Source organism: Metapseudomonas boanensis (genome assembly GCF_018704125.1).
Classification (GTDB): Bacteria; Pseudomonadota; Gammaproteobacteria; order Pseudomonadales; family Pseudomonadaceae; genus Metapseudomonas; species Metapseudomonas boanensis.
The window spans coordinates 687,323-742,806 of sequence record NZ_JAGTIS010000002.1; the positions used below are offsets into that span (position 1 = coordinate 687,323).

Below are 55,484 nucleotides of genomic sequence, written 5' to 3' on the forward strand. Positions count from 1 at the left end.
GCGTTCTCCACACCTTCCGCAACCACTTCCAGCTTGAGGTTCTGTGCCAGGTTGATCATCGCCTTGACCAGTTGGCGATTCTCCGAGCGTTCGTGCATGTCGCCTACGAAGCTCTTGTCGATCTTGAGCAGCGCGATAGGCAGGCTGCTGAGGTGGACGAAGGACGAGAAGCCGGTTCCGAAGTCATCCAGCGAAAAACGCACGCCAAGTTTGCCGAGGGCATCCATCGTCTGCCGGACCTGGTCGCTGCGGCGCATCACGGCCGTTTCGGTGAGTTCGAACTCCAGCCATCTGGCATCGATGCCGCGCTCGCTGATCAGCCGACTCAGGGTCGGTAGCAGTTGGCTGTCCTGGAACTGCCGGAACGACAGGTTCACCGCCATGTGCAGCGGTGGCAGCCCCCGACCGCGCAACCATTGCATGTCGCGCAGGGCGCGGGAGATCACCCAGTAACCCAGCGGGACGATCAGGCCGCTCTCCTCAGCCAGCGGGACGAACTCGTTGGGGGTCAGCAGGCCGCGCTCGGCGTGCCGCCAGCGCACCAGCGCCTCCAGGCCGACGATGGTGCCGGTCTTCAGGCACAGGCGTGGCTGGTAGTGCAGCTCCAGTTCGTCCCGACGCAAGGCGCGGCGCAGCTCGCTTTCCAGGTCGGCCCGGCTGCGCGCGCTGCGGTTGATCCGCTCGTCGAATATGTGGAAGGTGCAGCCCTGAGTCGCCTTGGCCTGCTGCATGGCAATGTGCGCATGCCACATCAGCGGGTCTGCGCCCTCGCGGGAGCGCGCCTGCGCCAGGCCCAGGCTGCAACCGAGGAGCAGGCTTTCACCGTCCACCCAGTAAGGTTCGGCCAGCGCCTCGACGATATGCTCGGCAAGGCGTGCGAGTCGCGTTGGATCGTGCCGAATATCCAGCAGCAAAGCGAATTCATCGCTACCCAGACGCGCCAGCTGGTCTCTGGACCCTAGCTGTGCCTTCAGGCGTGCTACCACCTGTCGGATCAGACGGTCACCGGCCTGGTAGCCGAGGGCGTCGTTGGCGTGGCGAAAGTTATCCAGGTCAAGATGGCCGAGCGCCAACCCGCGCCCCTCATACTCCATCAGCCGGGCGGCCAGAAGTGTCTGAAAACCCTGGCGGTTGGCGATGCCGGTCAGCGGGTCCTGCTCGGCCAGGCGTTCCAGCGCCCCCTGCAAGGTTCGCCGCTCACGGACATGGCGCAAAGTCCTGCGCACGACATCGACGCTGAGGTGCTCGCGCACCAGCCAGTCACAGGCTCCCTGCGGGGGCTCGCTCGGCTCACTCTCGAGCAACAGGATGACCGGCAGTGGGCAACGACCGGCGGGCGGCACGTGGCCTGGAGTGCAGAGGATCACCGCTGCGCCCGGATCATCGAGCAGATCGCGGGCAGCTTCCCAGGAGACGGCGGTGATCAATGGGGATGCGCTGCCCATCGCGGCCAGAAGCTCGCGGAGACGTTCAGCCCAGACTGGCGATTCGGCCAGCAGGAGCATGCGCAAGGGCTCTGAGAGCGCGGACAAATGACCTCCCCGGGGTCAAGGATTCTGCAGCGTGATAACGCCACTTTGCGCCGTTATCGGCGTCGTTCTCGTCAGGCATCCTTGCCCGCCCCGTCTGGCTCAAGCCATCCGGGGCGGATCAATCCTACTTGATGCGGGGAAATATCCAAGCACAACCCTCATGCAAAGGGTGATGGATCACAGAGCGTCCGGATACGCTTCGGTAGAAACCGCCGGCCTGCTAGAATGCGCGGCCATTCGCCTCGATCCATTGCAGTATGTCCCGACTCAATCCTCGGCAGCAGGAAGCCGTGAACTATGTCGGTGGTCCCCTTCTGGTGCTCGCCGGTGCTGGCTCCGGCAAGACCAGCGTGATCACCCGCAAGATCGCCTACCTGGTCCAGCAGTGCGGGATCCGCGCCCAGTACATCGTCGCGGTGACCTTCACCAACAAGGCCGCGCGCGAGATGAAGGAGCGCGTCAGCTCCCTGCTGCGCGGCGGCGAAGGCAAGGGCCTGACCGTCTCCACCTTCCACAACCTCGGCCTGAACATCATCCGCAAGGAACACACACGCCTGGGCTACAAGCCCGGTTTTTCGATTTTCGATGAGTCGGACATCAAGGCGCTGCTCAGCGACATCATGCAGAAGGAGTATTCCGGGGATGATGGCGTCGACGAAATCAAGGGTTACATCGGCAACTGGAAGAACGACCTGATCCTGCCCGAAGAGGCCCTGGCCAAGGCGCGAAACCCCAAGGAGCAGACCGCTGCCATCGTCTACCTGCACTACCAGCGCACGCTCAAGGCATACAATGCGGTTGACTTCGACGACCTGATCCTGATGCCGGTGAAGTTGTTCCAGGACAACCCGGACATCCTGGAGAAGTGGCAGAACCGCGTGCGCTATATGCTGGTCGACGAATACCAGGACACCAACGCCAGCCAGTACCTGCTGGTGAAGCTGCTGGTGCAGCACCGCGCCCAGTTCACCGTGGTCGGCGATGACGACCAGTCGATCTACGCCTGGCGTGGCGCACGCCCGGAAAACCTGATGCAGCTGAAGGAAGATTTTCCCTCGCTGAAGGTGGTGATGCTGGAGCAGAACTATCGCTCCACGAGCCGCATCCTCAAGTGCGCGAACATCCTCATCGCCAACAATCCGCACGTGTTCGAGAAACAGCTGTGGAGCGAAATGGGCGTGGGCGATCCGATCCGGGTGATCCGCTGCCGCAACGAGGACGCCGAGGCCGAGCGCATCGCCATGGAAATCCTCACCCTGCACTTGCGCACCCAGCGCCCGTACAGCGAGTTCGCCATCCTCTACCGGGGCAATCACCAGGCCAAGCTGATGGAGCTCAAGCTGCAGCACCATCAGATTCCCTATCGCCTGTCCGGCGGCACCAGCTTCTTCGGCCGCCAGGAAGTGAAGGACCTGATGTCCTACTTCCGCCTGCTGGTGAACCCGGACGACGACAACGCCTTCCTGCGGGTGATCAACGTGCCGCGTCGCGAGATAGGCTCCACCACCCTGGAAAAGCTCGGCAACTACGCCACCGAGCGCGGTATCTCAATGTACGCCGCGAGCGATGAAATGGGACTTTCCGAGCACCTGGACAGTCGTTTCAGCGAGCGCCTGCAGCGCTTCAAGCGCTTCATGGATGGGGTACGCCAGCAATGCGCGCAGAACGACCCCATCGCCGCCCTGCGCAGCATGGTCATGGACATCGACTACGAGAACTGGATTCGCCAGAACGCCTCCAGCGACAAGGTCGCTGACTTTCGCATGGGCAACGTCTGGTTCCTCATCGAAGCCCTGAAGAACACCCTCGAGCGCGACGAGGAAGGCGGCATGACCATCGAAGAGGCCATTGCCAAGCTGGTGCTGCGCGACATGCTCGAACGCCAGCAGGAAGAAGAGGAAGGCGCCGATGGCGTGCAGATGATGACCCTGCACGCGTCCAAGGGGCTCGAATTCCCCTATGTGTTCATCATGGGCGTGGAGGAGGACATCCTTCCCCATCGTTCCAGCATCGAAGCGGACACGATCGAAGAAGAACGCCGCCTGGCCTACGTGGGCATCACCCGCGCGCGGCAGAACCTGGCCATGACCTTCGCCGCCAAGCGCAAGCAGTACGGTGAGATCATCGAATGCTCGCCGAGCCGCTTCCTCGAGGAACTCCCGCAGGAAGACCTCGAGTGGGAAGGCATGGACGACGCGCCGGTCGAGGTCAAGGCCGCTCGCGGTAACACGGCATTGGCGGATATCCGTGCAATGCTGAAGAAATCCTGATCAGTCACCAACAACCCCGGCGCAGACCGGGCTTATGAACGAGGGTACGGGCGTGGAAGCGCTGAAACAGAAGATTCGCGAAGAGGGCATCGTCCTCTCCGACCAGGTACTGAAGGTCGATGCCTTCCTCAACCACCAGATCTACCCCAAGCTGATGCAGCAGGTCGGGCACGAATTCGCTGAGCGTTTCCGCGGCCAAGGCATCACCAAGATCGTCACCATCGAGGCTTCCGGTATCGCGCCGGCCGTGATGGCAGGCCTGGAACTGGGTGTGCCGGTGATCTTCGCCCGCAAGTACCAGTCGCTGACCCTGAAGGAGAACCTCTACATCTCCAAGGTGTTCTCCTTCACCAAGCAGAGCGAAAGCACTATCGCCATCTCCGCCAAGCACCTGACCGCCGCTGACCATGTGCTGGTGATCGACGACTTCCTTGCCAATGGCCACGCGGCCAAGGCGCTGATCGACCTGATCGGCCAAGCCGGGGCGAGCGTCGCCGGGATGGGCATCGTGATCGAGAAGTCGTTCCAGGAAGGCCGCGGCCTTCTGGAAAGCGAAGGCTATCGGGTCGAGTCGCTGGCGCGGGTCAGCTCCCTGGCCAATGGCCAGGTCACCTTTGTCGAATAAGCCCTGAGCGCGACATCAGGTCGCAGTTGAGAGGCACAAAAAAGCCGCCCTCGGGCGGCTTTTTTGTCGCTGTCGAGTCTATTACAGACCGGACATCTTCTTGATGGTGGCTTTCAGCTCATCATCGGTGCAGTCAGCACAGGTGCCTTTCGGTGGCATCGCGTTGATGCCCGTGATGGCCTTGGCCAGGATGCCGTCGAGGCCGCCCTGGTGGTCAGCACGCTCTTTCCAGGCTGCCTTGTCGCCGATCTTCGGCGCGCCGAGCACGCCAGCGGTGTGGCAAGCGCCACAATGTTTGGCAATGATGTCGTCCGGAGTACGAGCACCGCCGCCAGCGGCAGCAGCCACGGCACCGACGCCCTTGCACTCTTGCCCCATCACGCAGACTTCACCGACCGGCTTGATGCGTTCGGCGATGGCATCGTCGGTCGCGGCCTGAGCGCTGACAGCCCACAGGGCCAATACGGCGGCATGGGCCGCCAGCATTTTCTTGATTAGGTTCACCCTTACACCCTCATCGTGGCTAGAGACGCCCGCGGCCACGGTTTCGCGGGCGGGCGCAAGTATAACGGTAAGCCCGTCATGCTGAAATAACCCTGCAGGGCTCAATGCCAAGGCGTGACGGGAGAGCTTTTCAGAAATTCGCAGGAGACGTGGCGCTGATCAGCCGGGCGGGCGCATCGAAAGGATTACGGAATCGATGTGGCTTGCTGCTTTCGAAGTAGTAGCTGTCACCCGGCTCGAGCACGTAGACATCGCTGCCCACCGTCAGCTCCAGTCGCCCTTCCACCAGCATGCCGGCTTCCTCGCCGTCGTGGGCGTACATCTCATCACCGGTATCGGAGCCTGGCGGGTAGGTTTCGTCGAGGAACGCGATGGCCCGGCTCGGATGGGCCTTGCCCACCAGCTTCATGGTAATGGCGCCGCTACAGATGTCGGTGAGTTCGGAGGCCCGGTAGACGACCTGGACCTGATTGTCCTGCTCCAGGTCGAGCGAGAAGAATTCCACCAACGACATCGGAATACCGCCCAGCACCTTCTTCAGCGAACTGATGGAGGGGCTGACGCTGTTCTTCTCGATCATGGAAATCGTGCTGTTGGTGACGCCCGCCCGCTTGGCGAGTTCACGCTGGGAGAGGCCTTTCAGCTTGCGAATGGCTTGCAGTCGAACACCAACGTCCAATGGCGGGATCCTCCTTGGGGATCAGGGGTGGTCACGGTCGCCGTATCATGGCAACAGCGTTCAGTATTTACAACACTCCGGTTGTCAATACTGCGCCAACTTTCCCTGCCCCAAAGAAAATCTTCGTAAAAGCAATCACTTGGATAATCGATCAAAAACGATGATCGATTTCCTGATCACCCGCTCAGCTGTAAACCAACGGCACTCGCCGCAGGTTGCAGAAAATCTGGTATGGAATGGTGCCGGCGTGTGCCGCCACTTCGCTGGCCAGCACCTGCTTGCCCCACAGTTCGACACGGCTGCCCAGGCCCGCCTGCGGCAGGTCAGTCAGGTCAACGGTGAGCATATCCATGGACACTCGGCCGATCAGGCGGCTGAACTGCCCGTCGATGGTCACCGGTGTGCCGGTCGGCGCATGGCGCGGGTAGCCGTCGGCGTAACCCATGGCGACCACGCCGACACGGGTCGGACGATCAGTGACAAAACGCGCGCCGTAACCTACCGGCTGACCCGCCGGCAGTTCGCGTACGCTGATGATTTTCGACTCCAGCGTCATGACCGGCTTCAGGCGCTCGGCCAACGGATGCGCCTGCTCGAATGGCGTGGCGCCGTACAGCATGATGCCCGGGCGTACCCAATCGCTGGGGACTTGCGGCCAGCCCAGCACGGCCGGCGAGTTGCGCAGGCTCACTTCAGCCGACAGGCCGGTGCGGGCCTGCTCGAAGACGGCGACCTGCTCCTCGCTGCTGGCGCAATCGAGCTCGTCGGCTCGGGCGAAGTGGCTCATCAGCACGATCTTCTCGACCTTGCCACTGGCCTGCAGGCGTTGGTAAGCGTCACGGTACTCGGCCGGGTGCAGGCCAACCCGGTGCATCCCGGAGTCGAGCTTGAGCCAAACCGTCAGCGGCTTGCGCAATTCGGCCCGCTCGATGGCCTCGAGCTGCCAACTGGCGTGCACTACGGTCCAGAAATCATGCTCCTGGATCAGGCTGAGTTCGTCCGCCTCGAAGAACCCCTCAAGCAGCAGGATCGGCTTGCGGATGCCGGCCGCGCGTAGTTGCAGGGCCTCCTCGATACAAGCCACGGCGAATCCATTGGCCTCTCCCTCCAGCGCTTCGGCGCAGCGCACCGCGCCATGGCCGTAGGCATCGGCCTTGACTACGGCCAGCGCCTTGGCGCCGCTGACTTCACGGGCCAGACGATAGTTGTGGCGAAGGGCTTCGAAATCGATCAGGGCACGAGCGGGACGCATGGCGAGGGCTTCTTCTCTTATCGGAAAAAACCCGGCGCGAACGCCGGGCTGAGCAAGTTCGTTAAGGCAGGGCGGCGATAACCGTCATTTCCACCAGTACGTCAGGCGAGTACATCGCCGCCTCGACGCAGGCGCGGGCTGGCGCATGGCCGACCGGCACCCAGGCATCCCATACCGCGTTCATCGCGGCGTAGTCGGCCGCCATGTCCTTGAGGTAGATGGTCACCGAGAGAATGCGGCTCTTGTCGGTGCCGGCCTCGGCCAGCATGCGGTCGATGCTGGCGAGGGTCTCGCGAGTCTGCTGTCCGACTCCCGCACTGTGGCTCTCATCCAACTGGCCGGCCAAATAGACCGTGCCGTTGTGGATGACGATTTCGCTGTAACGGGTTTCAGTGCGCAGGCGCTGGATTGACATTGTTCGGGGTCTCCTTGGAATTGCCATAGCGGAAGATGTCCAGGCCTTCGGCGCTTATCTGCGGACGCTTGCGCGCCATCAGGTCGGCCAACAGGCGGCCAGAGCCGCAGGCCATGGTCCAGCCAAGGGTACCGTGTCCAGTGTTGAGGAACAGGTTGCGGAACGGGGTCGCGCCCACGATTGGGGTGCCGTCCGGAGTGGCCGGGCGCAGGCCGGTCCAGAAGCTGGCCTGGGACAGGTCGCCGCCTTCCGGGTAGAGGTCGGCGGTGATCATTTCCAGGGTGTCGCGGCGCGCCGGATTCAGGTCCAGATTGAAGCCGGTGATCTCGGCCATGCCGCCCACGCGGATGCGTTTGTCGAAGCGGGTGATGGCGACCTTGTAGGTCTCGTCGAGAATGGTCGAGGTCGGAGCCATGGCCGGATTGGTGATCGGTACGGTCAGCGAATAGCCCTTGAGCGGATAGACCGGCGCCTTGATGCCCAGCGGTTTGAGCATCTGCGGGGTATAGCTGCCGAGGGCGAGCACATAGCGGTCGGCGGTTTCCAGCTTGCCGTTGATCCAGACGCCGTTGATGCGGTCGCCGGCGAAGTCCAGACCTTCGATGTTCTGACCAAAGCGGAACTCCACGCCCAGCTTCTCCGCCATCTCTGCGAGGCGGGTGGTGAACAGTTGGCAGTCGCCGGTCTGGTCGTTAGGCAAGCGCAGGGCGCCGGCCAGCTTGTGCTTCACGTTGGCCAGGGCCGGTTCGACGCGGGCGATGCCGTCGCGGTCGAGCAGCTCGTAAGGCACGCCGGAACGCTCAAGCACGGCAATGTCCTTGGCCGCGGCGTCTACCTGGGCCTGGGTGCGGAACAGTTGGGTGGTGCCGAGCGCGCGGCCTTCATAGCTGATGCCGGTTTCAGCACGGAGCTCATCGAGGCAGTCGCGGCTGTACTCGGACAGACGCACCATGCGCTCCTTGTTCACCGCATAGCGGGCGGCGGTGCAGTTACGCAGCATCTGCGTCATCCACAGGTACTGGTCGATGTCGCTGGTGGTGCGGATGGCCAACGGCGCGTGCTGCTGCAGCATCCATTTGACGGCCTTCAGCGGCACGCCGGGCGCAGCCCAGGGCGATGCATAACCGGGGGAAACCTGACCAGCGTTGGCAAAGCTGGTTTCCATGGCCACGGCGTTCTGGCGGTCGACCACGACCACCTCGAACCCTGCCTGAGCCAGGTAATAGGCGCTAGTCGTACCGATCACACCACTGCCAAGGACCATCACTCGCATGTCTGTCTCCATTCGCAGCGGGGAATTCGCTGCGTTTGTTATTTTGAGCGTCAATGGCGCGAAGTATAGGGAGACAAGGCCAGTGATATTCACTATATAGATAGCTATATTTGGCGATAATTCTTGGCAAAATGCGCTTAAACGGAGGGGCATCCACCATGCGCACACAGCATCAAACCCGGCGTGAACTGGACAAGATAGACCGGAATATTTTACGAATCCTGCAGGAGGACGGCCGGATCTCTTTTACCGAACTAGGTGAGCGCGTCGGCCTCTCGACCACCCCCTGCACCGAGCGCGTTCGCCGCCTGGAGCGCGAAGGCATCATCCTTGGCTACAACGCGCGGCTTAACCCGCAACACCTGAAGGCCAGCCTGCTGGTGTTCGTCGAAATCAGCCTGGACTACAAGTCCGGTGACACCTTCGAGGACTTCCGCCGCGCCGTGCTGAAGCTGCCCCACGTGCTCGAGTGCCATCTGGTCTCTGGCGATTTCGACTACCTGGTGAAGGCCCGGATCAACGAGATGGCCTCGTATCGCAAGCTACTCGGCGACATCCTGCTGAAGCTGCCACACGTGCGTGAATCCAAGTCCTACATCGTCATGGAAGAAGTGAAGGAGTCCCTCAACCTGCCCATTCCGGATTGAGCGCAACCTGGACGACCTACCCCCCTTGGCAGCGCCGAGGGGTTCGACTTATCCTGCCCGGGCGTTTAATTTTAACAACACAATAATCAGGATTTCGCACATGAACGCCCGCGTTCGCCTCCCGGTGCACACCGATCAGCACGCCCCCTCCTATTACGCTGCGAGCGCCAACCGGCGCATCGACTACCCGCCGTTGGCAGGGGAGGAGCTGGCTGATGTTTGCATTGTCGGTGGCGGATTTTCCGGGCTGAACACTGCCATCGAGCTAGCCCAGCGCGGCCTCTCGGTGGCGCTGCTCGAAGCCCGGCAGATCGGCTGGGGCGCCAGCGGGCGCAACGGCGGACAATTGATCCGCGGCGTCGGCCATGGCGTCGAGCAGTTCGAGCCAGTGATCGGTGCCGAGGGCGTCCGCGCCCTCAAGCTGATGGGCCTGGAGGCGGTAGAGATCGTCCGCCAGCGGGTCGAGCAATTCGCCATCGACTGCGACTTGACCTGGGGCTACTGCGATCTGGCTAACCGGCCGCGTGACCTGGAAGGCTTCGCCGCGGACAAAGCAGAGCTCGAAAGCCTGGGCTATCGCCATGAGCTGCGCCTGGTTCAGCCCGGCGAGATGCGCAGCGTGGTGGGCTCCGACCGCTATGTCGGCGGGCTGATAGACATGGGCTCCGGGCATCTGCACCCGCTCAACCTGGCCCTCGGTGAAGCGGCTGCGGCCGCCTCGCTGGGCGTGCGACTGTTCGAGCACTCGACGGTGACGAGGATTGACTACGGCGCAGAAGTGAAGGTGCACACTGCGCACGGCCACGTTCGCGCCAAAACGCTGGTGCTTGGCTGCAACGCCTACCTGAACAATCTCAACCCGGCCCTGGGCGGCAAGGTGCTGCCAGCCGGCAGCTACGTCATTGCCACCGAGCCCCTCTCCAGGGAGCTCGCACATGAGCTGCTGCCGCAGAACATGGCGGTGTGCGACCAACGCGTCGCACTGGATTACTACCGCCTGTCCGCCGACCACCGCCTGCTGTTCGGCGGTGCCTGCCATTACTCCGGGCGCGACCCGGCCGACATCGAAACGTACATGCGGCCGAAGATGCTCAAGGTGTTCCCGCAGTTGGAGCACGTGCGAGTCGACTTTCAGTGGGGCGGGATGATTGGCATCGGTGCCAACCGCCTACCGCAGATCGGTCGACTGGCGGACCAGCCCAACGTCTACTTCGCCCAGGCCTACTCCGGCCATGGGCTGAACGCTACTCACCTGGCCGGCAAGCTCCTGGCCGAAGCCATCAGCGGGCAGCAGTGCCACGGCTTCGACATCTTCGCCAAGGTACCGCACATGACCTTCCCCGGCGGCCGCTACCTTCGCTCGCCATTGCTGGCGCTGGGTATGGCCTGGTACCGCTTGAAGGAAGCCGTTGGGGTGGTTTGATTCTGTAGGGTGGACGGGCTCTGCAGGAAAGCAGAGCCTGGCTTAGCTCAGTCAGCAGCAGTTGCTGCTTCATCCTCGAATAGCTCCCGGTTCCAGGCCAGCCAGACGAAGCCGGCCGCGCCCAAGGCCATCATCAGCGGCAGTGCGTGACCGCTGATCCACTGGCTCGCGGCCCCGGTAGCCAAGGGCCCGACCAGGCAACCGATGCCCCAGAGCTGGGCGACGTGGGCGTTGGCGCGGACCAGTTCATCATCGCGATAATGCTCGCCGATCAGGATCAGTGCCAGGGTGAAAAGGCCGCCAGCACTGGCACCGAACAGCACCCAGATCGGCCAGATCACTGGTGTGTGCAGCAACAGCGGAATGGCCAGGCTGCTGACCAGCAAGGTCAGGCCACAGGCCCGAAACAGAGTGCGGCGGGACATGCGATCGGCCAACCAGCCAATCGGCAACTGCAGGGCGGCGTCACCCACCACCACCACACTGGCCATGAGCAAAGCGACTTCCTGGTTGAAGCCCTGGCGCAAGCCATAGATCGGCAGCAGGGTCAGCATCATCGCTTCGAACGCAGCGAACAGCACCACGGCCCAAGCGATGGTCGGCAAGCGACTACAGAAGGCCCACAGACCGCGACCGGATGCACTATGGGCGTCGACGCTGGGCGCCCCGGCACGGCCAAGTAGCAGCAGCGAGCCGCCAATCAGCAAGCCGGTACCAGTCCAGAAGCCGAGGTCGTTGGTCGTGCCCAGTGCGCTGAGCAGCAGCGGGCCAGAAAGTTGGCTGAGCGCATAGCCCGTGCCGTAGAGCGCCACCAGCCGACCGCGCCACTCTTCCACCGCGAGCTGGTTGATCCAGCTTTCGCCGAGGATGAATACCACCGTCAGGGCCACGCCGATCAACAGGCGCAGCGCCACCCAGACCGGGTAGCTCTGTACCACCGCCAGCAGGGCCACGGAGAGCGCCCCCACCAGCAGGCACATCTGCATCAGCGAGGTCGTGCCGAAACGCGCGGCCAGTCGCCCGGCGAGGCTGGCCCCGAGCAGCACGCCAACAGCAGGGGTCGCCGCCATCACGCCAATGGCGAAGGTGCCGTGGCCCCAACTCTCGAGACGCAGAGAGACCAGTGGCATGGTCACCCCGAGGGCGAGCCCGATGCTGATGACTGCGCCGCACACGGCGAAGTAGGTTCCCCAACGCATTGCCAACGACCTCCATTCCGTAAAGGACGCATTTAACGGGTGATACAAGCGCCTGCGGCCGGGTCCCTTGAGGGAACCCGGCCGCCGGCGTAGCTCAGATGAGCCGGCCCCTCAGAAGAGGGCCGGACCTTACCTAGCTCAGAGCTTGATCCAGGTAGCTTTCAGCTCAGTGTACTTGTCGAAGGCGTGTAGCGACTTGTCACGGCCGTTGCCGGACTGCTTGAAGCCGCCGAACGGCGCGGTCATGTCGCCGCCATCGTACTGGTTGACCCAGACGCTGCCGGCACGCAGGGCCTTGGAGACCAAGTGAGCCTTGGACAGATTGCTGGTCCACACCGCAGCGGCCAGGCCGTAGACGGTATCGTTGGCGATCTGCACGGCTTCTTCGACGTCGTCAAAGGCGATGACCGAGAGCACTGGCCCGAAGATCTCTTCCTTGGCGATGCGCATGGCATTGTCCACGCCGTCGAAGATGGTCGGCTCGACGTAGGTACCGCCGGTTTCCTCCAGCACGCGATGACCGCCGGCCACCAGTTTGGCGCCATCGTCATGGCCAGCCTGGATGTAGGACAGCACGTTGTTCATCTGGGTGGTGTCAACCAAGGCGCCGACGTTGGTCGCCGGGTCCAGCGGGTTGCCCGGTTTCCAGGCCTTGATCGCTTCGACCACCATCGGCACGAACTGGTCCTTGATCGAACGTTCCACCAGGAGTCGCGAACCGGCGGTGCAGACTTCGCCCTGGTTGAATGCGATGGCACCAGCAGCAGCCTCGGCGGCCGCCTTGAGATCAGGCGCGTCGGCGAAAACGATGTTCGGGCTCTTGCCGCCGGCTTCCAGCCAAACGCGCTTCATGTTGGACTCGCCGGCGTAGATCATCAGCTGCTTGGCGATCTTGGTTGAACCGGTGAACACCAGGGTATCGACGTCCATGTGCAGGGCCAGGGCCTTGCCCACGGTGTGGCCGAAGCCTGGCAGCACGTTGAGCACGCCCGCCGGAATGCCGGCCTCGATGGCCAGCTGGGCCAGTCGAATGGCGGTCAGCGGAGACTTTTCGGACGGCTTGAGGACCACCGAGTTACCGGTGGACAGCGCCGGACCGAGCTTCCAGCAGGTCATCAGCAGCGGGAAGTTCCACGGCACGATGGCGGCAACCACGCCGACCGGCTCGCGAGTCACCAGGCCCAGCTCGTTGTGCGGGGTGGCGGCGACTTCGTCGTAGATCTTGTCGATGGCTTCGCCATTCCAGCGAATCGCGCGGGAGGCGGCATTGACGTCGACGCTCAGCGAGTCGCTGATCGGCTTGCCCATATCCAGGGTTTCCAGCAGGGCCAGCTCTTCGCCGTGGGCGTCGATCAGATCGGCGAAGCGAATCATCACCTCTTTGCGCTTGACCGGTGCCAGGCGCGACCACACGCCGGATTCGAAGGTCGCGCGGGCGTCCTTGACCGCCAGTTCAGCGTCAGCCAGGTCGCAACTGGCCACCTTGCCCAGCAGCCGGCCATCGACCGGGCTGATGCAATCGAAGGTGTCGCCGGAAACAGCGTGGGTGTACTCGCCGTGGATGAAAGCGCGCGTCTCGATCTGTACGGACTTGGCGCGCTGTTCCCAGTCTGCTCGGGTCAGGGTGGTCATGGAGTTTTCCTCTTATTAGTAGAAGCGCGGCTGGATTCAGGCACGCACTGTCAAAAATTCTGCAAGGTCGACCTATGAATCGCCATGTTCGCAACCCTAAACCAGAGGACCCAGCATTTTCAATATATTTGACAAAAATCCGCCAAATACCCTTGTCATGTTCGTTTTATTAAACATAGACTTCGCCAGAATCAGCCCTGCAGCCTTACCTCGCCTTTCTGGTGGCCATAATGACGAACAACACCTCACCTCAACCGGGCAGAATAACCAACAGCCTCGACGATTTCTGGATGCCATTCACGGCCAACCGCCAGTTCAAGGCAAGGCCGCGCCTGCTCGAAAGCGCCGAGGGCATGTACTTCACCGCCACTGATGGGCGCAAGGTGCTCGATGGCACCGCCGGTCTCTGGTGTTGCAACGCCGGCCACGGCCGCCGTGAAATTACCGAGGCGGTGAGCCGGCAGATCGCCAAGCTCGACTTCGCGCCAACCTTCCAGATGGGTCACCCGCTGCCTTTCGAGTTGGCCGAGCGGCTGGCGGAGATCGCGCCCAAGGGCCTGAACAAGGTTTTCTTCACAAACTCCGGTTCCGAGTCGGCAGATACCGCCCTGAAGATCGCCCTGGCTTATCAGCGCGCCATCGGCCAGGGCACCCGCACTCGCCTGATCGGTCGCGAGCTGGGCTACCACGGCGTGGGCTTTGGCGGCATTTCAGTCGGAGGGATGGTCAACAACCGCAAGGCTTTCAGCACACTACTGCCCAACGTGGATCATCTGCCGCACACACTGGATATCCAGCGCAATGCCTTCAGCCGTGGGCTGCCGGAGTTCGGCATCGAGAAGGCCGACGAGCTGGAGCATCTGGTGACGTTGCACGGTGCCGAGAATATCGCTGCGGTGATCGTTGAGCCGATGTCGGGTTCCGCAGGCGTGATCCTGCCGCCGGTGGGCTACCTGAAGCGCCTGCGCGAAATCACCCGCAAGCATGGAATCCTGTTGATCTTCGATGAAGTGATCACCGGCTTTGGCCGCATCGGCGAAGCCTTCGCCGCCCAGCGCTGGGGCGTCACGCCGGACATCATCACCTGTGCCAAGGGCCTGACCAACGGCGCCATCCCCATGGGCGCGGTGTTCGTCGACGAGCAGATCTACCAGGCCTTCATGCAAGGCCCGGAAAGCAACATCGAGTTCTTCCACGGCTACACCTATTCCGGCCATCCGGTGGCCTGCGCCGCCGCCCTGGCCACCCTGGACATCTACCAGAACGATCGCCTGTTCCAGCAGGCCATCGAACTGGAAGGTTACTGGCAGGAGGCGCTGCTCAGCCTTCGCGACCTGCCCAACGTCATTGACATTCGCGCCATCGGCCTGGTCGGCGGCGTGCAACTGGCACCGAGCGCCGAAGGTGCTGGTAAGCGCGGCTTCCAGGTCTTCGAACAGTGCTTCCAGGACAACGTGATGGTCCGCGTGACCGGCGACACCATCGCCATGTCGCCACCACTGATCGTCGAGAAAGCCCAGATCGATACGCTCATCGCCACGCTTGGCGATGCTATCCACAAAGCTTCTTGAACGGGAACTCTGCCATGAATGTGCAACAGATCGTCGACTTCGCCCAGGCCACCACCGCGCCCGAACATTACCGCCCCGCCGCCGAAAAAATCCTCAAGGGCGATCCCGAGCAGAGCGTACGCAACCATTACGCCAGCCCCTGCGGGCAGTTCAATGCCGGTGTCTGGGAAGGTGCCGTCGGTCACTGGACGGTGAACTACACCGAGCATGAATACTGCGAAATCCTGCAGGGCGTGTCGGTCATCCGCGACAAGGATGGCAATGCCAAGACCTTGCGCGTCGGCGACCGTTTCGTGATCCCGGCCGGATTCTCCGGCACCTGGGAGGTGCTGGAGCCCTGTCGCAAGGTTTACGTGATGTTCGAGCAGGCGGCCAAATAGTCCCGCTCATCCCCTGATGCTTGTCACCCTTCAGCCCGCGCTTCGCGGGCTTTTTTATGGGCGCGGATCGGGATCCGGCCTTTTCCTGCCCTCACTCAAAGGGAGAAATCGCACACATGAAAAAGCCCGCCATATAGGCGGGCTTTTTCGACAAGGGCCGGATCAATTACTTGATCTTGGCTTCCTTGTAGATCACATGCTTACGCACAACCGGATCGAACTTCTTGATCTCGATCTTTTCGGGAGTGGTGCGCTTGTTCTTGTCGGTGGTGTAGAAGTGGCCGGTACCGGCGCTGGACACCAAACGGATCAGTTCACGCATGATTAGCTCCTTAAACCTTTTCGCCGCGAGCACGCAGCTCGCTCAGCACGACGTCGATACCGCGCTTGTCGATGATACGCATGCCCTTGGCGGAAACGCGCAGACGCACAAAGCGCTTTTCGGACTCGACCCAGAAGCGATGGTGCTGCAGGTTCGGCAGGAAACGACGACGGGTTTTGTTGTTAGCGTGGGAAATATTGTTCCCGGTAACCGGACCCTTACCGGTTACTTGACAGACTCTCGACATGCCTCAGCCCTCTAAACCACATGCCCAACCCGGCATGGGTTGGCCGCTTGAACTCTAACTTGGGTGGGCGCTTCAGCGCCCGTCTCGTCAGGGTCTTACCGGCCGCATAATGAATGCGAAAGACCGGGCCCCCAGAAAAGAGCGCTGCTTTATATCAGAAACCCCCTAGTGCAGCAAGGGCCGTAGCGATTTACCCACAGGCCCGGAACGCTCCCAAAGCACGCACAGCCGTTACTTCGGGAGGCACAGGGCAGGGCGACCGCTCGTCGCCCGCTGCCGATTGTCCGGTATCCGGCATTGGTCTAGGGTTAGGCCCTTGGCCCGACCGCTGGCCGCCCGTCTTCCCCGCAAAGGAGTTTGCCATGCGTTTCGCCGCCCTCCCGCTGCTGTTCGCCCCGCTGTTGACCCAGGCTGCCACCCTCAGCGTCTGTACCGAGGCCAGCCCCGAAGGCTTCGACGTAGTCCAATACAACTCCCTGACCACCACCAATGCTTCGGCCGACGTATTGATGAACCGCCTGGTGGAGTTCGATGCCGAACGCGGCCAGCTGGTGCCCGGCCTGGCGGAGCGCTGGGACGTCTCGGCCGACGGCCTGGTCTACAGCTTCCACCTGCGCAAGGGGGTGGTCTTCCACAGCACGGACTATTTTACGCCAAGCCGCCCCCTCAGCGCGGACGATGTGGTGTTCAGCTTCCAGCGCATGCTCGACCCGACGCAGCCCTGGCACAAGATCGCGCAAAGCGGTTTCCCCCACGCCCAGTCAATGCAGCTGCCCAGCCTGCTCAAAAGCATCGAGAAGTCTGGCGACTATGAAGTGCGCTTCACCCTGAACAAGCCGGACGCCACCTTCCTGGCCACCCTGAGCATGGGCTTCGCCTCCATCTATTCGGCCGAGTACGCCGACCAGCTGATGAAGGCCGGGACACCGGAGAAGCTCAATGCCGAGCCCATCGGTACCGGCCCCTTCGTCTTCAAGCGCTTCCAGAAGGATTCTGCCGTGCGCTATGCGGCCAATCCGAACTACTTCGCTGGCAAACCGGGCATCGACGGACTGGTGTTCGCCATCACGCCTGATGCAAACGTGCGCTTGCAGAAGCTGCGTCGGGGCGAGTGCCAGATCGCCTTGTCACCCAAACCGCTCGACGTGCAGGCCGCCGCCAGTGACGCCGCAGTCCGGGTAATCCAGACGCCCGCCTTCATGACCGCCTTCGTCGGCATCAACAGCCGGCACGCGCCACTGGATCAGCCCAAGGTGCGCCAGGCCATCAACCTTGCCTTCGATAAAGCCAGCTACCTGAAGGCCGTGTTCGAAGGCAGCGCCAGCGCTGCGGACGGTCCCTTCCCGCCGAATACCTGGAGCTATGCCGCCAAGCTACCGGCCTATCCCCATGATCCGGAGAAGGCCAAGGCCCTGCTGGCGGAGGCTGGTCTCAAGGACGGCTTCAAGACCACGATCTGGACCCGTCCGTCCGGCAGCTTGCTGAACCCCAACCCCAGCCTCGGCGCACAGCTGTTGCAGGCCGATCTGGCCAAGGTCGGCATCCAGGCCGAGATCCGCGTGATCGAATGGGGCGAACTGATCCGCCGCGCCAAAGCCGGCGAGCATGACCTGCTGTTCATGGGTTGGGCCGGCGACAATGGCGATCCGGACAACTTCCTCACGCCGCAATTCTCCTGCGCCTCGGTGCAATCCGGACTGAACTTCGCACGCTTCTGCAATCCCGAACTGGACAAGCTGATCAGCGACGGCAAGACCCACAGCACCCAGGCCGAACGTGCCGCACTCTACGAGAAGGCCCAACAGATCATCCGCGAGCAGGCGCTGTGGCTCCCGCTCGCCCACCCCACCGCATTCGCGCTGACCCGCGCGAACATCGAGGGCTATAAGGTCAGTCCGTTTGGCCGCCAGGACTTTTCCAAGGTCAGGCTTGCCCCCTAGGGTCTCTTGACGTTTCGGCGCAAAACGCGGCGAAACGTCAACAGTTCCTAAACCCAGCCATATTCGGCCATCGACAACGGCTCGCCATCCCCCACGATGAAGTGATCAAGCACTCGCACATCGATCAGCGCCAGCGCCTCCTTGAGACGCTGGGTCAGCTGTCGATCGGCCTGACTAGGCTCTGCAACGCCAGAAGGGTGATTGTGCGTGAGGATCAAGGCTGCGGCGTTGTGCGCCAACGCGCGCTTGACCACCTGGCGCGGATAGACGCTGGCACCGTCGATGGTGCCGTGGAACAGCACCTCGAAGGCCAGCACCCGGTGCTTGGAATCCATGAACAGGCAGGCGAACTGCTCGTGATGCGCATGCCGCAACTGTGCCTTCAGGTAAGCGCGTACAGCCTGAGGACTCTCCAGCGCGGAATCGCGGCGTAGCCCTTCGGCCAAGTGGCGCCTGGCTATTTCCAGCACCGCCTGCAACTGGGCGAACTTGGCCGGCCCCAGGCCCAGATGCTGGCAGAAGGATTCGAGGTCCGCCTCCAGCAGCGGACGCAGACCGCCGAACTCGCTGAGCAGCTGGCGGGCGAGATCCACCGCGCTACGGCCGGCGACGCCAGTACGCAAGAAGATGGCCAGAAGCTCGGCATCGCTGAGGGCTGCCGCGCCCTGGTCGAGAAGTTTCTCCCGCGGACGCTCCGCCGCGGGCCAATGTCGAATGCTCATGAGACCTCCCTGGTTGAGCTGCGCCGCTGTTCCGATGCGGGCGCTGTGCTATCTTACCCCACCCTTTTTGCGCGGCGGCCGGTCTGGGGAGGCCCCGCCGCAGCGCATCGTCAACATCCATAGAAAGGCAGGCCTATGCAGCGGCTCTATCGGAAACGCATCCTCCTGGGCGTGGGCGGCGGCATTGCTGCCTACAAGAGTGCTGAGCTGGTCCGCCGACTGCGTGACCAAGGCGCCGAAGTCCGCGTGGTGATGACCCAGGGCGGCCGTGAGTTCATTACACCGCTGACCCTCCAGGCCCTCTCCGGTCACCCGGTCCACCTGGAATTGCTAGACCCCGCCGCCGAAGCGGCCATGGGGCATATCGAGCTGGCCCGCTGGGCCGACCTGGTGCTGATTGCGCCGGCCACCGCCGACCTGATCGCGCGCCTGGCCCAGGGCATGGCGGACGACCTCCTGAGCACCCTGGTACTGGCCACCGATGCCCCGGTCGCCCTGGCCCCGGCCATGAACCAGGCGATGTGGCGCGACCCGGCCACCCAGGCCAACCTCGAACTGCTGGGTCAGCGCGGCTTCCGCCTCTTCGGCCCGGCATCGGGCAGCCAGGCCTGCGGTGACGTCGGCCTCGGCCGCATGCTGGAGGCCGAGGAGCTGGCACAACGCGCCGCCGACTGCTTCGAGCATCGCGCCCTGACCGGCCGCCATGTGCTGATCACCGCCGGACCGACCCAGGAAAACATCGACCCGGTGCGCTACATCACCAACCACAGCTCCGGCAAAATGGGCTTTGCCCTGGCCGAAGCCGCAGTGGAGGCTGGCGCCAAGGTGACGCTGATCACTGGCCCAGTGCACCTGCCGACGCCGGATCGGGTCAACCGCATTGACGTGATCAGCGCGCGTGACATGCTGGCGGCCTGCGAAGCGGCGATGCCCTGCGACTTGCTGATCGCCGCGGCCGCCGTCGCCGACTACCGCCCCGAAGTGGTGGCCCAGCACAAGATGAAGAAGGACCCGACCAGCGGCGAAGGCCTGTTGCTGCAGCTGGTACGCAACCCCGATATTCTCGCCACCCTTGCCGGCCGTCCCGATCGCCCCTTCAGCGTCGGCTTCGCCGCCGAGACCGAGAACCTGCTCGAATACGCTTCGCGCAAACTCAAGGACAAGAACCTCGACCTGATCGTCGCCAATGATGTGGCCAACCCCACCATCGGCTTCAACAGCGAGGAAAACGCCATCACCATCATCGACCGCGACCTGGGCCAGACCAGCTTTGCCCAGACCAGCAAGGGCAAGATCGCCCGTCAGCTGATCATCTTCATCGCCGACCGCCTCAACCAGGCCTGAGACCTCATGCATTCCCTGCAAGCCAAGATCCTCGACCCCCGCCTGGGCAGCGAATTCCCGCTGCCGCAATACGCCACCCCCGGCTCCGCTGGCCTCGACCTGCGCGCCATGCTCAAGGAAGAGGTCGCCCTCGAACCGGGCCAGACGCTGCTGATCCCCACTGGCCTGTCGATCCATATCGCCGACCAGGGCCTCGCAGCCATGATCCTTCCGCGCTCCGGGCTGGGCCATAAACACGGCATCGTCCTCGGCAACCTGGTGGGGTTGATCGACTCCGACTACCAGGGCGAGCTCATGGTTTCCTGCTGGAACCGTGGCCAGACGTCCTTCCGCATTACAATCGGTGAGCGCATCGCGCAACTCGTGTTGGTGCCCGTGGTACAAGCTCACTTCGAGCTGGTCGAGGAATTCCACGAAAGCCAGCGCGGTGCAGGCGGCTTCGGCCATACCGGCAGTCAGTAATCGCCCGCCCTCAGGACAAACCGCCGAGGAGACCTCAGTGAAACTCTTCAAGCGCAGTAGCAAGGATGCAGCGCCCACAGAGCAGCCAAATGCGCAGCTCATGGTCAAGGCTCGGGCGCAACCTCGGCCCGGCGAACTCCTGCCGGGCGTCATCGCAACGCTGGGCGGCCTGGCAGCCGCCGGCGCCATTCTCTGGTTCGGCGTGCTCGCCCCTGCCGATGCGAACCGCGTCGCCCAGCTGAGCCAGATATGGGGCAGCAGCCAAGCCTCTGCCGTCCAGCAAGCCATTGCGCAAATGCAGGCCGAAACTGCCGCCGCAGCGCAGAACCCGGCACTGATCGAGGCCCTGGAAAGTGGCGACGCCACCCGGCTCCAGATGGTCGAACGCAATCTGACCCACTGGAGTGGTGTGGTAGATGCACACCTCAACTTGCCAGGCCAGGCGCAGCCGGATGGGCAGCGCGCGGCCCCAATGAACTTCGCCGCCCTGGACCTGCTGCGCCGCGCAGAGGAAGGCCAGAAGCCAGCGCTGGAGGCTTACAAGAACGGCCAGCGCTGGCTGATCTATAGCGCCACCCCCCTGCGAGCGAGCCCCGACGCACCACTGCAGGGCACCCTGCTGCTGGCATTCGACCTTCAGCACCTGCTCAATGCCCTGCCGGCGCTGCCGGCCGACATCGGCCAGTTGCAGCTGGCCCAGCAATTCAGCAAGGCGCCGCCCCAGATCCTGGCGACACGCGGCCAGGCAGCAGCCGTCGCGCCGATCACCTTCGACAGCGGCAACCCAAACTGGCGCCTCAGCTTCACCCCAGGGCCGGCGCTCACCCAGTCTTCCGGCTCGCCGTTGCTCCTGGCCCTGGCCGCCCTGCTCGCCCTGGCCGGTGCCGTGCTCGGACTCTACCTCAGCCGGTCTGCCCTGCATCGCACGCTGCGCGAGGACGCCCAGCAGTTGAACCAACTGCTGCTCGAACTCTCGAACGGCAAGAGCGTCAAACCATGCAACCTGCGCCTGCCGGCGCTGGATAGTCTGGCCCAGGCGCTCGCTCGCCAGCCCGGACGCAAAGCTGAACCGCTGCCGGAAAACGGCCAAGCCACGGCGCCCGCCAAGCAGACGCCACCCACGACAACTGTGTCAGCCGAGCCGGCCGACCCGTTATTCCAAGATACCGACATCCTCGATATCGACATCCTCGACGAAGACCAGGACCTCCTGGGATTGGAGCAAGCCCCCGCCATGACCAGCATCGAAAAGATCGCACCCGCCCTCCCCGCCAGCATTTTCCGCGCCTATGACATCCGCGGCGTGGTAGGCGACACCCTGACCACCGAGACCGCCTACTGGGTCGGACGCGCCATCGGCTCGGAAAGCCTGGCCCGCGGCGAGCCCAATGTCTCGGTCGGCCGTGACGGCCGCCTGTCCGGCCCCGAGCTGGTACAAAGCCTCATCCAGGGCCTGGTGGACTGCGGTTGCCAGGTCACCGATGTCGGCATGGTGCCGACTCCAGTCCTGTACTACGCCGCCAACGTGCTGGCCGGCAAGTCTGGCGTCATGCTCACCGGTAGCCACAACCCGCCGGACTACAACGGTTTCAAGATCGTGGTCGCAGGCGAAACCCTCGCCAACGAGCAGATCACCGCTTTGCACACCCGCATCAAGAACAACGACCTGGCCAGCGGCACCGGCCGCGTCGAGCAGGTCGAGATTCTCGATCGCTACTTCAGCCAGATCCGCGATGACATCGCCATGGCGCGGCAGATGAAGGTCGTGGTCGATTGCGGCAACGGTGTCGCCGGCGTGATCGCTCCACAACTGATCGAAGCCCTGGGCTGCACCGTGATCCCGCTTTACTGCGATGTCGACGGTACCTTCCCGAACCACCACCCGGACCCGGGCAAGCCGGAAAACCTCGTAGACCTGATCGCCAAGGTGAAAGAAGAAAATGCCGACTTGGGCCTGGCCTTCGACGGCGACGGCGACCGCGTCGGCGTGGTGACCAACGCCGGCACCATCATCTACCCCGACCGCCTGCTGATGCTGTTCGCCAAGGACGTGGTCTCGCGCAATCCGGGCGCCGATATCATCTTCGACGTCAAATGTACTCGTCGCCTGACGTCGCTGATCAGCGGCTACGGCGGCCGCCCGGTGATGTGGAAAACCGGCCACTCGCTGATCAAGAAGAAAATGAAAGAAACCGGCGCCCTGCTCGCGGGCGAGATGAGTGGCCACATCTTCTTCAAGGAACGCTGGTTCGGCTTCGACGACGGCATCTACAGTGCCGCCCGCCTGCTGGAAATCCTCAGCCAGGAGAAGCAGGACGCCGAACAGGTGTTCGCGACCTTCCCGAGCGACATCTCCACGCCGGAAATCAACATCACCGTCACCGACGAGAACAAGTTCCGTCTGATCGAGCGCCTGCAACAGGAAGCCAGCTGGGGTGAAGCCAACCTCACCACGCTGGACGGCGTGCGCGTCGATTATCCGAAGGGCTGGGGCCTCGTCCGCGCCTCCAACACCACGCCGGTGCTGGTATTGCGCTTCGAGGCCGACTCGGAAGAAGAGCTTGAGCGCATCAAGCAGGTCTTCCGCAGCCAGCTCAATGCCATCGCCCCTGAACTCACCCTGCCGTTCTGATCCGTGTTACTGGAGCCCAGCATGACCCTCAGCCTCGACGCCGCCTCCCAAGTCGCCCAGGTCCTGTCCGAAGCGCTGCCCTATATCCGCCGCTTCGTCGGCAAGACCCTGGTGATCAAATACGGCGGCAACGCCATGGAAAGCGACGAGCTGAAAGCCGGCTTCGCCCGCGACGTGGTGCTGATGAAAGCCGTCGGCATCAACCCGGTGGTCGTGCATGGTGGCGGCCCGCAGATCGGTGACCTGCTCAAGCGCCTGTCCATCGAGAGCCACTTCATCGACGGCATGCGCGTCACCGATGCGCAAACCATGGACGTGGTGGAGATGGTCCTCGGGGGCCAGGTGAACAAGGACATCGTCAACCTGATCAACCGCCACGGCGGCAGCGCGATTGGCCTGACCGGCAAGGACGCTGAGCTGATCCGCGCGAAGAAGCTCACCGTCACCCGCCAGACCCCGGAGATGACCCAGCCGGAAATCATCGACATCGGCCATGTAGGCGAAGTCACCGGCGTCAACACTGACCTGCTGAACATGCTGGTCAAGGGCGACTTCATTCCGGTGATTGCCCCCATCGGCGTTGGTGCCAATGGCGAGTCCTATAACATCAACGCCGACCTGGTGGCCGGCAAGGTGGCCGAGGCGCTGAAAGCCGAGAAGCTGATGCTGCTGACCAACATTGCCGGCCTGATGGACAAGCAGGGCCAGGTGCTTACCGGGCTTTCCACCGAGCAGGTCAACGACCTGATCGCCGACGGCACCATCTATGGCGGCATGCTGCCGAAGATCCGCTGCGCACTAGAGTCGGTGCAGGGCGGGGTGAACAGCGCGCACATCATTGATGGCCGTGTACCTCACGCAGTGCTGCTGGAGATCTTCACCGACACCGGCGTCGGCACCCTGATCACCAACCGCAAGCGTTCCTGAGCAGCGAAACCCCGATACGAAAAGGCCGGAGCAATCCGGCCTTTTCGTGTCCAGACCTTGCAAGCAACCGGGAGCCCCTCATGGCCAGCCTGTCACGCACGGATTTCACCTACTTTCACAACCTGCGCGTGCGCTGGGCGGAAGTGGACCCGCAGGGCATCGTCTTCAACGGTCACTACCTGACCTATGTGGACGTTGCCACGACTGAGTACTTTCGCACCCTGGATGTGGCATATCCGGCTGACCTGCAACGTGATGGCGGCGATTTCTTCGCGGTAAAGGCCCTTCTCGAGTACCACGCCCCGGCCCGGTACGACGACCTGCTGGACATCGGCGTCCGCGTCAGCCGCCTGGGTGGCGCAAGCTTGAACTTCCAGATCGGCATCTGGCGCGATGACTTGCAGCTGACGTCAGGGGAGATGGTCTATGTGCACGCCGACACCCACAACCGAACGAGCCGACGGCTACCCGACTGGCTGAGGGAGAGAGTCTTGCGCTTCGAGGGCCACGCCCCACAATTCTGACTCAGGGAGTGGAGCCCAACAGCTCGGCCAGGCGGGCACGGTCAGCGGCGTAGCCGGTCTTGGCTTTTTCACTCTCGGCCTGGTAACGGGCGATCTCCTTGTCCAGTCGCTTCTGCTCTTCACGAAGGCGCTCCATCTGCGTCAGCAGATGCGCCGGAACGTCCTGCCCGCTCCGTTCGCTTTCGGCCGCCTGGCTCTGCAATCCGGTCAATTGCCTGCGCAAGGACTGCTGGTTGCCTTGCACCACCCCAATCAGGCCATCCAGCTCGGCGAGCTTGCGCTCCAGCGCACGATCAACGTCCTCGACGCTGGTGTAAAGACGCAGCAGCTGGGCATCTGAGCTGGCTCGCGCCTGCTCGTCCAGTTGACGCTGCATCTCCTCGCGACTGGGCGCGGGCGGTACGACCCGAACCACGCGCCCCTGGTCATTGAGCACTTCATAGCCCTTGCCGATGTACTCCGGCGGCACGCCCTGCCGATTGAGCACTGTCACGCCCTTGTCATCGACATACCGATAAAGCTCGGCGGCACCGGCCAACGGGGCGATGGTCAGGCACACCAGCAGGCTGACGCGAAGGGCATGTCGCTTCTGCATGTGGACATCCCGCCCGGGAGGGCTCAGATCCCGAAGTTCGCGCGATAGGTTTCCACGGCGGGCAGGTGCTTTTTCAGCTCGGAATCACCTGCCAGATACTCCAGCACCTGCTCCAGGGACACGATGCTGACCACCGGCATGCCGAAGTCGCGCTCTACTTCCTGTATAGCTGAAAGTTCACCCTGGCCGCGCTCCTGACGGTTCAGCGCAATCAGCACGCCCGCCGCCTGGGCGCCCTGGGCCTGGATGATCTGCATGACTTCACGGATGGCGGTGCCAGCGGTGATCACGTCATCGACGATCAGCACACGCCCCTGCAAAGGGGCACCTACCAGGGTGCCGCCCTCGCCGTGGTCCTTGGCTTCCTTGCGGTTGAAGCACCAGGGCAGATCGAGCTGGTGATGTTCGGCCAGCGAGATCGCCGTTGCCGCTGCGAGCGGAATACCCTTGTAGGCCGGCCCGAACAGTACATCGAAAGAAATGCCGCTATCGACCACGGCAGCTGCGTAGAATCGCCCGAGCTGCGCCAGGGCAAGCCCGCTGTTGAACAGACCGGCATTGAAGAAATAAGGGCTGGTACGCCCGGATTTGAGAGTGAACTCACCGAAACGCAGTACTCCGCGCTCGATGGCAAAGCGAATGAATTCGCGCTGATACGCCTGCATGTAAAGCCTCGGACGGCACGGATTTAGCTAAATAGAAAGAGCTCGGGTATCATACACGCACGTGTTTTTGGGGGCCATTTATGCGGATCATCAGTGTGAACGTGAATGGTATTCAAGCTGCCGCCGAGCGAGGACTCCTCAGCTGGCTGCAAGCGCAGAATGCCGACGTGATCTGCCTGCAAGATACCCGTGCCTCCGCCTTCGACCTGGACGACCCTGCCTTCCAACTGGATGGTTATTTCCTCTACGCCGGCGATGCTGAAGTTCCCACCCAAGGCGGTGTGGCGCTCTATTCGCGGTTACAACCCAAGGCGGTGATCTGGGGGCTCGGATTCGAGTCCTGTGATCGATACGGACGCTACCTGCAGGCAGATTTCGACAAAGTGAGCATCGCCACCCTGCTGCTGCCTTCCGGGCAAGGCGGGGACGATAACCTGAACCACAAGTTCAAGTTCATGGACGACCTCACCCATTATCTGAACAAGCAACGGCGCAAGCGTCGCGAGTACATCTACTGTGGCTCGCTGTACGTTGCCCACCAGAAGCTGGACGTGAAGAACTGGCGCGACTGTCAGCAGCTTCCAGGCTTCCTGGCGCCCGAGCGTGCCTGGATGGACGAAGTGTTCGGCAACATGGGCTATGTGGATGCGCTGCGCGAAGTGAGCCGCGAGGGCGACCAGTACAGCTGGTGGCCGGACAGCGAACAGGCCGAGATGCTCAACCTCGGCTGGCGCTTCGACTATCAGGTACTGACGCCCGGCCTGCGCCGTTTCGTGCGCAGCGCGCGCCTGCCACGGCAGCCGCGCTTCTCACAGCATGCGCCGCTGATCGTGGACTATGACTGGCTGCTGAGCGTCTGACGCACGAAAAAGCCGGCTTTCGAGCCGGCTTTTTCTTTGCTGGAGGTATGTATCCCGGAGGATTGGCTCAGCCCACCAGCCGCCATCACGCCAGGCTGATACGCTTTATTTCACCAACCGCCAGCAGAACGGATAACGATAGGCCTGGCCTTCATTGGCCTTGATGCCCGCGATGATGGTCAGCACCAGCGCACCAATGCTGACCAGGCCGAGCAGCGGGAATCCGATCACCACCAGCATCAGCAGGAAACAGAGCACTACCGCCAAGGCGACGGTGATCTGGAAGTTCAGTGCTTCCTTGCCCTGGGCATCGACGAACGGATCGAGGTCCTTCTTGATCTGCCAGACGATCAACGGCCCCAGCAGGTTGCCGAAGGGGAAGACCAGTCCGAGGAAGGCGGAGAAATGGCAGAACATCGCCCACTGCCGCACTTCCTGGCTTGGAGGCTGAGTTTGAGTGAGTTCGTCCATGTACCTGCCCCTCCTCTGCTGATGGTCAGTCGGCCAGCACAGCCCGCTGGAGTTCGAAGAGCTCGCCGAGGCCCTTGCGCGCCAGGTCCAGCATTGCGGTCAGTTCCTCGGGCTGGAAGGGTGTGCCCTCGGCCGTGCCCTGTACCTCGATGAAGCCGCCAGCGCTGGTCATTACCACGTTGAGATCGGTCTCGGCAGCCGCGTCTTCCAGATAGTCCAGGTCCAGCACCGGCTCGCCCTGATAGATGCCCACGGATACGGCGGCGACCATCTGCTTCAACGGCTCGCCCTTCAGCGCACCACGCTTTTTCAGCACCTTCAGCGCGTCAACCAGGGCCACCATAGCGCCAGTGATGGAAGCGGTACGGGTACCGCCATCAGCCTGGATCACGTCGCAATCGAGGTAGATGGTGTTCTCGCCCAGCTTGCTCATGTCCAGGGCGGCACGCAGCGAGCGGCCGATCAGGCGCTGGATTTCCAGGGTGCGGCCGCCCTGCTTGCCACGGCTGGCCTCACGCTGGTTACGCTCGCCGGTGGAGCGCGGCAGCATGCCGTACTCAGCCGTCAGCCAGCCCTGACCTTGCCCCTTGAGGAAGCGCGGCACACCGGACTCGACGCTGGCCGTGCAGATCACTTTGGTATCCCCGAACTCAACCAGCACCGAGCCTTCTGCATGCTTGGTGTAATTGCGGGTGATGCGGATCGAGCGCAGCTGATCAGCTGTGCGGCCACTGGGACGTTTCATCGGGGTATACCTGTACGGGAGGAGTCTGCCGGCCATTATAGAGACCTCTCGCCCGGTGGGACATCGCCACGTTGGGAGTGATGGGTCCGGCTGGGCTACAATCGCCTCCTTCGATCGACCACACCAGAAGGAAATCCCATGGTGCACAGCATGACCGCGTTCGCCCGCGTTGAACGGGCCGGCCCCAACGGCACCCTGAGCTGGGAACTGCGCTCGGTCAACCATCGCTACCTCGAACCCCACCTGCGCCTGCCCGAAGCCTTTCGCGACCTCGAAGGCCCGGTGCGCGATGCACTGCGCCAGGGCCTCTCGCGCGGTAAGGTGGAGTGCACCCTGCGCCTTGCCGAGGAGACCGCCGGCAAGCCGCTGCAGGTCGATCGCGAGCGTGCCGGGCAGCTGATCCAGGCCGCCGAAAGCGTCGCCGCACTGATGCAGCAGCCAGCGCCGATCAGCCCATTAGAGGTCCTGGCCTGGCCTGGCGTGCTGGTAGCCGACGCCGCCGACCCTCAGGCACTGAATGCCGCCGCCCTGGAGCTCTTTGCCCAGGCGCTGGTCGAACTGAAGAACGGCCGCTCCCGCGAGGGCGCCGAACTGGCGCGACTGCTCAACGAGCGCCTCGACGCGATGGGTGAAGAAGTCACCGCCCTGCGCGCGCTGGTTCCGCAGATGCTGGCCGGCCAACGGCAGAAGATCCTCGACCGCTTCAACGAGATGAAGGCCGAACTGGACCCGCAACGCCTTGAGCAGGAGCTGGTGCTTCTGGCTCAGAAAAGCGACGTTGCCGAGGAACTGGACCGTCTTGGCACCCATATTGCCGAAGTTCGCCGGGTGCTCAAGGCCGGCGGCGCAGCGGGACGCCGCCTGGACTTCCTCATGCAGGAGCTCAACCGCGAAGCCAATACCCTCGGCTCCAAGGCCTTCGACCCGCGCTCGACCCAGGCCGCCGTGAACCTCAAAGTACTGATCGAGCAAATGCGCGAGCAAGTGCAGAACATCGAGTAAGAGACAGTCCCATGACCGCCACCCCCGGCACCCTGTACATCGTTTCAGCGCCTTCCGGCGCCGGCAAGACCAGCCTGGTCAAAGCCCTGGTCGACGCCGAGCCCAACATCAGCGTTTCCATCTCCCACACCACCCGCGGCATGCGCCCGGGTGAAGTGGACGGGCTCAACTACCATTTCGTGAGCCGCGAAGAGTTCGTGCACATGCTGGACCACGGCGACTTCCTGGAACATGCCGAGGTCTTCGGTAATCTCTATGGCACTTCGCAGCGCTGGGTCCTGCAGGCCCTCGCCGACGGACATGACCTGATCCTCGAGATCGACTGGCAGGGCGCACAGCAGGTTCGTCACCTGATGCCCCAGGCCAAGTCCATCTTCATCCTCCCACCCAGTCAGCACGCCCTTCGCCACCGCTTGAACAACCGCGGCCAGGACAGCGACGAGATCATCGACCGACGCATGCGCGAAGCCGTCAGCGAGATGAGCCACTACGTCGAGTACGACTACCTGGTGATCAACGATGATTTCGCTACCGCGCTCGACGACCTCAAGGCCATCTTCCGCGCCAACCAGCTTCGCCAGGGATCGCAACAGGTCCGTCACGGCGCATTGCTGGCCAGCCTGCTAGCCTGATGATCGAGGGGAGGCGCTGAAATCAGCGCTTCCCTTAATGCTGGTGATTTTTTAGACTATTCAGTCCGCTCGCCCTTTCGGGCAAAGCATTTGCCATTCAATTCTGTGCTACGAGGAACACCATGGCCCGCGTTACCGTTGAAGACTGCCTGGACAACGTCGATAACCGCTTTGAGCTGGTCATGCTTGCCACCAAGCGTTCCCGTCAACTGGCCACCGGCGGCAAAGAGCCCAAGGTAGCCTGGGAAAACGACAAGCCTACCGTCGTTGCCCTGCGTGAAATCGCTGCAGGCCTGGTCGACTATGACGTCATAGCCCAGGAAGACATCGTCGAAGATGAACCGCTGTTCGCTGCTTTCGAGGACGAGGCCAACGAGGCCCTCTGAGTCCATGCCTGGTCGACGTCGTAAAGCCCAGGATCGCAGCGGCTGGCCAGGAGTGATGCCTTGCCGAGCATAGATGCCCTCGCCGAACGACTTTCGACCTACCTCGGCGCCGATCAGGTCAACCTGGTGCGCCGAGCTTATTTCTATGCCGAGCAAGCCCATGATGGGCAACGCCGGCGTAGCGGCGAAGCCTACGTCACCCATCCCCTCGCCGTAGCCAGCATCCTGGCCGACATGCACATGGACCATCAGAGCCTGATGGCCGCGATGCTGCATGACGTGATCGAGGACACAGGCATTGCCAAGGAAGCCCTCAGCGGGCAATTCGGCGAAACCGTCGCCGAACTGGTGGATGGGGTCAGCAAGCTGACCCAAATGAACTTCGAGTCCAAGGCCGAGGCCCAGGCCGAGAACTTCCAGAAGATGGCCATGGCCATGGCCCGCGACATCCGCGTGATCCTGGTCAAGCTGGCTGACCGCTTGCACAACATGCGCACCCTGGAAGTGCTTTCCGGCGAGAAGCGTCGCCGCATCGCCAAGGAAACTCTGGAAATCTACGCCCCTATCGCCAACCGGCTGGGCATGCATAGCATGCGCGTGGAGTTCGAGGACCTCGGCTTCAAGGCCATGCACCCGATGCGTTCGGAGCGCATCCGTGCCGCTGTGCGGCGCGCACGCGGCAATCGCAAGGAAATCGTCAACAAGATCGAGCAATCGCTGACCAACTGCCTGCGTCGCGAAGGCATGGAAGGCGAAGTGATCGGTCGCGAGAAACACCTGTACAGCATCTACAAGAAGATGCGTGGCAAGCGCCGGGCGTTCAACGAGATCATGGACGTCTACGCCTTCCGCATCATCGTCGACAAGGTCGACACCTGCTACCGCGTGCTCGGCGCGGTGCACAACCTGTACAAGCCGCTGCCCGGCCGCTTCAAGGACTACATCGCGATTCCCAAGGCCAACGGCTACCAGTCGCTGCACACCACCCTGTTCGGCATGCACGGCGTGCCCATCGAAATCCAGATTCGCACCCGCGAAATGGAAGAGATGGCCAACAACGGCATCGCCGCGCACTGGCTGTACAAGTCCAGCGAGGACGACCAGCCCAAGGGCACCCATGCCCGCGCCCGCCAATGGGTGAAAGGCGTGCTGGAACTCCAGCAGCGCGCAGGAAACTCTCTCGAATTCATCGAGAGCGTGAAGATCGACCTGTTTCCGGATGAGGTCTACGTCTTCACGCCGAAGGGCCGCATCATGGAGTTGCCGAAAGGCTCCACTGCGGTCGATTTCGCCTACGCGGTGCATACCGATGTCGGCAACACCTGCATCGCCTGCCGCATCAACCGACGCCTGGCACCACTCTCCGAACCACTGCAGAGCGGCGAGACGGTCGAGATCGTCACTGCACCGGGCGCCCGCCCGAACCCGGCCTGGCTCAACTTCGTGGTCACCGGCAAGGCGCGCACGCATATCCGCCATGCGCTCAAGCAACAGCGCCGCTCCGAATCCATCAGCCTGGGCGAACGCCTGCTGAACAAGGCCCTGGCCGGCTTCGAGAGCCATCTGGACAAGATTGTCCCCGAACGGGTCCAGGCCATCCTCACCGAGTATCGCCAGGAAGTCATCGAAGACCTGCTCGAGGACATTGGCCTCGGCAACCGCATGGCCTATGTGGTGGCTCGCCGCCTGCTGGCCAGCGACGGCGAGCAGTTGCCGAGCCCTGAAGGCCCGCTGGCTATCCGCGGCACCGAGGGTCTGGTGCTGAGCTATGCCAAGTGCTGTACGCCAATCCCTGGCGACCCCATCGTCGGGCATCTGTCCGCCGGCAAGGGCATGGTCGTGCATCTGGAGAGCTGCAAGAACATCGGTGAGATCCGCCACAATCCGGAAAAGTGCATCCAGCTGTCCTGGGCCAAGGATGTGGCAGGCGAATTCAATGTCGAGCTGCGCGTCGAGCTGGAACACCAGCGCGGCCTGATCGCCCTGCTCGCCAGCAGCGTCAACGCCGCCGACGGCAACATCGAGAAGATCAGCATGGACGAGCGCGATGGCCGCATCAGCGTGGTCCAGCTGGTGGTCAGCGTGCATGATCGCGTGCACCTGGCCCGCGTCATCAAGAAGCTGCGCGCACTGAAGGGTGTGATCCGCATCACCCGTGTACGCGCCTAGCAACCTATCGATAAACGTAGCGAACGCAGGCTGTGTGCAGCCCAATGCCGCCGTTTTTCAATAGACTGCCAAGCCTTAAACAAGACCAAGGAGTTCCACATGAGCAAGACCGTCATTACCAGCGACAAGGCCCCTGCAGCCATCGGCACTTACTCCCAGGCGATCAAGGCCGGTAACACCGTCTACATGTCCGGCCAGATCCCGCTGGACCCCAAGACCATGGAGCTGGTGGAAGGATTCGAAGCCCAGACCGTTCAGGTGTTCGAAAACCTGAAAGCCGTCGCGGAAGCTGCTGGCGGCTCCTTCAAGGACATCGTCAAGCTCAACATCTTCCTCACCGACCTGTCCCACTTCGCCAAGGTCAATGAGATCATGGGCCGCTACTTCGAGCAGCCCTACCCCGCCCGCGCAGCCATCGGCGTCGCCGCCCTGCCGCGCGGCTCGCAAGTGGAAATGGACGCCATCCTGGTGCTGGAATAAGCCCCACCGGCGGGGCCCCGCGCCCCGCCTCCCCTGCAGTTTGCGGAAAGGACCCCTTCATGCGTCACGCCCTCACCTTGCTGGCCAGCGCCCTCATTCTGGGCGGCTGCTCCAGCGCTCCCTCCGACCCCAGCGGCATCTGGATCAACCAGGCAGCGATCGATGCTGCCTCCCAGGACGGTAAGCTGCGTGAATCGCTCCTGGCCTACGGACCCAACCTCGAGTGGCAGATCGACGGAAAAACCGGGGAGGCCAAATACAGCAATGGCTTCGAACTGGGTGAAGGTCGCCTGGTACCGCAGGATGACGGCAACTGGCAGGTGGACTTCTACGGCGATTACCACGAAAGGCTCGAAGTCGACGGCGACGAGCTGGTCCAGCTCGCCAGTGAAAGCCTGCCAGAGCAGCGTTTCGTTCATCCCGAGCAGGCCCCGGCAGAGGGTGCCCCGCCAGGCAGCAGCTTCGAGCACGCGCTCTATGCCTCTTATCTAGGAGGCACCTGGACCATCAGTGAGGGCCAAGGCCAGGGCGGCCTGGTGAAGTTCAATGCTGACGGCAGCCTGGAAGGCCTGCCCGGCGCTGATCGCTATGCCCTCTGCCTGGCAGGTGATTGCGCAGCGATGAGCGGCGAAAACGACAGCATCTGGCTGCAACAGGGCAATCAGGGGCGCGCCTGGATCTTCGTCCATGACGGCGACGAACTGGAAATCCTCGAAGCACGTAACAGTGCCCAGACCGACGAGATGCCCGAATACACGCCCGGCAAGCGCGCCTGGCTACTGGAACGCGACTGATACGCTGACCATCAGCCAGCCACCAAGCAGCAGCAACAGGCAGCCGCACAGCCTATCCAGCGTGCCGACCCGCTGCTGCAGCCATCGACGCCAGCGTCCATGGCCAAGCAACCGCACCAGGGCCATATCCCACGCCAGCACCACCGTGGTCATCCAACCCATGCTGAGCAGCAGCCCCCAATCCGACATCGTGCTGTTGCGCAGGACACCGAACAAGCCGGCGTAGAAGATCGGCAACTTGGGGTTCAGGCTGCTGGCCAGGAATCCCTCTCCAAGCCCCACACGCCAGGAGCCTTGTCCCACAGCCAGGGCCTCCGGTAGCTCGAGTGTGCGCTGTGCCAGCAGGGCCCGCCCGCCAATCCAGACGAAATAGGCCCCGCCGAGAATCTGCAGCGCCATCCACATAGTGCCTTCAGAAGACGGCATGGCACTCATCGCCAGCAATACCAGCAGCATGCTCGAAAGGTTGGCCAGGGCGATCCCGACCGCGCAGCCATCAGCATGACGGACACCTTTGAGCAACGCGGCGCGGAGTAACAGGAAGAAGTCAGGACCGGGAGACAGCAAGGCGACGAAATGGGTGCTGGCAACCAGCAGAAACAGTGCAAGCAAGGCACGGCCCTCCGAAGAACAGGGCGGCCAGTATCGAAACTCGGCGGATGGTCGGTCTTGGAAGAAACTCAGGTCCTGGCGACGCGCCGGAAATGACCGGGCGTCACGCCCGTAAAGCGCTTGAAGGTGCTGGAGAAATGCGCTTGGTCGTAGAAACCCAGCGCCAGCGCGACGTCCAGCGGCGACTGGTCGCCCAATAGCAGCCGCTTGGCCTCGCGTACCCGGCGCTGCAGCAGGTACGTGTGTGGCGGCACCCCATACACTCGCCGAAAGGCCTCGATCAGGTGTCGAGGATGGCGATGTACCAGGCTGGCCAGCTGGTCGAGGCTGACCGCCTCCGCGAAGTTCTCTTCGAGGTAATCACGCAGGAAGGCCGTCATCCCGCCATCCCGGGGTGACAGTGCAGCAGCCCGCAAGCCACCATGGAGGACGAATACCCGCTCGAGCACCTCCAGCAATTCGCTTTCCAGCGCCAGTGCATCGCCGCGCTCGAACTCGACAGCCAGGCGCGCCAGTCCGGCCGCGACGGAGCCGTCATCGGCCGGGTTCAGCTCAAGGAACCCCCTCGGCAGCTGTTTGCGCCCGAGCAGGGCTGGCAAGCGGGATTCCTCGACGTAGAGCATGCGATAGACCAGGCGTGGCGATACCGCGTGGCCCGTGTGTGGCTCTTCAGGGTTCATCAGCGACAGCGTTCCAGCCGGCAGCGCGTGGCGGCCCCCTCGGCACTGGTAGCCGCCGACGCCCTGGAGAATCGCCCCCACGGCGAAAGCATCATGACTGTGCCGACCGAACGGCTGTCCGGAGAAATCCGCATGGAACAGCTCAACGCCGGGCAACCAGGGGCGCGCCTGCAGGCGGTTGCCATCCATGCTCAGTGAGCCTTGAGCAGCTCGCTGTAGCCTTCGCGGTAACTCGGGTAATGCGGCACCCAGCCCAAGGCCCGGGCCCGCGCGTTGCTGCAGCGCTTGCTGCCGGAGCGGCGCACAGTGGACTCCTCAGCCCAGCCGCTGACTCCCAACTGCTCACGCAGCCAGCCCACGACTTCATGAAGCGGCGCGGGCTCGTCATCGACACCCAGGTAGCAGTCGGCCAAGGCCTCGCCACTGGCATCGGCCTGCAGCAGGAACGCTACCAGCCCCGCTGCATCCTCGGCATGGATGCGGTTGGCGTAGAGTGGCGGCTCGCTGACCACGCGGTAACCCATTTGCACCTGCTTGAGCAGCCACTCGCGCCCGGGGCCGTAGATACCGGTCAGGCGTACTACGGTGGCCGGAATCCCGCTCTCCAGGGCCAACTGCTCTGCCTCGCGCATGATCCGGCCAGAAAAACGCCCAGCTTCGGCTGGCGAGTCTTCATCAATCCACTCGCCATCCTGCTGCCCATAGACGCCGCTACTGGAGACGAAGACCAGCCTGCGCGGACGTTGTCCACGCTGCGCCAGCCAGTCGAGCACATGGCGCAGGCCTTCGACGTAAGCGGCCCGATAGCCCGGCTCGTCTGACTGACCAGCCGCGGCGCAATACACCAGGTAATCCAGCTGGCCCGTCGGCCAGGCCGACGGACATTCAGCCTGCTGCAGATCGGCAGGTACGGGAAGGACACCGGCGGGCAGTGCGCCGACCTGGCGACGAAGGCCATGGACGGTCCAGCGGGCTTGCAGCATCTGGCGGGCAAGGCGGCCGCCAACATCGCCGCAACCGGCGATCAGTAAGGAGGCAGGGGCTGACATTTCATGGGCTCCAACGGAAAACATCAGGATAGGGACAGGTCCGGCAATCGCCAACCGGCCCCGTCAGGGATTGGGACAAATCTCGATTGATATATTGTCGCCTTTACAAACAAGAATTACTTGCAATAATGCACGGCCTTCAGTCCCGCCCCGCACTTACGGGGCGATGAACGAAACCGCTTCCCTTCCTGCAGGTCCGGTCAGCATGAAACCAACCGCCCCCACCGCACAACCCACCCTTGCCTCCCGCCTACACCGCGTGCTTACAGCGGTGATGCTCAGCCTGCTGCTCGCACCGGGCGCCAGCTTCGCGGAGGAACCGACCACCCCGACCGCGCCGCCCTCGGAAACCAGCGCGCCGGCAGCGCCCACCGGCGCGGTACAGGGCAGTGTTGCAGCCGATGGGGCAACGCCGATTGCTCCCGCACTGCCCGGCGACCCGGTGGCTACCGGACAAGTTGGCATGGAAGAACTGACCCATGATCTCTCGCCCTGGGGCATGTACCAGAACGCCGACATCGTGGTGAAGGCCGTGATGATCGGTCTGGCCCTGGCCTCCGTGCTGACCTGGACCGTCTGGATCGCCAAGAGCATCGAGCTGCTGGGCGCCAAGCGCCGTCTGCGCCATGAGCTGCTGACCCTGAAGGCGGCCCGCACCCTGAACGAAGCCGGTGACAAGGTCAGCGATGGCCCCTGCGTCTCGAAGCTGCTGGTCCAGGACGCCCAGGAGGAGCTCAAACTGTCGACCAATACCCGCGAGAAGGAAGGCATCAAGGAGCGGGTGAGCTTCCGCCTGGAACGCCTGGTCGCTGCCAGCGGCCGGCAGATGAGCCAGGGCACCGGCGTGCTCGCCACCATCGGTTCCACCGCTCCCTTCGTCGGCCTGTTCGGCACCGTCTGGGGCATCATGAACAGCTTCATCGGCATCGCCAAATCCCAGACCACCAACCTGGCCGTAGTCGCCCCCGGTATCGCCGAAGCCCTGCTGGCCACCGCCCTGGGCCTGGTTGCCGCGATTCCGGCCGTGGTGATCTACAACGTCTTTGCGCGTTCGATCGCCGGCTACAAGGCCCAAGTGGCCGACGCCTCCGCCCAGGTCCTGCTGCTGGTCAGCCGCGACCTTGATCATCTGCCGGCCGAGCGCAGCCAGGCTCCACAAATGGTGAAAGTGGGCTGAGCCATGGGAATCCATCTGAACGAAGGTGGCGATGATCTCCAGGAAACCCACGAGATCAACGTCACCCCCTTTATCGACGTCATGCTGGTGCTGCTGATCATCTTCATGGTTGCGGCGCCGCTGGCCACCGTCGACATCAAGGTCGACCTGCCCGCCTCCACGGCCAAGCCAGCACCACGCCCGGACAAGCCGATCTACCTGAGCATCAAGGAAGATAAGAGCCTCTACCTGGATAACGCACAGGTCACTGACGAGCAACTGGGCACCTCGCTGGACAAGCTGACCAATGCCGACAAGGACAAGACCATCTTCGTCCGCGGCGACAAGCAGGTGGATTACGCCCGGCTGATGGAGGTCATGGATACCCTTCGCGGCGCCGGCTACCTGAAGATCGGCCTGGTGGGCCTCGAGACGGTCGGCACTAAATGAGTCAAACGAGACGAAAGCTGTCGCGTTGGGGCGTCAGCCTGATCACCGTGCTCGGGCTGCATATCGCATTGGGTCTCTGGGCGCTTTACTGGCGGCCGCAGGCCCAGCCGGTCGAGCTGCCGCCAGCCGCCATGATGGTCGAACTGGAGCCGTTGCCAGCCCCGGCGCCAAAGCCCGCTCCTCCGCCCACGCCGCAGGTGCAGCCCGAGCCTGAGCCGCTACCGAAGCTGGTTGAAGCGCCCAAGCCGAAGATCGCCATCGCGCCCAAACCCAAGCCGAAACCGCAGCCGCCCACGCCCAAGCCGCCGGAGCCCAAGCCGGAGAAGCCGCGCGAAACCGAACCGGTCAAGGAAAGCGTTGCCGCTCCGACCACGCCGGCGCCCAGCGATGCCAAGCCGGCCGCTCCGCAACAAGCCGCAGCGAGTGCGCCATCCGACGCCAAGCCGACCTGGCAAAGCAAGCTTCTCAGCCACCTGGCCCGCTACAAGCGCTACCCGGATGACGCACGCAGACGCGGCTTCGAGGGCGTAAACCGCCTGCGTTTCGTGATCGACGGCAATGGCAAGGTGCTGTCCTATTCGCTGGTCGGAAAGTCCGGAAGCGCCTCGCTGGACCGCGCCACGCTGGAGATGATACGCCGCGCCCAGCCTCTGCCACCGCCCCCGCGGGAGTTGCTCAACAACGGCACCCTGGAAGTGGTCGCACCCTTCGTCTACTCGCTCGACCGTCGCTGATCGAACGCCTGCACCCGGAGGGGCAGGCGCTTGGTTCCATTGACTGCAGCCGCTATGCTTGCCGCACCTCAATGGAATTCTGCTATGACCCTCACCGAACTGCGCTACATCGTCACCCTTGCCCAGGAACAGCATTTCGGGCGTGCCGCCGAACGCTGCCATGTGAGCCAGCCGACCTTGTCCGTCGGGGTGAAGAAGCTTGAAGACGAGCTCGGTGTCCTCATCTTCGAGCGCAGCAAGAGCGCAGTTCGCCTGACGCCGGTCGGAGAGGGCATCGTGACCCAGGCCCAGAAAGTGCTGGAGCAGGCCCAGGGCATCCGCGAAATGGCCCAGGCCGGCAAAAACCAGCTGGCCGCCCCGCTCAAGGTCGGCGCCATCTATACCGTCGGCCCCTACCTGTTCCCGCATCTGATCCCGCAGCTGCACCGGGTTGCCCCGCAGATGCCGCTGTACATCGAAGAGAACTTCACCCACGTCCTGCGCGACAAGCTGCGCACCGGTGAGCTGGACGCGATCATCATCGCCCTGCCCTTCGCCGAAGCCGACGTGCTGACCAAGCCCCTCTACGATGAGCCTTTCTACGTGCTGCTGCCCTTCGGCCATCCCTGGGCCGAGCGCGAGACCATCGACAGCGAGATGCTCAACGACAAGAGCCTGCTGCTGCTGGGCGAGGGTCATTGCTTCCGCGACCAGGTGCTGGAAGCTTGTCCGAGCCTGCGCAAAGGCGGTGAAGACAGCGCCAAGCACACCACGGTCGAGTCCAGCTCGCTGGAGACCATCCGCCACATGGTCGCCTCGGGCCTCGGCGTTTCCATCCTGCCGTTCTCGGCGGTGGACAGTCACCACTATGCCCCCGGCGTGATCGAGATTCGTCCGCTGACCCCGCCGGTGCCCTTCCGCACCGTCGCCATCGCCTGGCGCGCCAGCTTCCCGCGGCCACGCGCCATCGAAGTGCTCGCCGACTCCATCCGTCTTTGCTCGGTAGCCCGCCCGCAAACCCAGGGCGAACCTGAGCCCGCATGACCGAGCTGGCACAAGTCCCGGTCACAGCGCTCAAGGGGGTGGGTGCGGCCCTGGCGGAGAAACTTGCCAAGGTTGGCCTGGAGAACCTGCAAGACATCCTCTTCCATCTGCCGACGCGTTATCAGGACCGCACCCGCATCACGCCTATCGGCGCACTGCGCCCTGGCCAGGACGCAGTGGTCGAGGGCACCGTGGCCGGCGCGGACATCGTCATGGGACGGCGACGTAGCCTGCTGGTCCGCCTACAGGACGGTAGCGGCACCCTCAGCCTGCGTTTCTTTCACTTCAGCCAGGCGCAGAAGGAAGGCCTCAAGCGCGGCACCCAATTGCGCTGCTACGGCGAAGTCCGTCCCGGCGCTACAGGCCTTGAAATCTACCACCCGGAGTACCGCTCCCTCAGCGGCGACGAAGCCCCCCCGGTGGAACAGACCCTGACGCCGATCTACCCCACCACCGAAGGCCTGACCCAACAACGCCTGCGCTCCCTCAGCCAGCTCGCCCTCGCGCGTCTCGGCCCGCACAGCCTGCCGGACTGGCTGCCGAAAGAGCTGGCCCGCGACTACCAGCTCGGCGCACTCGACGAAGCCATTCGCTACCTGCATCGACCACCGCCAGACGCCGACCTCGAGGAGCTCGCCGAAGGGCAGCACTGGGCCCAGCAGCGTCTGGCATTCGAGGAACTGCTGACTCATCAGCTTTCCCTGCAACGCCTGCGTGAAAGCCTGCGCGCCCAGCACGCACCGCAATTGCCACCAGCACACAAGCTGCCGGCCCAGTACCTGGCCAACCTCGGCTTTGCGCCCACTGGCGCGCAGCAGCGGGTCGGCGCCGAGATCGCCTATGACCTGGCCCAGCAGGAACCGATGCTGCGTCTGGTCCAGGGTGACGTTGGCGCCGGCAAGACCGTGGTCGCCGCCCTGGCTGCACTCCAGGCCCTGGAAGCCGGCTATCAGGTGGCGCTGATGGCGCCCACGGAAATCCTCGCCGAACAGCACTACCTCAACTTTCAGCGCTGGCTGCAGCCGCTCGGACTCGAAGTCGCCTGGCTCGCCGGCAAGCTCAAGGGCAAGGCGCGTGCCGCCGCCCTCGAGCAGATCGCCGGCGGCGTGCCCATGGTCGTCGGTACCCATGCGCTGTTCCAGGACGAGGTGAAGTTCAAACGCCTCGCCCTGGTGATCATCGACGAGCAGCATCGCTTTGGCGTGCAACAGCGCCTGGCCCTGCGCCAGAAAGGCGTGGACGGGCGCCTCTGCCCGCACCAGCTGATCATGACCGCGACCCCCATCCCCCGGACCCTGGCGATGAGCGCCTACGCCGACCTGGATACCTCGATCCTCGACGAGCTGCCCCCCGGGCGGACGCCGGTCAATACCGTGCTGGTAGCCGACAGCCGCCGCATCGAAGTGATCGAGCGAGTGCGTGCCGCCTGCTACGAAGGGCGCCAGGCCTATTGGGTCTGTACGCTGATCGAGGAGTCCGAGGAGCTGACCTGCCAGGCCGCGGAAACCACTTTCGAGGAGCTCTCCTGCGCGCTGGGTGAGCTGCGCGTCGGCCTGATCCACGGTCGCATGAAGCCGGCCGAGAAGGCTGCTGTGATGGCCGAGTTCAAGCAAGGCGCGCTGCAACTGCTGGTGGCGACCACGGTGATTGAGGTGGGCGTCGACGTCCCCAATGCCAGCCTGATGATCATCGAAAACCCGGAACGCTTGGGCCTGGCCCAACTGCACCAGCTGCGCGGTCGTGTCGGCCGGGGCAGTGCGGCCAGCCACTGTGTGCTGCTGTATCACGCGCCGCTGTCGCAGCTGGGCCGTGAGCGCCTGGCGATCATGCGCGAAACCTGCGATGGCTTCGTGATCGCCGAGAAGGACCTGGAGCTGCGCGGCCCCGGCGAGATGCTCGGTACCCGCCAGACCGGTCTACTGCAGTTCAAGGTGGCCGACCTGATGCGCGATGCCGCCCTGCTGCCCGCAGTACGTGACGCCGCCCAGGCGCTGCTGGCACATTGGCCCCAGCACGTCAGTCCGCTGCTTGAGCGCTGGCTACGCCATGGCCAGCAGTACGGACAAGTGTGAATCAGATCACGGTGCACCCGTCGCCCGCGAACGCTGCCACCCTACCTGCTCGTTATACTCCCGGCAGAAAAATCTGACGCTGGATGCCGCCATGACCGAAGTCGCACGAGTTCCCGACGATACACATCGCCCCCCAGCGGTGATCCTGCAGTTGCTCGATAAGCTTGGCCTGGCGTTCCAGATTCGCATGGACCATCCGAGCCTGAGCGCCGCCCAGCGCGTCCAGGCAGTGCTGCTGGAGGACTCGGTGGGGGCGTTGCTGGTGCTCTATCCGCGCAGTCAGCTGCTTGACCTCAATCGCCTGGCCGAACTCACCGGGCGCAAGCTGTTCGCCGTCAAGCCCGAACGCCTGGAGCGGATGCTCGGCAAGCACAGCCTGGGCAGTCTCCCCGGCCTGCCGCCGCTGACCAGTTCGCCCTGCCTGTATGACGAACGCCTGCTGCAAGAGCCTCGGCTGCTGGTGGAGTCCGGCCAGCCGGGCGTTCTTCTGGAGCTGCACTGCGAGGCCTTCCGCAGCTTGCTGGGCAAGGCCAGCGCCGCGCGCTTCGGCGAGGTTGTGGCCAACATCCGGCCCAACCTGAACCGCCCGAACGACGACCGTGCCGAGATTACCCAGGCCGTGCAGGTCTTCACCGCGCGCCGCATACAACAGCGACTGGAAGAAACCATCGAGATCCCACCGCTGCCGGAATCGGCCCAGAAGATCATCAAGCTGCGAGTCGACCCCAATGCCACAGTCGATGACATTACCGGCGTGGTGGAGACCGACCCGGCCCTCGCCGCGCAGGTGGTCAGTTGGGCCGCCTCCCCCTACTACGCAGCGCCGGGCAAGATTCGCTCGGTGGAGGACGCCATCGTCCGCGTACTAGGCTTCGATCTGGTCATCAACCTCGCGCTGGGCCTGGCCCTCGGCAAGACCCTCAGCCTGCCCAAGGACCAGCCACAACACACCACCCCGTATTGGCACCAGGCGATCTATACCGCCGCAGTCATCGAGGGTCTGACTCGCGCCATGCCGCGAGCCCAGCGCCCCGAGGCGGGTCTCACTTACCTCGCCGGCCTACTGCACAACTTCGGCTACCTTGTGCTCGCCCACGTATTCCCACCGCACTTCTCGCTGATCTGCCGCCATCTGGAGGTCAATCCGCACCTGCCCCATAGCTTCATCGAGCAGCACCTGTTGGGCATCACGCGCGAGCAGATCGGCAGCTGGCTGATGCGCCACTGGGACATGCCGGAAGAGCTATCCACTGCATTGCGCTTCCAGCATGACCCTGACTACCAGGGCGACAACGCTGCCTACGCCAACCTGGTTTGCCTGGCTGTGCGCCTGCTGCGCAATCGGGGCATCGGTTCGGGGCCACAGGAGGAAATACCCGAAGACCTCTTTGAAGCCCTGGGCCTGAGCCGCGAGAAAGCCGAGGACGCCGTGAGCAAGGTCTTGCAGGCCGAGGTGGCATTGCGCGAACTAGCCCTGCAGTTCAACACGCACTGACCCAAGGCGAAAATGAAAATGAAGAAGGGGCGCTGTGCGCCCCTTTCCTGTTGGGCTTCGCTGTGCGAAGCACCAATCTACCTGGCTACCTCTGAACGCGATCAGGCTGCGCGCTTCTCGGTGGCCTTCTTCTTCGGCATCAGGTACTTGGTCAGGCCCTGGAACCAGATCACCAGCGCCGGGTTGCCCTGGATCTGGATGTCCTTGCTCTGGATACCCTGCATGAACGCCAACTGCTTGTTCTTCGCGCTCATGGTGGCGAAGCCGTAGGCGCCATCCTTGAAGCCAATGGCGAACGCGGGCTGGCTGGCCTGGCCGCGACGGCTATGCACGCGCTGGTCCTTGACGATGAAATGGCGAGCGATCTTGCCATCCAGGGTGTGCAACTGGAACACCAGGTCCTTGCCGGCCAGCTGCTGCTGGAACTCGGCATTGTCACGGCTGGCCTTGGCCATCAGCCGACCCAGCATCCAGAGGAGAAAGCGGAATTTCATGCGCGCGGCCTCGAAGGGAATCACAAAGCGGCGCATTGTAGCGGTTTGCCGACGGGACTACAGCCAGCTAAAGGCGGGTGAGACGATACAGGGCAGGGCTGCCCGGAACCTCCCCGGTTCCGGGCAATGGAGCCTTAGTTCACGGCTTCTTTCAGCGACTTGCCCGGCTTGAAGGCCACGGTGTTGCTGGCCTTGATTTTGACCGGTTGGCCGGTCTGCGGATTCTTGCCAGTGCGAGCACCGCGATGGCGTTGCAGGAAGGTGCCAAAGCCCACCAGGGTCACGCTGTCTTTACGGTTCAGCGCATTGGTGATTTCTTCGAGCACCGCGTTGAGTACCCGATTGGCCTGGTCCTTGGTGAGATCGGCCTTCTCGGCGATTGCAGCGGCGAGTTCCGGTTTACGCATAAATGCCTCTTTGACGGTTTGTTGTTTTTGTGTCCGTGCTGTTCGTCCAGAACAGCGCCAAGGCGCCGCAACGGCTCTACGCTGCGGCAGACCACGGGGAGGATGGCATGCGATTGGGTACCGCGCCAGTCTTGCAGGAGGGTTTTCCCTACAAATTTAAGGACTACTCCGACAGAAGGACCGGCATTTACGCCAAAAGTGGCGGTAGTTCCCGATTCAGCGCCAATTTCTCCTGCACGGCGGCCCCGGTCAGGGCGTAACCCAGCAGACGCCCGGCGGCGTCGCGGCAGAGGGCCTTGATGTCCGAGCCAGAGCCTTCCACCGTCCAGCTGCCGTCCAGGCCGCGAGGAGGTGGCGACACCACCAGCGGGCAGACCGGGGTCTTGACGGTTACCGGCATGGCGCCGTAGCTGACGGCCGTCGGTGTACCCGCGAGGGTCTGGGCCAGCGCGCGAGCACAGGCCATCAGCGGCATCACATAAAGCAGGTTGAGGCCGTCCACCTCGGCGCAGTCGCCCACAGCGTAGATGTTGGCGTGGGAAGTCTGCAGCTGTCGGTTCACCACCACCCCGCGATTCACCGCGAGTCCGGCCACAGCGGCCAGTTCTACGCGCGGCCGCAGGCCAACGGCAGACACCACCAGGTCACAGGGAATTCGCGTGCCGTCGGACAGATGAGCCTCAAGCTCGTCGCCCGCGTGATCGAGGCGGGTCAGCACCGGTCCCAGGTGGAAACGCGCACCGAGGCTTTCCAGGCCAGCTTGCACCGCTGCAGCCGCGGCCGGGTGCAACAGGCCCGGCATGACCTGCTCACAAGGCGCCACCAGTTCGACCTGCAAGCCGCCGAGGCTGAGATCGTTGGCGAACTCGCAGCCGATCAGCCCGGCGCCCAGGATCAACACGCGGCGCTTGCCGGCGGCCGCAGCGCGGAAGCGGGCGTAATCCTCCAGGTCGTTGATGGGAAAGACCGCGTCCTGGGCATTGCCCTCCACCGGCACACGAATGGTATCCGCGCCCCAGGCCAGCACCAGGTCGCGGTACTCCACAGCCTCTTCGCCAATCCACAGGCGCTTGTGGCCGGGATCGATGCCAGTGATGCGTGTATGGGTACGCACCTCCGCCTTGAGTTGGTCGGCCATGGCCCCCGCCTCGGCCATGGCCAGGCCGTCGGCATCCTTGTTCTTGCCGAAACCGGTGGACAGCATCGGCTTGGAGTACGAGCGACCGTCATCGGCGCTGATCAGCAACAGCGGGGTCTCGCTGTCCAGCTTGCGGAATTCCTTGGCCAGGTTGTAGCCGGCCAGGCCGGTACCGACGATTACCACGGGTGCACTCATCACTCACTCCTGCTCGGGCAAAAACGACGCGACGGCCCGAAGGCCGTCACTTGAATGGGGCTGACGGCTCAGGCGATTTCGATCATCTCGAAGTCGATCTTGCCGACACCGCAATCGGGGCAGACCCAGTCCGGCGGGATATCCTCCCAGCGCGTGCCTGGGGCGATGCCCTCTTCAGGCAGACCTTCGGCTTCGTTGTAGATGAAGCCACAGACGATGCACTGCCACTTGCGCATGACCACCCCCGCGAACGCGGAAACTCGATGTGAAGCTACTCCAAAGCCCGATTACCGCCAAGCATCGACGGAAGGCGCCAATCAGAGGGTAGGCTGCGAAGGCGCAGCGCGGCGCCTGATGCGTGATGCCCCCTCTCCATTACGGGAAAGGGCCAGGAAGAGGGGGACACCCTTTAGATCAGGCGATCTCGATCATCTCGAAGTCCAGCTTGCCAACGCCACAGTCAGGGCACAGCCAGTCTGTCGGCACATCCTCCCAACGGGTACCCGCAGGGATGCCCTCATCAGGCCAGCCCTGGGTTTCGTCATAGACCAGGCCACAGACAACGCATTGCCACTTCTTCATCACTCGCTACCTCGGTGTTCAGACTTTCCCGACCTGCGCGCCAGAAGGCACTTGCTCGGTCGCTTCGGGGCGTTTTACTGGTTCGACCGTCCCTTCGCAAGCCCCTGCGGAGGGCGCCGGCTTTGGTTAGCATGCTAAGATCTGCGCCGTCGTCCACCGCCCATGTCCACCACCGTGCCCCACGCCGTCCTTGCCCATCCCCCCCGCTGGCTGAGTGCCGCGCAACTGCATCCCACGCCCGCAGCCTGCGTGCGTGACTGGCTGTTCGACCAGGGTTCCCTGACCCGCCGCCTGACCGCCCTCTCCGACAATGCCTTCAGCGTAACGCCACTGGTGGAAGGCTGGCAGCCCCTGCGCGCGGACGAGTGCACAGCGCTCGGCATCCCCTGCGGCAGCCTCGGCTGGGTCCGTGAGGTATACCTGCGCGGTCATGGGGAGGTCTGGGTATTCGCCCGCAGCGTAGCGGCGCGCAGTGCCCTCGAAGGCTCTGGTCTTGACCTGCACCAGCTCGGCAGCCGCTCCCTCGGCGAGTTGCTGTTCAGCGATCGTGCCTTCGACCGGGGGGCCATGGAGGTCGCCCGCTACCCGGCCGCCTGGCTGCCCAGCGAGGTCCGTGATGAACGCCTGTGGGGGCGTCGCTCCTGCTTCACGCGCGGCGAGCTCGGGGTGCTGGTGGCGGAAATCTTCCTTCCGGCCCTCTGGCGCGCGGCGGGGATCGAGACCGTATAATCCGGCCCTTCGAGCCTGTTTACGATCTCGCGAGCTAGAGAAGAACAAGGCGAGAATGGCTGAGGGCGCGGAGTTTACGAGCTGTAAATGAGCAAGCCCGATGCCATTCTCAACGCAGTTATTCCGACGCGCAGCAGATCGTAAAGCAGGCTCTTCGAAGGGAGAGCCGTCGATGTACCTCACGCTGCTGCAATCGCTGAACCGCCTGCATCCCCGCGCCATGGACTTCATCCAGCTGGCGCGCCTGGACAAGCCCATCGGCATCTACCTGCTGCTCTGGCCGACCCTCTGGGCCCTGTGGGTCGCTGCTGAAGGCATACCCAGCCTGAAGAACCTGGTGATCTTCGTCCTCGGCGTGAACCTCATGCGCGCTGCCGGCTGCGTGATCAATGACTTCGCCGACCGCAAGGTCGATGGCCACGTCACACGCACCAGGGCGCGCCCGCTGGCAAGCGGCCGCATCACCGCCCGCGAGGCCCTGGTGTTCTTCGCCGTGCTGGTGGCCGCAAGTTTCGTCCTGGTGCTGTTCACCAACAGCACGACCATCTGGCTGTCCTTCGGCGGACTGGCGCTGGCGGCCTGCTATCCCTTCATGAAGCGCTACACCTACTACCCGCAGGTGGTGTTGGGGGCTGCGTTCTCCTGGGGCATGCCGATGGCCTTCACCGCCGAAACCGGCGAGCTGCCTGCCGCCGCCTGGCTGCTGTACATCGCCAACCTGTTGTGGACGGTCGCCTACGACACTTATTACGCGATGACCGACCGAGAAGACGACCTGAAGATCGGCGTGAAATCCACCGCCATCCTGTTTGGCGATGCCGACCGGCTGATCATCGCCACCCTCCAGGGGCTGGCGCTGCTGTGCCTGTTACTGGCCGGAAACCGCTTCGGGCTGGGACTGGCTTTCCACCTCGGGCTGCTGGTGGCGGCAGCCTGCTTCGCCTGGGAATACTGGAGCACCCGCACGCGTGACCCCCAGGTCTGCTTCAAGGCCTTCCTGCACAACCACTGGGCGGGGCTGGCGATCTTCCTGGGTATCGCCGCCGACTACGCGCTGCGCTGAGCAGCGCGTAGCACCCACCTTGCCATCTGGTCAGTAGGCTTCCGGCTTGGCAACGTGCCAGACGCCCATCTTGCCGTCGCCGGTGACATCTCCCGGCTTCTTGTCCATGACGAAGGTGTAGACCGGTTTGCCGTCGTAAGCCCACTGCATCGAGCCGTCGTCACGCTTCACCAGGCTCCACTCACCTTCGGCCTTGGCGCCAGCCTCGGCCATCAAGGGCGGCCAGTTCTGCGCACATTGCCCATTGCAGGCAGACATGCCACTGGTGTCCTTGTCGTAGGTGTAGAGCGTCATGCCCTTGGCATCGACCAGCATGCCGTCCTTCTCCATCGCGGGCTCGGCCGCCAGACCAATCAGCGAAAAACTCAGCAGCGCACCCGCAAGCAATGGAGCGATTCGGCAGTGATTCTTTTTCATTTTGTGCCTCTTCTCGGAGTGGGAAACAACAGCCCGGCGGCTGCGATCACAACCGGAGGTCACAGCAAGCACTGCAGCGATCAAGCTTCTCGCCAGGCTCCAGGTCGCCCCTTTCCCAACGGCGACCTCCTTCAGCATAGACACGGCAGCGACTACATTCAGGTGTCACATGCCTGCAATAATTCCGTTATCTAATGCGGCGCAATCAGTCATACATGCGACCCGAGGCCTGAACATGGTTGGCAAGAACATCCTGATAGTCGACGACGAAGCGCCGATTCGCGAGATGATCGCCGTGGCCCTCGAAATGGCCGGCTACGACTGCCTGGAGGCGGAGAACACGCAGCAGGCCCATGCCATCATCGTCGACCGCAAGCCCGATCTGATCCTCCTCGATTGGATGCTGCCCGGCACCTCCGGCATCGAACTGGCCCGCCGCCTGAAGCGCGACGACCTCACCAGCGACATCCCGATCATCATGCTCACCGCCAAGGGTGAAGAGGACAACAAGATCCAGGGCTTGGAAGTCGGCGCTGACGATTACATCACCAAACCCTTTTCCCCGCGCGAGCTGGTTGCCCGCCTCAAGGCCGTGCTGCGCCGTGCCGGCCCCAGCGACGGCGAAGCGCCGATCGCCATCGGCGGACTGCTGCTCGACCCGATCAGCCATCGCGTGACCATCGACGGCAAGCCCGCCGAGATGGGCCCGACCGAATATCGACTGTTGCAGTTCTTCATGACCCACCAGGAGCGCGCCTACACACGCGGCCAGTTGCTCGACCAGGTCTGGGGCGGCAACGTCTATGTCGAGGAGCGCACGGTGGACGTGCATATCCGCCGGCTGCGCAAGGCCCTGGGCGATGCCTACGAAAATCTGGTTCAGACTGTCCGCGGTACCGGCTATCGTTTCTCCACCAAAAGCTGAAACCCGGGCCTTCGGGCCGTCGACAAGGATGCGATAGGTGAATCAAGACTGGCGCGGCGCTCTCATCCGCCGCCTGCTACTGCTGATCGCCGCCTGCCTGCTGGTGGGCCTGGTCACCGGTGAATATGGCTGGGCGCTGGCGGTCGGCCTCGGCGCCTACCTGGGCTGGACCCTGGTGCAACTGCTGCGCCTCTACAAGTGGCTGAAGGAGCACACCCCCGACGAACCGCCACCAGATGGCTACGGCCTGTGGGGCGAGGTGTTCGACAGCATCTATCACCTGCAACGCCGCGACCAGCGCGTACGTGGCCGCCTGCAGGCCGTCATCGACCGCGTCCAGGAATCCACCGCTGCCCTCAAGGACGCCGTGGTGATGCTCGACAGCGAAGGCAACCTGGACTGGTGGAACCGCGCCGCGGAGACCCTGCTCGGCCTCAAGACACCGCAGGACAGCGGCCAGCCGGTGACCAACCTGATTCGCCATCCGCGCTTCAAGGAATACTTCGAGCAAGGCAACTACCAAGAGGCCCTGGAACTGCCTTCACCGGTCAATGACCGTGTGCGGCTGCAGTTCTACATCACCCGATACGGCAACAGCGAACACCTGATGCTGGTGCGCGACGTGACCCGCATTCACCAACTGGAGCAGATGCGCAAGGACTTCGTCGCCAACGTTTCCCACGAACTGCGCACCCCGCTGACGGTGATCGCCGGTTACCTGGAAACCCTGCTCGACAACGTCGAAGACGTGAACCCGCGCTGGACCCGTGCCCTGCAGCAGATGCAGCAACAGGCCGGGCGCATGCAGAACCTGCTCAACGACCTGCTCCTGCTGGCCAAGCTGGAAGCCACCGACTACCCCTCGGACAACCAGCCGGTCGCCGTCGACCTGATACTGCTCTCGATCAAGGCCGATGCCCTCGCGTTCTCCGGCAACCGTCACCACCGCATCAGTCTGGAGGCCGACCACAACTACAAGCTGCGTGGCAGCGAGGCAGAGCTGCGCAGCGCCTTCTCCAACCTGATCTTCAACGCCGTCAAGTACACCCCGGACGAAGGTGAGATCCGCATCCGCTGGTGGGGTGACGAGCAGGGTGCGCACCTCAGCGTGCAGGACAGCGGCATCGGCATAGAAGCCAAGCACCTGCCACGCCTCACCGAGCGCTTCTATCGCGTCGACTCCAGCCGCAACAGCAATACCGGCGGCACCGGCCTGGGCCTGGCCATCGTCAAGCATGTGCTGATCCGCCACCGTGCCCGCCTGGACATCAGCTCCGTGCTACACCACGGCAGCACCTTCACCTGCCATTTCCCGCCCACCCAGGTGGTCAAGCGCAGCTGATCCGGGCGGTGAGCCCGCCCGCTCGCACGCCCAGATCACTTGCAAACTCGGGGCCCAGCCTTCACTCTTAGCCGGTCATTCGCACGCAACAGCCCCCAATGGACCCTTCCCCCAGTACCAGCTTCCTGACTTACTTCGCCGATTTCGGCCTCATCCTGTTTGCCCTTTTCCTCGTGCTGCTCAACGGCTTCTTCGTGGCCGCCGAGTTTGCCATGGTCAAGCTGCGCTCCACCCGGGTGGAGGCTATTGCCGACCAGCACGGCTGGCGCGGGCGCATCCTGCGCACTGTGCACAACCAGCTGGATGCCTACCTTTCCGCCTGCCAGCTGGGCATCACCCTGGCCTCCCTGGGCCTCGGCTGGGTCGGTGAGCCGGCCTTCGCTCATCTGCTACAGCCGCTGCTCAGCTACATCGGGATCGAGTCGGAGAAGCTGGTCCACGGCATCGCCTTCTTCACCGCGTTTTTCATCATCTCCTACCTGCACATCGTGGTAGGCGAGCTGGCGCCCAAGTCCTGGGCGATCCGCAAGCCCGAACTGGTGTCGCTGTGGACTGCTGCGCCGCTGTATGCCTTCTACTGGCTGATGTACCCGGCGATCTGGCTGCTCAACGCCAGCGCCAACACCATCCTGCGCATCGCTGGCCAGGGCGAACCCGGCCCGCATCACGAGCATCACTACAGCCGCGACGAACTCAAGCTGATCCTCCACTCCAGCCGCGCCCGCGACCCCAGCGACCAGGACATGCGCGTGCTGGCCTCGGCAGTCGAGATGGGCGAACTGGAAGTCGTCGACTGGGCCAACTCGCGGGAGGACCTGATCTTCCTCGAGCATGATGCCCCGCTGGCCGACATCCTCACGATCATCCGTCGCCACAAGTACAGCCGCTATCCGGTCTTCGACAGTCGCAAGGGCGAGTTCATCGGCATCCTGCACATCAAGGACCTGCTGCTGGCGCTCGCGGCCCTGGACAGCCTGCCGGAGACCTTCGACCTGGCCGAACTGACCCGTCCGGTCGAGCACGTCACCAAGCACATGCCGCTATCACGCCTGCTGGAGCAGTTCCGCCAGGGCGGCGCGCACTTCGCCCTGGTCGAGGAGGCGGACGGCAAAGTGGTGGGCTTCCTGACCATGGAAGACGTGCTGGAAGTGCTGGTCGGCGATATCCAGGACGAACACCGCAAGACCGAACGCGGCGTGCTTGCCTATCAGCCAGGCAAACTGCTGGTGCGCGGCGACACCCCGCTGTTCAAGGTCGAGCGCCTGCTGGGTATCGACCTGGATCATGTCGAGGCCGACACCCTCGCCGGCCTGATCTACGAAAGCCTCAACCGCGTCCCGGAAGAGGAAGAAGTGCTGGAAACCGAAGGCCTGCGCATCATCGTGAAGAAGATGAAGGGTCCGAAGATCGTCCTGGCCAAGGTGCTCAAGCTGGATTGAGCACCAGACCCTGAGGGCCGCAGGCCGCCCTCCAGGCCCCTGCAATTCCCAGCTGCCCCAACCCTCTTCCGGAGGGCAAGGGGGCAGGTTGTGCATGGGATACGCTCCCTACTCCCCACCCACCGCGAAGTTCGGCAAGGTGTCCACCGGCTGGGCGAACTGAAAGGGGATCGACTCCAGCGCGAGGCCCATGTTGCGCTGCACGACGAAGTGCAGGTGCGGGCCGGTGCTATTGCCAGTGTTTCCCGAGCGCGCGATATGTTCGCCAATCATCACGTGCTGCCCTTCCTGCACCTGCACCGAGCCACGCATCAGGTGCAGGTAGACCCCCATGGTGCCGTCGTCATGCAGGATGCGCACGAAGTTACCCGAAGGATTATTGCCCCGACCGCTCTGGTTGTTCTCGGTCTTCACCACCACGCCGGGGCGCGCTGCAATGATCGGGGTGCCCTCCGGCATGGCGATGTCCAGGGCATAGCGGCCCTTGGGCGTGAAGTGGCTGTAGCGACCGTTGGCGCCCTGGGTGAGGCGGAAGGGGCCACCACGCCAGGGTAGCGGGTAACGGTAGAGCGCCGGCTGCTGCCGCGGATCGCCGAGGGCATAGCGCAGCTTGGGCTTGTAGTGCATGGGGCGAGAGGCGTCCGCAGGTGCCAGCGTGGCCATGCGCATGGAGCTGCGCGGCGCCAGCACCCAGCGAATCGGCTTGCCTGGCGCACCGGAAACGTTCTGAGCCTGCTCGATGCGCAGCTCCACTTCCACTGGCGCGTACAGCTCGTTGCGCAGCAGCAGGGTTTCACCCGCAGCATGCTTCTTGGTTTCCAGTTTCACCGCGAGGTCGAGGCGTTCGACCATACGGTCGCGGAAGACGAACACCTGCGCACCGGCCACGGCCTGGTCGGTATAGGTCACCACGCCATTGGCGTCGGTGTACTTGTAAATGGTCAGCGCCGAGGCAGGCAGTGCCGCCGTCAGCAGAACCGAAAGGAAGAAGAGTCGTCCTGGCATCTCGGATTGTTTTTTCCTGAGCTCCCGAAAGCCGAAGACTAGCAGCGCCGCCAGCCGTCCGCGAGACACTGGCAGTCCGGCTGTGACGCGGTTGGCTTGGTGTTCACGCCCCGGGGACGAAATGCTTCTGCGTCGTGCCTCGGGCAATCAGGCGCGACAGGTAATCCAGCTTCTGCGGATCGCGGTCGACGAAGCGGAAGGTCAATTGCAGCCATTCGCTGTCCGGCCTGGGCTCCAGCGCCGCCACGGCGTGCAGGTAGCCATTGAGCCGAGCGACTTCGCCGCCCTCGCCCTGCTCTAGGTCGAGCACCGCGCTTTCAAGCACCTGCGGCAGCAGCTCGCTGCGCTTCACCACCAGCTGGGCATCCTTCAGGCTGAGCGCCTTGATCAAGCAGCCAAGAACCCCTGCGGGCAAGCGCAACTGGGCCTGGCCACGCCCACCGGGAGCCTGTGCGGCAGCCTTGGCCGAAGGGGTTGGCGCCATGGGCCGGGCAACGGGAGCTGCAGGGTTAACAGCAGGCTTGATCACCTCGGCCTTGCCGCCCGTCAACGCTGCCAGGGAGTCGTTGGCGAAGCCTCCGGCATTGGGCAGCCTGGGTGCAGCAGCCGCAGCCAGACGTTCGAGCTTGCCAGTGCGGGCCAGGGCCTTCTTGACCTTGGTGACCAGCTGATCGTTGGAAAAGGGTTTGCCGATGTAGTCGGTGACACCGGCCTGGATGGCCTGGATGACGTTCTCCTTGTCGCCACGGCTGGTCACCATGATGAAGGGCGTCGTCTTCAGGGCGTCCTGCTCACGGCACCAGCTGAGCAGCTCCAGGCCCGACAGCTCGGGCATTTCCCAGTCGCAGAGAATCAGGTCGACGGTTGCGCGGGCGAGGAACTGCTGGGCCTTGCGCCCATTGATGGCTTCCTCGATCTGGATGCCGGGCAAGTGATCACGCAGGCCTTTTTTCACCAGATCGCGAATAAACGATGCGTCATCCACCACCAGCACATTGACCTTGCTCATCGACCGCCCCCCGGAAAACGGCCCTAAGCATAGCCTCGCCTGATAGCTGTTTGCCAAGTCTGTTTCCGCTCACGACTTGCCGATCACCTGCCAGAAACGAAAACGCCCGGCCAAGACCGGGCGCTTCTGTACGAAGGCGATCAGTTGCCGCCGTTGCCCTGCACTTCTTCCTGCATGCGAGCCAGCCCCAAGTGCCGGACGTCTGTGCCGCGCACGAGGTAGATCACCAGCTCGGCGATGTTGCGCGCATGGTCGCCGATCCGCTCCAGCGAACGCAGCGCCCAGATGACATTGAGCACACGGCTGATGGCGCGCGGGTCTTCCATCATGTAGGTCACCAGCTCGCGCAACGCGGTCTTGTACTCGCGGTCGATGGTCTTGTCGTACTTGGCCACCGAGAGCGCCAGGTCGGCATCGAAGCGGGCGAAAGCGTCCAGGGCCTCCTGGACCATCTTGCGCACCTGGTCGCCGATATGCCGCACTTCGACATAGCCGCGCGGCGACACACCTTCCTCGCAAAGCTGGATGGCGCGGCGGGCGATCTTCGAGGCTTCGTCACCGATGCGCTCGAGGTCGATCACCGACTTGGAGATGCTGATGATCAGGCGCAGGTCGGAGGCCGCAGGCTGGCGGCGGGCAAGGATGCGCACGCACTCTTCGTCGATGTTGCGCTCCATCTGGTTGATCTGGTCATCGACTTCACGAACCTGCTGGGCCAGACCGGAGTCGGCATCGATCAGTGCGGTGACGGCATCGTTGACCTGCTTTTCGACGAGGCCGCCCATCGCCAGGAGGTGGCTGCGCACTTCCTCCAGTTCGGCGTTGAACTGCTGGGAGATGTGATGGGTGAGGCTGTCTTTGTCGATCATCTTGATGTCCTTGGGCGTGCGTCTGTCTCCCCACTCCCGTCGGGAGTGGGGCCGGGGGCGAGGGATACCCGGCACGGCCTGCGATATCCCTCACCCTAAGCCTCTCCCAGAGGGAGAGGGGACGGTCCTGGTTAACCGTAACGACCGGTGATGTAGTCTTCAGTCTGCTTCTTGGCCGGGTTGGTGAACAGCGTATCGGTATCGCCGAACTCGATCAGCTTGCCCATGTACATGAAGGCGGTGTAGTCGGAAACGCGCGCCGCCTGCTGCATGTTGTGGGTCACGATGACGATGGTGTACTTGTTCTTCAGCTCGTAGATCAGCTCTTCCACCTTGAGGGTGGAGATCGGGTCCAAGGCCGAGCAGGGCTCGTCGAGCAGCAGAACCTCGGGCTCGACCGCAATGGTGCGGGCGATGACCAGGCGCTGCTGCTGGCCGCCGGAGAGGCCGAGGGCGGATTCGTGCAGGCGGTCCTTGACCTCGTCCCACAGCGCCGCGCCCTTGAGGGCCCATTCGACGGCTTCATCGAGCACGCGCTTCTTGTTGATGCCCTGGATGCGCAAGCCGTAGACGACGTTCTCGTAGATGCTCTTGGGGAACGGGTTGGGCTTCTGGAACACCATGCCCACGCGGCGGCGCAGCTCGGCCACGTCTTCGCCCTTGCGGTAGATATCCTTGCCGTCCAGGCGGATCTCGCCGTCGACGCGGCAGCCATCGACCAGGTCGTTCATGCGATTGAAGCAGCGCAGCAGGGTGGACTTGCCGCAGCCGCTCGGGCCGATGAAGGCGGTAACGCGCTGCTTCGGGATGTTCATGGCGACGTTGTGCAGCGCCTGCTTGTCACCGTAGAACAGGCTCAGGCCCGGGACTTCCAGGGCGACGGTTTCTTCCGCCAGGCGCAGGTTCTGCTTGTCGCGGCCGAGGGCGGAGATGTTGACGCCGTGGCTGTGGGATTCGTGTTGCATGCTGTGCTCCACTTTCTAACTCGGTTTCACCCGCCAGGCGCGAGCGCTGCTCAGCGCCTGCGGGTCGATATTGTGCGAGCCCGGGCTCGCGTCTTTGAATGTCTTAGCTGTCCAGCGCCTTGTACTTCTCGCGCAGGTGGTTACGGATGGCCACGGCGGAGAAGTTGAGCAGCGCGATCACCAGCACCAGCAGCAACGCGGTGGCGTACACCAACGGCCGCGCGGCCTCGACGTTCGGGCTCTGGAAGCCGACGTCGTAGATGTGGAAGCCCAGGTGCATGATCTTCTGGTCCAGGTGCAGGTAGGGGTA

59 protein-coding genes (2 of these 59 running past the window's edge) are annotated in these 55,484 nt (G+C 63.5%); 30 read left to right on the top strand and 29 right to left on the bottom strand.

Annotation, left to right across the window (positions count from 1 at the left end; translation table 11 throughout):
- On the bottom strand, positions 1-1,532 hold the 5' portion of the coding sequence (locus tag J7302_RS07160) for a putative bifunctional diguanylate cyclase/phosphodiesterase (RefSeq protein ID WP_455429744.1). Its footprint begins 145 nt before the window's first position; the window shows 1,532 of its 1,677 coding nt (coding positions 1-1,532); its start codon is at positions 1,530-1,532; the stop codon falls past the left edge of the window.
- 257 nt (positions 1,533-1,789) lie between these two features.
- Between J7302_RS07160 and rep the strand changes: the two genes are divergently transcribed.
- Positions 1,790-3,802, top strand: coding sequence for a DNA helicase Rep (gene rep, locus J7302_RS07165; RefSeq protein ID WP_215372261.1), 2,013 nt, complete (start codon positions 1,790-1,792; stop codon positions 3,800-3,802).
- 52 nt (positions 3,803-3,854) lie between these two features.
- On the top strand, positions 3,855-4,427 hold the full coding sequence (locus J7302_RS07170) for a xanthine phosphoribosyltransferase (RefSeq protein ID WP_215372502.1): 573 nt from the start codon (positions 3,855-3,857) through the stop codon (positions 4,425-4,427).
- Positions 4,428-4,508: 81 nt separating this feature from the next.
- Here J7302_RS07170 and J7302_RS07175 read toward each other — a convergent pair whose 3' ends face one another.
- The 5 genes from J7302_RS07175 to dadA form a co-directional block, all read right to left on the bottom strand.
- Positions 4,509-4,931 (bottom strand): c-type cytochrome, encoded by a 423-nt coding sequence (locus J7302_RS07175; protein ID WP_349814428.1) that lies wholly within the window; start codon positions 4,929-4,931, stop codon positions 4,509-4,511.
- A 130-nt stretch (positions 4,932-5,061) separates the two neighbouring features.
- On the bottom strand, positions 5,062-5,610 hold the full coding sequence (locus tag J7302_RS07180; protein ID WP_215372263.1) for a cupin domain-containing protein: 549 nt from the start codon (positions 5,608-5,610) through the stop codon (positions 5,062-5,064).
- Between the two features lie 184 nt (positions 5,611-5,794).
- The gene (gene alr, locus J7302_RS07185) at positions 5,795-6,862 is read right to left on the bottom strand and encodes an alanine racemase (protein ID WP_215372265.1); all 1,068 of its coding nucleotides are present in this window, start codon (positions 6,860-6,862) and stop codon (positions 5,795-5,797) included.
- Positions 6,863-6,923: 61 nt separating this feature from the next.
- Positions 6,924-7,277 carry a RidA family protein gene (locus tag J7302_RS07190; RefSeq protein WP_215372267.1) on the bottom strand — a complete coding sequence of 118 codons (354 nt, stop codon included), beginning with the start codon at positions 7,275-7,277 and terminating at the stop codon, positions 6,924-6,926.
- Positions 7,252-8,550 (bottom strand): D-amino acid dehydrogenase, encoded by a 1,299-nt coding sequence (gene dadA, locus J7302_RS07195; RefSeq protein WP_215372269.1) that lies wholly within the window; start codon positions 8,548-8,550, stop codon positions 7,252-7,254. The genes J7302_RS07190 and dadA overlap by 26 nt, the downstream gene beginning before the upstream one ends.
- A gap of 158 nt (positions 8,551-8,708) precedes the next feature.
- Between dadA and J7302_RS07200 the strand changes: the two genes are divergently transcribed.
- Both J7302_RS07200 and J7302_RS07205 read left to right on the top strand, forming a co-directional pair.
- Complete coding sequence (locus tag J7302_RS07200) at positions 8,709-9,197, top strand: Lrp/AsnC ligand binding domain-containing protein (protein ID WP_215372271.1); 489 nt, start codon at positions 8,709-8,711, stop codon at positions 9,195-9,197.
- Between the two features lie 100 nt (positions 9,198-9,297).
- A complete protein-coding gene (locus J7302_RS07205; RefSeq protein ID WP_215372274.1) occupies positions 9,298-10,620 on the top strand; it encodes an NAD(P)/FAD-dependent oxidoreductase in 1,323 nt (440 codons plus the stop codon).
- 47 nt (positions 10,621-10,667) lie between these two features.
- On the opposite strand, the gene J7302_RS07210 is transcribed toward J7302_RS07205, so the two are convergent.
- The gene (locus tag J7302_RS07210) at positions 10,668-11,819 is read right to left on the bottom strand and encodes an MFS transporter (RefSeq protein ID WP_215372276.1); all 1,152 of its coding nucleotides are present in this window, start codon (positions 11,817-11,819) and stop codon (positions 10,668-10,670) included.
- Positions 11,820-11,957: 138 nt separating this feature from the next.
- Positions 11,958-13,451: an aldehyde dehydrogenase gene (locus tag J7302_RS07215; protein ID WP_215372278.1), complete on the bottom strand. Its 1,494-nt coding sequence runs from the start codon at positions 13,449-13,451 to the stop codon at positions 11,958-11,960.
- 230 nt (positions 13,452-13,681) lie between these two features.
- On the opposite strand from J7302_RS07215, the gene J7302_RS07220 reads away from it, so the two are divergent.
- Positions 13,682-15,022, top strand: a complete 1,341-nt coding sequence (locus J7302_RS07220) for an aspartate aminotransferase family protein (RefSeq protein WP_215372280.1) — start codon at positions 13,682-13,684, stop codon at positions 15,020-15,022.
- Positions 15,023-15,036: 14 nt separating this feature from the next.
- Positions 15,037-15,402: a cupin domain-containing protein gene (locus J7302_RS07225; RefSeq protein WP_215372282.1), complete on the top strand. Its 366-nt coding sequence runs from the start codon at positions 15,037-15,039 to the stop codon at positions 15,400-15,402.
- Between the two features lie 166 nt (positions 15,403-15,568).
- Here the strand turns inward: J7302_RS07225 and rpmG are convergent, their stop codons facing one another.
- Both rpmG and rpmB read right to left on the bottom strand, forming a co-directional pair.
- On the bottom strand, positions 15,569-15,724 hold the full coding sequence (gene rpmG / locus J7302_RS07230; RefSeq protein WP_215372284.1) for a 50S ribosomal protein L33: 156 nt from the start codon (positions 15,722-15,724) through the stop codon (positions 15,569-15,571).
- 10 nt (positions 15,725-15,734) lie between these two features.
- Positions 15,735-15,971 (bottom strand): 50S ribosomal protein L28, encoded by a 237-nt coding sequence (gene rpmB, locus J7302_RS07235; RefSeq protein WP_039806568.1) that lies wholly within the window; start codon positions 15,969-15,971, stop codon positions 15,735-15,737.
- A gap of 362 nt (positions 15,972-16,333) precedes the next feature.
- Between rpmB and J7302_RS07240 the strand changes: the two genes are divergently transcribed.
- Complete coding sequence (locus tag J7302_RS07240) at positions 16,334-17,911, top strand: ABC transporter substrate-binding protein (RefSeq protein ID WP_215372286.1); 1,578 nt, start codon at positions 16,334-16,336, stop codon at positions 17,909-17,911.
- A gap of 47 nt (positions 17,912-17,958) precedes the next feature.
- Here the strand turns inward: J7302_RS07240 and radC are convergent, their stop codons facing one another.
- A complete protein-coding gene (radC, locus tag J7302_RS07245; protein ID WP_215372288.1) occupies positions 17,959-18,633 on the bottom strand; it encodes a RadC family protein in 675 nt (224 codons plus the stop codon).
- Positions 18,634-18,768: 135 nt separating this feature from the next.
- On the opposite strand from radC, the gene coaBC reads away from it, so the two are divergent.
- The 5 genes from coaBC to J7302_RS07270 all read left to right on the top strand — a co-directional run bounded on the left by coaBC (position 18,769) and on the right by J7302_RS07270 (position 24,522).
- Entirely contained in the window at positions 18,769-19,977 is a 1,209-nt protein-coding gene (coaBC, locus tag J7302_RS07250; RefSeq protein WP_215372291.1) for a bifunctional phosphopantothenoylcysteine decarboxylase/phosphopantothenate--cysteine ligase CoaBC, read from the top strand.
- 6 nt (positions 19,978-19,983) lie between these two features.
- A complete protein-coding gene (gene dut / locus J7302_RS07255; protein WP_215372293.1) occupies positions 19,984-20,439 on the top strand; it encodes a dUTP diphosphatase in 456 nt (151 codons plus the stop codon).
- A gap of 1,234 nt (positions 20,440-21,673) precedes the next feature.
- Positions 21,674-23,071: a phosphomannomutase/phosphoglucomutase gene (gene algC / locus J7302_RS07260; protein WP_215372508.1), complete on the top strand. Its 1,398-nt coding sequence runs from the start codon at positions 21,674-21,676 to the stop codon at positions 23,069-23,071.
- A gap of 21 nt (positions 23,072-23,092) precedes the next feature.
- Positions 23,093-23,998, top strand: a complete 906-nt coding sequence (argB, locus tag J7302_RS07265; protein ID WP_215372295.1) for an acetylglutamate kinase — start codon at positions 23,093-23,095, stop codon at positions 23,996-23,998.
- An 80-nt stretch (positions 23,999-24,078) separates the two neighbouring features.
- Entirely contained in the window at positions 24,079-24,522 is a 444-nt protein-coding gene (locus J7302_RS07270; RefSeq protein WP_215372297.1) for an acyl-CoA thioesterase, read from the top strand.
- 1 nt (position 24,523) lies between these two features.
- On the opposite strand, the gene J7302_RS07275 is transcribed toward J7302_RS07270, so the two are convergent.
- Both J7302_RS07275 and pyrE read right to left on the bottom strand, forming a co-directional pair.
- The gene (locus J7302_RS07275) at positions 24,524-25,117 is read right to left on the bottom strand and encodes a DUF4124 domain-containing protein (protein ID WP_215372299.1); all 594 of its coding nucleotides are present in this window, start codon (positions 25,115-25,117) and stop codon (positions 24,524-24,526) included.
- 23 nt (positions 25,118-25,140) lie between these two features.
- A complete protein-coding gene (gene pyrE, locus J7302_RS07280) occupies positions 25,141-25,782 on the bottom strand; it encodes an orotate phosphoribosyltransferase (protein WP_215372301.1) in 642 nt (213 codons plus the stop codon).
- An 80-nt stretch (positions 25,783-25,862) separates the two neighbouring features.
- On the opposite strand from pyrE, the gene J7302_RS07285 reads away from it, so the two are divergent.
- Entirely contained in the window at positions 25,863-26,642 is a 780-nt protein-coding gene (locus tag J7302_RS07285) for an exodeoxyribonuclease III (protein WP_215372304.1), read from the top strand.
- 105 nt (positions 26,643-26,747) lie between these two features.
- Here the strand turns inward: J7302_RS07285 and J7302_RS07290 are convergent, their stop codons facing one another.
- A complete protein-coding gene (locus J7302_RS07290; protein ID WP_215372306.1) occupies positions 26,748-27,113 on the bottom strand; it encodes a DUF4870 domain-containing protein in 366 nt (121 codons plus the stop codon).
- A 25-nt stretch (positions 27,114-27,138) separates the two neighbouring features.
- Complete coding sequence (rph, locus tag J7302_RS07295) at positions 27,139-27,858, bottom strand: ribonuclease PH (protein ID WP_215372308.1); 720 nt, start codon at positions 27,856-27,858, stop codon at positions 27,139-27,141.
- A 138-nt stretch (positions 27,859-27,996) separates the two neighbouring features.
- On the opposite strand from rph, the gene J7302_RS07300 reads away from it, so the two are divergent.
- The 6 genes from J7302_RS07300 to J7302_RS07325 all read left to right on the top strand — a co-directional run bounded on the left by J7302_RS07300 (position 27,997) and on the right by J7302_RS07325 (position 33,321).
- Positions 27,997-28,860: a YicC/YloC family endoribonuclease gene (locus J7302_RS07300; RefSeq protein ID WP_215372310.1), complete on the top strand. Its 864-nt coding sequence runs from the start codon at positions 27,997-27,999 to the stop codon at positions 28,858-28,860.
- A gap of 11 nt (positions 28,861-28,871) precedes the next feature.
- Positions 28,872-29,492: a guanylate kinase gene (gene gmk, locus J7302_RS07305; protein WP_215372312.1), complete on the top strand. Its 621-nt coding sequence runs from the start codon at positions 28,872-28,874 to the stop codon at positions 29,490-29,492.
- Between the two features lie 122 nt (positions 29,493-29,614).
- Entirely contained in the window at positions 29,615-29,878 is a 264-nt protein-coding gene (rpoZ, locus tag J7302_RS07310) for a DNA-directed RNA polymerase subunit omega (RefSeq protein WP_215372315.1), read from the top strand.
- A 60-nt stretch (positions 29,879-29,938) separates the two neighbouring features.
- A complete protein-coding gene (spoT, locus tag J7302_RS07315) occupies positions 29,939-32,047 on the top strand; it encodes a bifunctional GTP diphosphokinase/guanosine-3',5'-bis pyrophosphate 3'-pyrophosphohydrolase (protein ID WP_215372317.1) in 2,109 nt (702 codons plus the stop codon).
- A 99-nt stretch (positions 32,048-32,146) separates the two neighbouring features.
- On the top strand, positions 32,147-32,527 hold the full coding sequence (locus J7302_RS07320; protein WP_215372320.1) for a RidA family protein: 381 nt from the start codon (positions 32,147-32,149) through the stop codon (positions 32,525-32,527).
- A gap of 59 nt (positions 32,528-32,586) precedes the next feature.
- Complete coding sequence (locus tag J7302_RS07325) at positions 32,587-33,321, top strand: hypothetical protein (RefSeq protein WP_215372322.1); 735 nt, start codon at positions 32,587-32,589, stop codon at positions 33,319-33,321.
- On the opposite strand, the gene J7302_RS07330 is transcribed toward J7302_RS07325, so the two are convergent.
- From J7302_RS07330 to J7302_RS07340, 3 genes are all read right to left on the bottom strand, one after another.
- Positions 33,304-33,933: a LysE family translocator gene (locus J7302_RS07330; RefSeq protein WP_215372324.1), complete on the bottom strand. Its 630-nt coding sequence runs from the start codon at positions 33,931-33,933 to the stop codon at positions 33,304-33,306. The genes J7302_RS07325 and J7302_RS07330 overlap by 18 nt on opposite strands.
- Before the next feature lie 68 nt (positions 33,934-34,001).
- Positions 34,002-34,802: a helix-turn-helix transcriptional regulator gene (locus J7302_RS07335; protein WP_215372346.1), complete on the bottom strand. Its 801-nt coding sequence runs from the start codon at positions 34,800-34,802 to the stop codon at positions 34,002-34,004.
- Positions 34,803-34,804: 2 nt separating this feature from the next.
- The gene (locus J7302_RS07340; RefSeq protein WP_215372349.1) at positions 34,805-35,662 is read right to left on the bottom strand and encodes an SDR family oxidoreductase; all 858 of its coding nucleotides are present in this window, start codon (positions 35,660-35,662) and stop codon (positions 34,805-34,807) included.
- 205 nt (positions 35,663-35,867) lie between these two features.
- Here J7302_RS07340 and exbB point away from each other — a divergent pair, with 205 nt between their 5' ends.
- The 6 genes from exbB to J7302_RS07370 all read left to right on the top strand — a co-directional run bounded on the left by exbB (position 35,868) and on the right by J7302_RS07370 (position 42,592).
- Complete coding sequence (exbB, locus tag J7302_RS07345; RefSeq protein WP_215372351.1) at positions 35,868-36,839, top strand: tonB-system energizer ExbB; 972 nt, start codon at positions 35,868-35,870, stop codon at positions 36,837-36,839.
- Positions 36,840-36,842: 3 nt separating this feature from the next.
- Positions 36,843-37,268, top strand: a complete 426-nt coding sequence (gene exbD / locus J7302_RS07350; RefSeq protein WP_215372353.1) for a TonB system transport protein ExbD — start codon at positions 36,843-36,845, stop codon at positions 37,266-37,268.
- On the top strand, positions 37,265-38,002 hold the full coding sequence (locus J7302_RS07355; RefSeq protein WP_215372356.1) for an energy transducer TonB: 738 nt from the start codon (positions 37,265-37,267) through the stop codon (positions 38,000-38,002). The genes exbD and J7302_RS07355 overlap by 4 nt, the downstream gene beginning before the upstream one ends.
- A gap of 84 nt (positions 38,003-38,086) precedes the next feature.
- Complete coding sequence (locus tag J7302_RS07360) at positions 38,087-39,025, top strand: hydrogen peroxide-inducible genes activator (protein ID WP_215372358.1); 939 nt, start codon at positions 38,087-38,089, stop codon at positions 39,023-39,025.
- Positions 39,022-41,097 carry an ATP-dependent DNA helicase RecG gene (gene recG, locus J7302_RS07365; protein ID WP_215372361.1) on the top strand — a complete coding sequence of 692 codons (2,076 nt, stop codon included), beginning with the start codon at positions 39,022-39,024 and terminating at the stop codon, positions 41,095-41,097. Before J7302_RS07360 ends, recG begins: the two co-directional genes overlap by 4 nt.
- 91 nt (positions 41,098-41,188) lie before the next feature.
- A complete protein-coding gene (locus J7302_RS07370) occupies positions 41,189-42,592 on the top strand; it encodes an aminoacyl-tRNA deacylase and HDOD domain-containing protein (protein ID WP_215372363.1) in 1,404 nt (467 codons plus the stop codon).
- 101 nt (positions 42,593-42,693) lie between these two features.
- Here the strand turns inward: J7302_RS07370 and J7302_RS07375 are convergent, their stop codons facing one another.
- From J7302_RS07375 to J7302_RS07395, 5 genes are all read right to left on the bottom strand, one after another.
- Positions 42,694-43,086 (bottom strand): helicase, encoded by a 393-nt coding sequence (locus J7302_RS07375; protein ID WP_215372365.1) that lies wholly within the window; start codon positions 43,084-43,086, stop codon positions 42,694-42,696.
- Positions 43,087-43,220: 134 nt separating this feature from the next.
- Positions 43,221-43,493, bottom strand: coding sequence for an HU family DNA-binding protein (locus tag J7302_RS07380; RefSeq protein WP_016495401.1), 273 nt, complete (start codon positions 43,491-43,493; stop codon positions 43,221-43,223).
- A gap of 187 nt (positions 43,494-43,680) precedes the next feature.
- Positions 43,681-44,829 (bottom strand): NAD(P)/FAD-dependent oxidoreductase, encoded by a 1,149-nt coding sequence (locus J7302_RS07385; RefSeq protein ID WP_215372367.1) that lies wholly within the window; start codon positions 44,827-44,829, stop codon positions 43,681-43,683.
- A 68-nt stretch (positions 44,830-44,897) separates the two neighbouring features.
- Positions 44,898-45,065, bottom strand: a complete 168-nt coding sequence (locus J7302_RS07390; RefSeq protein ID WP_215372369.1) for a rubredoxin — start codon at positions 45,063-45,065, stop codon at positions 44,898-44,900.
- Positions 45,066-45,243: 178 nt separating this feature from the next.
- Positions 45,244-45,411, bottom strand: coding sequence for a rubredoxin (locus tag J7302_RS07395; RefSeq protein ID WP_215372372.1), 168 nt, complete (start codon positions 45,409-45,411; stop codon positions 45,244-45,246).
- A gap of 174 nt (positions 45,412-45,585) precedes the next feature.
- On the opposite strand from J7302_RS07395, the gene J7302_RS07400 reads away from it, so the two are divergent.
- Positions 45,586-46,140, top strand: a complete 555-nt coding sequence (locus J7302_RS07400; protein ID WP_215372511.1) for a chorismate--pyruvate lyase family protein — start codon at positions 45,586-45,588, stop codon at positions 46,138-46,140.
- Between the two features lie 172 nt (positions 46,141-46,312).
- A complete protein-coding gene (gene ubiA / locus J7302_RS07405; protein ID WP_215372374.1) occupies positions 46,313-47,203 on the top strand; it encodes a 4-hydroxybenzoate octaprenyltransferase in 891 nt (296 codons plus the stop codon).
- Positions 47,204-47,233: 30 nt separating this feature from the next.
- On the opposite strand, the gene J7302_RS07410 is transcribed toward ubiA, so the two are convergent.
- Positions 47,234-47,620 (bottom strand): COG4315 family predicted lipoprotein, encoded by a 387-nt coding sequence (locus J7302_RS07410; protein ID WP_215372376.1) that lies wholly within the window; start codon positions 47,618-47,620, stop codon positions 47,234-47,236.
- Positions 47,621-47,855: 235 nt separating this feature from the next.
- On the opposite strand from J7302_RS07410, the gene phoB reads away from it, so the two are divergent.
- From phoB to J7302_RS07425, 3 genes are all read left to right on the top strand, one after another.
- Positions 47,856-48,545 carry a phosphate regulon transcriptional regulator PhoB gene (gene phoB, locus J7302_RS07415; RefSeq protein ID WP_215372379.1) on the top strand — a complete coding sequence of 230 codons (690 nt, stop codon included), beginning with the start codon at positions 47,856-47,858 and terminating at the stop codon, positions 48,543-48,545.
- A 37-nt stretch (positions 48,546-48,582) separates the two neighbouring features.
- Positions 48,583-49,887 carry a phosphate regulon sensor histidine kinase PhoR gene (gene phoR / locus J7302_RS07420; RefSeq protein ID WP_215372381.1) on the top strand — a complete coding sequence of 435 codons (1,305 nt, stop codon included), beginning with the start codon at positions 48,583-48,585 and terminating at the stop codon, positions 49,885-49,887.
- A gap of 98 nt (positions 49,888-49,985) precedes the next feature.
- Complete coding sequence (locus tag J7302_RS07425; RefSeq protein ID WP_215372383.1) at positions 49,986-51,326, top strand: hemolysin family protein; 1,341 nt, start codon at positions 49,986-49,988, stop codon at positions 51,324-51,326.
- Between the two features lie 108 nt (positions 51,327-51,434).
- Here the strand turns inward: J7302_RS07425 and J7302_RS07430 are convergent, their stop codons facing one another.
- The 5 genes from J7302_RS07430 to pstA form a co-directional block, all read right to left on the bottom strand.
- Positions 51,435-52,331 (bottom strand): peptidoglycan DD-metalloendopeptidase family protein, encoded by an 897-nt coding sequence (locus J7302_RS07430; RefSeq protein WP_215372385.1) that lies wholly within the window; start codon positions 52,329-52,331, stop codon positions 51,435-51,437.
- Between the two features lie 103 nt (positions 52,332-52,434).
- Positions 52,435-53,340 (bottom strand): response regulator, encoded by a 906-nt coding sequence (locus J7302_RS07435; RefSeq protein WP_215372388.1) that lies wholly within the window; start codon positions 53,338-53,340, stop codon positions 52,435-52,437.
- Positions 53,341-53,480: 140 nt separating this feature from the next.
- On the bottom strand, positions 53,481-54,209 hold the full coding sequence (gene phoU, locus J7302_RS07440) for a phosphate signaling complex protein PhoU (RefSeq protein WP_215372391.1): 729 nt from the start codon (positions 54,207-54,209) through the stop codon (positions 53,481-53,483).
- Positions 54,210-54,340: 131 nt separating this feature from the next.
- Entirely contained in the window at positions 54,341-55,174 is an 834-nt protein-coding gene (pstB, locus tag J7302_RS07445; protein ID WP_215372393.1) for a phosphate ABC transporter ATP-binding protein PstB, read from the bottom strand.
- Between the two features lie 103 nt (positions 55,175-55,277).
- Positions 55,278-55,484, bottom strand: partial view of a phosphate ABC transporter permease PstA gene (pstA, locus tag J7302_RS07450; RefSeq protein WP_215372515.1) — the 3' portion only. The gene runs 1,410 nt beyond the window's last position; only the last 207 of its 1,617 coding nucleotides appear in the window; its start codon lies off the right edge, out of view; it ends in the stop codon at positions 55,278-55,280.

Coding starts and splice junctions, on each gene's coding strand:
- J7302_RS07425 (WP_215372383.1), top strand. CDS start 49,986: ATGGACCCTTCCCCCAGTACCAGCTTCCTGACTTACTTCGCCGATTTC.
- gmk (WP_215372312.1), top strand. CDS start 28,872: ATGACCGCCACCCCCGGCACCCTGTACATCGTTTCAGCGCCTTCCGGC.
- algC (WP_215372508.1), top strand. CDS start 21,674: ATGACCAGCATCGAAAAGATCGCACCCGCCCTCCCCGCCAGCATTTTC.
- J7302_RS07380 (WP_016495401.1), bottom strand. CDS start 43,493: ATGCGTAAACCGGAACTCGCCGCTGCAATCGCCGAGAAGGCCGATCTC.
- alr (WP_215372265.1), bottom strand. CDS start 6,862: ATGCGTCCCGCTCGTGCCCTGATCGATTTCGAAGCCCTTCGCCACAAC.
- J7302_RS07275 (WP_215372299.1), bottom strand. CDS start 25,117: ATGCAGAAGCGACATGCCCTTCGCGTCAGCCTGCTGGTGTGCCTGACC.
- J7302_RS07430 (WP_215372385.1), bottom strand. CDS start 52,331: ATGCCAGGACGACTCTTCTTCCTTTCGGTTCTGCTGACGGCGGCACTG.
- J7302_RS07205 (WP_215372274.1), top strand. CDS start 9,298: ATGAACGCCCGCGTTCGCCTCCCGGTGCACACCGATCAGCACGCCCCC.
- J7302_RS07355 (WP_215372356.1), top strand. CDS start 37,265: ATGAGTCAAACGAGACGAAAGCTGTCGCGTTGGGGCGTCAGCCTGATC.
- J7302_RS07285 (WP_215372304.1), top strand. CDS start 25,863: ATGCGGATCATCAGTGTGAACGTGAATGGTATTCAAGCTGCCGCCGAG.
- coaBC (WP_215372291.1), top strand. CDS start 18,769: ATGCAGCGGCTCTATCGGAAACGCATCCTCCTGGGCGTGGGCGGCGGC.
- rpmG (WP_215372284.1), bottom strand. CDS start 15,724: ATGCGTGAACTGATCCGTTTGGTGTCCAGCGCCGGTACCGGCCACTTC.
- J7302_RS07320 (WP_215372320.1), top strand. CDS start 32,147: ATGAGCAAGACCGTCATTACCAGCGACAAGGCCCCTGCAGCCATCGGC.
- J7302_RS07200 (WP_215372271.1), top strand. CDS start 8,709: ATGCGCACACAGCATCAAACCCGGCGTGAACTGGACAAGATAGACCGG.
- J7302_RS07390 (WP_215372369.1), bottom strand. CDS start 45,065: ATGCGCAAGTGGCAGTGCATCGTCTGTGGCTTCATCTACAACGAAGCC.
- J7302_RS07215 (WP_215372278.1), bottom strand. CDS start 13,451: ATGACCACCCTGACCCGAGCAGACTGGGAACAGCGCGCCAAGTCCGTA.
- rph (WP_215372308.1), bottom strand. CDS start 27,858: ATGAAACGTCCCAGTGGCCGCACAGCTGATCAGCTGCGCTCGATCCGC.
- phoU (WP_215372391.1), bottom strand. CDS start 54,209: ATGATCGACAAAGACAGCCTCACCCATCACATCTCCCAGCAGTTCAAC.
- pstB (WP_215372393.1), bottom strand. CDS start 55,174: ATGCAACACGAATCCCACAGCCACGGCGTCAACATCTCCGCCCTCGGC.
- J7302_RS07335 (WP_215372346.1), bottom strand. CDS start 34,802: ATGGATGGCAACCGCCTGCAGGCGCGCCCCTGGTTGCCCGGCGTTGAG.
- J7302_RS07325 (WP_215372322.1), top strand. CDS start 32,587: ATGCGTCACGCCCTCACCTTGCTGGCCAGCGCCCTCATTCTGGGCGGC.
- pyrE (WP_215372301.1), bottom strand. CDS start 25,782: ATGCAGGCGTATCAGCGCGAATTCATTCGCTTTGCCATCGAGCGCGGA.
- J7302_RS07435 (WP_215372388.1), bottom strand. CDS start 53,340: ATGAGCAAGGTCAATGTGCTGGTGGTGGATGACGCATCGTTTATTCGC.
- J7302_RS07385 (WP_215372367.1), bottom strand. CDS start 44,829: ATGAGTGCACCCGTGGTAATCGTCGGTACCGGCCTGGCCGGCTACAAC.
- J7302_RS07270 (WP_215372297.1), top strand. CDS start 24,079: ATGGCCAGCCTGTCACGCACGGATTTCACCTACTTTCACAACCTGCGC.
- exbB (WP_215372351.1), top strand. CDS start 35,868: ATGAAACCAACCGCCCCCACCGCACAACCCACCCTTGCCTCCCGCCTA.
- dadA (WP_215372269.1), bottom strand. CDS start 8,550: ATGCGAGTGATGGTCCTTGGCAGTGGTGTGATCGGTACGACTAGCGCC.
- J7302_RS07210 (WP_215372276.1), bottom strand. CDS start 11,819: ATGCGTTGGGGAACCTACTTCGCCGTGTGCGGCGCAGTCATCAGCATC.
- rpoZ (WP_215372315.1), top strand. CDS start 29,615: ATGGCCCGCGTTACCGTTGAAGACTGCCTGGACAACGTCGATAACCGC.
- exbD (WP_215372353.1), top strand. CDS start 36,843: ATGGGAATCCATCTGAACGAAGGTGGCGATGATCTCCAGGAAACCCAC.
- J7302_RS07410 (WP_215372376.1), bottom strand. CDS start 47,620: ATGAAAAAGAATCACTGCCGAATCGCTCCATTGCTTGCGGGTGCGCTG.
- J7302_RS07370 (WP_215372363.1), top strand. CDS start 41,189: ATGACCGAAGTCGCACGAGTTCCCGACGATACACATCGCCCCCCAGCG.
- rpmB (WP_039806568.1), bottom strand. CDS start 15,971: ATGTCGAGAGTCTGTCAAGTAACCGGTAAGGGTCCGGTTACCGGGAAC.
- ubiA (WP_215372374.1), top strand. CDS start 46,313: ATGTACCTCACGCTGCTGCAATCGCTGAACCGCCTGCATCCCCGCGCC.
- phoB (WP_215372379.1), top strand. CDS start 47,856: ATGGTTGGCAAGAACATCCTGATAGTCGACGACGAAGCGCCGATTCGC.
- J7302_RS07190 (WP_215372267.1), bottom strand. CDS start 7,277: ATGTCAATCCAGCGCCTGCGCACTGAAACCCGTTACAGCGAAATCGTC.
- J7302_RS07300 (WP_215372310.1), top strand. CDS start 27,997: ATGGTGCACAGCATGACCGCGTTCGCCCGCGTTGAACGGGCCGGCCCC.
- J7302_RS07240 (WP_215372286.1), top strand. CDS start 16,334: ATGCGTTTCGCCGCCCTCCCGCTGCTGTTCGCCCCGCTGTTGACCCAG.
- J7302_RS07340 (WP_215372349.1), bottom strand. CDS start 35,662: ATGTCAGCCCCTGCCTCCTTACTGATCGCCGGTTGCGGCGATGTTGGC.
- J7302_RS07220 (WP_215372280.1), top strand. CDS start 13,682: ATGACGAACAACACCTCACCTCAACCGGGCAGAATAACCAACAGCCTC.
- argB (WP_215372295.1), top strand. CDS start 23,093: ATGACCCTCAGCCTCGACGCCGCCTCCCAAGTCGCCCAGGTCCTGTCC.
- J7302_RS07225 (WP_215372282.1), top strand. CDS start 15,037: ATGAATGTGCAACAGATCGTCGACTTCGCCCAGGCCACCACCGCGCCC.
- dut (WP_215372293.1), top strand. CDS start 19,984: ATGCATTCCCTGCAAGCCAAGATCCTCGACCCCCGCCTGGGCAGCGAA.
- recG (WP_215372361.1), top strand. CDS start 39,022: ATGACCGAGCTGGCACAAGTCCCGGTCACAGCGCTCAAGGGGGTGGGT.
- J7302_RS07395 (WP_215372372.1), bottom strand. CDS start 45,411: ATGAAGAAGTGGCAATGCGTTGTCTGTGGCCTGGTCTATGACGAAACC.
- radC (WP_215372288.1), bottom strand. CDS start 18,633: ATGAGCATTCGACATTGGCCCGCGGCGGAGCGTCCGCGGGAGAAACTT.
- rep (WP_215372261.1), top strand. CDS start 1,790: ATGTCCCGACTCAATCCTCGGCAGCAGGAAGCCGTGAACTATGTCGGT.
- J7302_RS07360 (WP_215372358.1), top strand. CDS start 38,087: ATGACCCTCACCGAACTGCGCTACATCGTCACCCTTGCCCAGGAACAG.
- J7302_RS07290 (WP_215372306.1), bottom strand. CDS start 27,113: ATGGACGAACTCACTCAAACTCAGCCTCCAAGCCAGGAAGTGCGGCAG.
- J7302_RS07375 (WP_215372365.1), bottom strand. CDS start 43,086: ATGAAATTCCGCTTTCTCCTCTGGATGCTGGGTCGGCTGATGGCCAAG.